At 47.6% G+C, this 56,827-nt stretch carries 61 protein-coding genes, 1 pseudogene and 2 riboswitches (1 of these 64 cut by a window edge); of the genes and pseudogenes, 47 read left to right on the top strand and 15 right to left on the bottom strand.

From position 1 onward, the window contains the following. Together BLD48_RS07265 and BLD48_RS07270 are read right to left on the bottom strand one after the other, a co-directional pair. A pseudogene (locus tag BLD48_RS07265) lies at window positions 1-272 on the bottom strand (hypothetical protein); the annotation flags it as partial. A 143-nt stretch (window positions 273-415) separates the two neighbouring features. Further along, entirely contained in the window at window positions 416-1,051 is a 636-nt protein-coding gene (locus BLD48_RS07270) for a class I SAM-dependent methyltransferase (protein ID WP_071499621.1), read from the bottom strand. A 184-nt stretch (window positions 1,052-1,235) separates the two neighbouring features. On the opposite strand from BLD48_RS07270, the gene BLD48_RS07275 reads away from it, so the two are divergent. The 28 genes from BLD48_RS07275 to BLD48_RS07410 all read left to right on the top strand — a co-directional run bounded on the left by BLD48_RS07275 (window position 1,236) and on the right by BLD48_RS07410 (window position 28,440). Continuing rightward, window positions 1,236-3,653 (top strand): 3-hydroxyacyl-CoA dehydrogenase/enoyl-CoA hydratase family protein, encoded by a 2,418-nt coding sequence (locus tag BLD48_RS07275; RefSeq protein ID WP_071499622.1) that lies wholly within the window; start codon window positions 1,236-1,238, stop codon window positions 3,651-3,653. Between the two features lie 17 nt (window positions 3,654-3,670). After that, the gene (locus BLD48_RS07280) at window positions 3,671-4,861 is read left to right on the top strand and encodes an acetyl-CoA C-acetyltransferase (RefSeq protein WP_071499623.1); all 1,191 of its coding nucleotides are present in this window, start codon (window positions 3,671-3,673) and stop codon (window positions 4,859-4,861) included. After that, the gene (locus BLD48_RS07285) at window positions 4,858-6,642 is read left to right on the top strand and encodes an acyl-CoA dehydrogenase family protein (protein ID WP_026830070.1); all 1,785 of its coding nucleotides are present in this window, start codon (window positions 4,858-4,860) and stop codon (window positions 6,640-6,642) included. The genes BLD48_RS07280 and BLD48_RS07285 overlap by 4 nt, the downstream gene beginning before the upstream one ends. A 76-nt stretch (window positions 6,643-6,718) precedes the next feature. Further along, the gene (locus tag BLD48_RS07290) at window positions 6,719-7,174 is read left to right on the top strand and encodes a DinB family protein (protein ID WP_026830069.1); all 456 of its coding nucleotides are present in this window, start codon (window positions 6,719-6,721) and stop codon (window positions 7,172-7,174) included. 36 nt (window positions 7,175-7,210) lie between these two features. Further along, on the top strand, window positions 7,211-7,564 hold the full coding sequence (locus BLD48_RS07295; protein ID WP_071499624.1) for an arsenate reductase family protein: 354 nt from the start codon (window positions 7,211-7,213) through the stop codon (window positions 7,562-7,564). A 64-nt stretch (window positions 7,565-7,628) separates the two neighbouring features. Further along, window positions 7,629-8,012 carry a glycine cleavage system protein GcvH gene (gcvH, locus tag BLD48_RS07300; protein WP_012371215.1) on the top strand — a complete coding sequence of 128 codons (384 nt, stop codon included), beginning with the start codon at window positions 7,629-7,631 and terminating at the stop codon, window positions 8,010-8,012. A gap of 100 nt (window positions 8,013-8,112) precedes the next feature. Then, a complete protein-coding gene (locus tag BLD48_RS07305) occupies window positions 8,113-8,391 on the top strand; it encodes a thioredoxin family protein (RefSeq protein WP_071499625.1) in 279 nt (92 codons plus the stop codon). Between the two features lie 549 nt (window positions 8,392-8,940). After that, window positions 8,941-9,579: a class I SAM-dependent methyltransferase gene (locus BLD48_RS07310; RefSeq protein ID WP_071499626.1), complete on the top strand. Its 639-nt coding sequence runs from the start codon at window positions 8,941-8,943 to the stop codon at window positions 9,577-9,579. Between the two features lie 3 nt (window positions 9,580-9,582). Then, window positions 9,583-10,047, top strand: coding sequence for an S-ribosylhomocysteine lyase (locus BLD48_RS07315; protein WP_026827626.1), 465 nt, complete (start codon window positions 9,583-9,585; stop codon window positions 10,045-10,047). Beyond that, window positions 10,044-10,967, top strand: coding sequence for a PLP-dependent cysteine synthase family protein (locus tag BLD48_RS07320; RefSeq protein WP_071499627.1), 924 nt, complete (start codon window positions 10,044-10,046; stop codon window positions 10,965-10,967). The genes BLD48_RS07315 and BLD48_RS07320 overlap by 4 nt, the downstream gene beginning before the upstream one ends. Further along, window positions 10,960-12,126, top strand: coding sequence for a bifunctional cystathionine gamma-lyase/homocysteine desulfhydrase (locus BLD48_RS07325; RefSeq protein ID WP_071499628.1), 1,167 nt, complete (start codon window positions 10,960-10,962; stop codon window positions 12,124-12,126). The genes BLD48_RS07320 and BLD48_RS07325 overlap by 8 nt, the downstream gene beginning before the upstream one ends. Window positions 12,127-12,185: 59 nt before the next feature. Beyond that, window positions 12,186-12,291, top strand: a riboswitch (SAM riboswitch). A gap of 80 nt (window positions 12,292-12,371) precedes the next feature. Continuing rightward, on the top strand, window positions 12,372-13,394 hold the full coding sequence (locus tag BLD48_RS07330; protein ID WP_071499629.1) for a methionine ABC transporter ATP-binding protein: 1,023 nt from the start codon (window positions 12,372-12,374) through the stop codon (window positions 13,392-13,394). Then, window positions 13,391-14,056, top strand: coding sequence for a methionine ABC transporter permease (locus tag BLD48_RS07335; protein ID WP_071499630.1), 666 nt, complete (start codon window positions 13,391-13,393; stop codon window positions 14,054-14,056). The genes BLD48_RS07330 and BLD48_RS07335 overlap by 4 nt, the downstream gene beginning before the upstream one ends. A gap of 31 nt (window positions 14,057-14,087) precedes the next feature. After that, window positions 14,088-14,915 carry a MetQ/NlpA family ABC transporter substrate-binding protein gene (locus tag BLD48_RS07340; RefSeq protein WP_026830061.1) on the top strand — a complete coding sequence of 276 codons (828 nt, stop codon included), beginning with the start codon at window positions 14,088-14,090 and terminating at the stop codon, window positions 14,913-14,915. A gap of 70 nt (window positions 14,916-14,985) precedes the next feature. After that, window positions 14,986-16,212, top strand: coding sequence for an MDR family MFS transporter (locus BLD48_RS07345; protein WP_071499631.1), 1,227 nt, complete (start codon window positions 14,986-14,988; stop codon window positions 16,210-16,212). Between the two features lie 156 nt (window positions 16,213-16,368). Continuing rightward, entirely contained in the window at window positions 16,369-17,154 is a 786-nt protein-coding gene (gene sufC / locus BLD48_RS07350; protein WP_071499632.1) for a Fe-S cluster assembly ATPase SufC, read from the top strand. Window positions 17,155-17,172: 18 nt separating this feature from the next. Then, on the top strand, window positions 17,173-18,450 hold the full coding sequence (gene sufD / locus BLD48_RS07355) for a Fe-S cluster assembly protein SufD (RefSeq protein ID WP_026830058.1): 1,278 nt from the start codon (window positions 17,173-17,175) through the stop codon (window positions 18,448-18,450). A gap of 1 nt (window position 18,451) precedes the next feature. Beyond that, entirely contained in the window at window positions 18,452-19,675 is a 1,224-nt protein-coding gene (locus tag BLD48_RS07360) for a cysteine desulfurase (RefSeq protein WP_071499633.1), read from the top strand. Beyond that, window positions 19,665-20,099, top strand: coding sequence for a Fe-S cluster assembly sulfur transfer protein SufU (sufU, locus tag BLD48_RS07365; protein ID WP_014971111.1), 435 nt, complete (start codon window positions 19,665-19,667; stop codon window positions 20,097-20,099). Before BLD48_RS07360 ends, sufU begins: the two co-directional genes overlap by 11 nt. Window positions 20,100-20,131: 32 nt before the next feature. Then, complete coding sequence (gene sufB / locus BLD48_RS07370; protein ID WP_026830056.1) at window positions 20,132-21,529, top strand: Fe-S cluster assembly protein SufB; 1,398 nt, start codon at window positions 20,132-20,134, stop codon at window positions 21,527-21,529. Between the two features lie 269 nt (window positions 21,530-21,798). Beyond that, window positions 21,799-22,638: a HipA domain-containing protein gene (locus BLD48_RS07375; RefSeq protein WP_083412266.1), complete on the top strand. Its 840-nt coding sequence runs from the start codon at window positions 21,799-21,801 to the stop codon at window positions 22,636-22,638. A gap of 3 nt (window positions 22,639-22,641) precedes the next feature. Next, window positions 22,642-23,382 carry an HIRAN domain-containing protein gene (locus BLD48_RS07380; RefSeq protein WP_071499634.1) on the top strand — a complete coding sequence of 247 codons (741 nt, stop codon included), beginning with the start codon at window positions 22,642-22,644 and terminating at the stop codon, window positions 23,380-23,382. A 157-nt stretch (window positions 23,383-23,539) separates the two neighbouring features. Then, a complete protein-coding gene (locus BLD48_RS07385; protein ID WP_071499635.1) occupies window positions 23,540-24,106 on the top strand; it encodes a dihydrofolate reductase family protein in 567 nt (188 codons plus the stop codon). A gap of 187 nt (window positions 24,107-24,293) precedes the next feature. After that, window positions 24,294-25,139, top strand: coding sequence for a DUF72 domain-containing protein (locus BLD48_RS07390; protein ID WP_071499636.1), 846 nt, complete (start codon window positions 24,294-24,296; stop codon window positions 25,137-25,139). Window positions 25,140-25,159: 20 nt separating this feature from the next. Next, window positions 25,160-26,455: a bifunctional metallophosphatase/5'-nucleotidase gene (locus tag BLD48_RS07395; RefSeq protein ID WP_083412267.1), complete on the top strand. Its 1,296-nt coding sequence runs from the start codon at window positions 25,160-25,162 to the stop codon at window positions 26,453-26,455. Window positions 26,456-26,518: 63 nt separating this feature from the next. Beyond that, a complete protein-coding gene (gene lipA / locus BLD48_RS07400) occupies window positions 26,519-27,418 on the top strand; it encodes a lipoyl synthase (protein WP_014971106.1) in 900 nt (299 codons plus the stop codon). Between the two features lie 105 nt (window positions 27,419-27,523). Then, window positions 27,524-27,904 carry a YutD family protein gene (locus BLD48_RS07405; protein WP_071499637.1) on the top strand — a complete coding sequence of 127 codons (381 nt, stop codon included), beginning with the start codon at window positions 27,524-27,526 and terminating at the stop codon, window positions 27,902-27,904. A gap of 83 nt (window positions 27,905-27,987) precedes the next feature. Beyond that, a complete protein-coding gene (locus tag BLD48_RS07410; RefSeq protein WP_071499638.1) occupies window positions 27,988-28,440 on the top strand; it encodes a general stress protein in 453 nt (150 codons plus the stop codon). Window positions 28,441-28,482: 42 nt separating this feature from the next. Here the strand turns inward: BLD48_RS07410 and BLD48_RS07415 are convergent, their stop codons facing one another. After that, the gene (locus tag BLD48_RS07415; RefSeq protein WP_071499639.1) at window positions 28,483-28,758 is read right to left on the bottom strand and encodes a DUF3055 domain-containing protein; all 276 of its coding nucleotides are present in this window, start codon (window positions 28,756-28,758) and stop codon (window positions 28,483-28,485) included. Window positions 28,759-28,794: 36 nt separating this feature from the next. Continuing rightward, window positions 28,795-29,775, bottom strand: coding sequence for a class II fructose-bisphosphatase (gene glpX / locus BLD48_RS07420; RefSeq protein WP_014971102.1), 981 nt, complete (start codon window positions 29,773-29,775; stop codon window positions 28,795-28,797). 154 nt (window positions 29,776-29,929) lie between these two features. Between glpX and BLD48_RS07425 the strand changes: the two genes are divergently transcribed. Next, entirely contained in the window at window positions 29,930-30,373 is a 444-nt protein-coding gene (locus BLD48_RS07425) for a DUF86 domain-containing protein (RefSeq protein WP_071499640.1), read from the top strand. Between the two features lie 6 nt (window positions 30,374-30,379). Next, entirely contained in the window at window positions 30,380-31,144 is a 765-nt protein-coding gene (locus tag BLD48_RS07430; protein WP_071499641.1) for a TIGR01457 family HAD-type hydrolase, read from the top strand. Window positions 31,145-31,188: 44 nt separating this feature from the next. Here the strand turns inward: BLD48_RS07430 and BLD48_RS07435 are convergent, their stop codons facing one another. Further along, a complete protein-coding gene (locus BLD48_RS07435; protein WP_012371190.1) occupies window positions 31,189-31,416 on the bottom strand; it encodes a NifU family protein in 228 nt (75 codons plus the stop codon). A 110-nt stretch (window positions 31,417-31,526) separates the two neighbouring features. Between BLD48_RS07435 and BLD48_RS07440 the strand changes: the two genes are divergently transcribed. Further along, a complete protein-coding gene (locus BLD48_RS07440; RefSeq protein WP_071499642.1) occupies window positions 31,527-31,832 on the top strand; it encodes a DUF1462 family protein in 306 nt (101 codons plus the stop codon). Window positions 31,833-31,847: 15 nt separating this feature from the next. On the opposite strand, the gene BLD48_RS07445 is transcribed toward BLD48_RS07440, so the two are convergent. Beyond that, window positions 31,848-32,900, bottom strand: coding sequence for an NAD(P)/FAD-dependent oxidoreductase (locus BLD48_RS07445; protein WP_071499643.1), 1,053 nt, complete (start codon window positions 32,898-32,900; stop codon window positions 31,848-31,850). A gap of 92 nt (window positions 32,901-32,992) precedes the next feature. On the opposite strand from BLD48_RS07445, the gene BLD48_RS07450 reads away from it, so the two are divergent. Then, entirely contained in the window at window positions 32,993-33,226 is a 234-nt protein-coding gene (locus BLD48_RS07450; protein WP_012371187.1) for a YuzB family protein, read from the top strand. A gap of 63 nt (window positions 33,227-33,289) precedes the next feature. On the opposite strand, the gene BLD48_RS07455 is transcribed toward BLD48_RS07450, so the two are convergent. Further along, window positions 33,290-33,856, bottom strand: a complete 567-nt coding sequence (locus BLD48_RS07455) for an ECF transporter S component (RefSeq protein WP_071499644.1) — start codon at window positions 33,854-33,856, stop codon at window positions 33,290-33,292. A 159-nt stretch (window positions 33,857-34,015) separates the two neighbouring features. Further along, a riboswitch (FMN riboswitch) is annotated at window positions 34,016-34,156 on the bottom strand. A 117-nt stretch (window positions 34,157-34,273) separates the two neighbouring features. On the opposite strand from BLD48_RS07455, the gene BLD48_RS07460 reads away from it, so the two are divergent. The 3 genes from BLD48_RS07460 to BLD48_RS07470 all read left to right on the top strand — a co-directional run bounded on the left by BLD48_RS07460 (window position 34,274) and on the right by BLD48_RS07470 (window position 36,119). Beyond that, entirely contained in the window at window positions 34,274-34,624 is a 351-nt protein-coding gene (locus BLD48_RS07460) for a HesB/IscA family protein (RefSeq protein WP_014971096.1), read from the top strand. Window positions 34,625-34,746: 122 nt separating this feature from the next. Further along, window positions 34,747-35,613 carry an NAD-dependent epimerase/dehydratase family protein gene (locus BLD48_RS07465; protein WP_071499645.1) on the top strand — a complete coding sequence of 289 codons (867 nt, stop codon included), beginning with the start codon at window positions 34,747-34,749 and terminating at the stop codon, window positions 35,611-35,613. After that, a complete protein-coding gene (locus BLD48_RS07470) occupies window positions 35,610-36,119 on the top strand; it encodes a GNAT family N-acetyltransferase (protein ID WP_071499646.1) in 510 nt (169 codons plus the stop codon). The genes BLD48_RS07465 and BLD48_RS07470 overlap by 4 nt, the downstream gene beginning before the upstream one ends. 297 nt (window positions 36,120-36,416) lie before the next feature. Here the strand turns inward: BLD48_RS07470 and BLD48_RS07475 are convergent, their stop codons facing one another. Beyond that, window positions 36,417-37,412, bottom strand: coding sequence for an NAD(P)/FAD-dependent oxidoreductase (locus BLD48_RS07475; protein ID WP_071499647.1), 996 nt, complete (start codon window positions 37,410-37,412; stop codon window positions 36,417-36,419). A 243-nt stretch (window positions 37,413-37,655) separates the two neighbouring features. Between BLD48_RS07475 and BLD48_RS07480 the strand changes: the two genes are divergently transcribed. From BLD48_RS07480 to BLD48_RS07505, 6 genes are all read left to right on the top strand, one after another. Next, entirely contained in the window at window positions 37,656-38,867 is a 1,212-nt protein-coding gene (locus BLD48_RS07480) for an NAD(P)/FAD-dependent oxidoreductase (protein ID WP_071499648.1), read from the top strand. A gap of 83 nt (window positions 38,868-38,950) precedes the next feature. After that, on the top strand, window positions 38,951-39,268 hold the full coding sequence (locus BLD48_RS07485) for a YuiB family protein (protein WP_071499649.1): 318 nt from the start codon (window positions 38,951-38,953) through the stop codon (window positions 39,266-39,268). Window positions 39,269-39,369: 101 nt separating this feature from the next. Beyond that, complete coding sequence (gene glcT, locus BLD48_RS07490) at window positions 39,370-40,227, top strand: glucose PTS transporter transcription antiterminator GlcT (protein WP_014971090.1); 858 nt, start codon at window positions 39,370-39,372, stop codon at window positions 40,225-40,227. A gap of 220 nt (window positions 40,228-40,447) precedes the next feature. Beyond that, entirely contained in the window at window positions 40,448-41,971 is a 1,524-nt protein-coding gene (ptsG, locus tag BLD48_RS07495; RefSeq protein WP_014971089.1) for a glucose-specific PTS transporter subunit IIBC, read from the top strand. Between the two features lie 131 nt (window positions 41,972-42,102). Then, complete coding sequence (gene ptsG / locus BLD48_RS07500) at window positions 42,103-44,196, top strand: glucose-specific PTS transporter subunit IIBC (protein WP_071499650.1); 2,094 nt, start codon at window positions 42,103-42,105, stop codon at window positions 44,194-44,196. Window positions 44,197-44,341: 145 nt separating this feature from the next. Further along, window positions 44,342-45,853 (top strand): MDR family MFS transporter, encoded by a 1,512-nt coding sequence (locus BLD48_RS07505; protein ID WP_071499651.1) that lies wholly within the window; start codon window positions 44,342-44,344, stop codon window positions 45,851-45,853. Window positions 45,854-46,194: 341 nt separating this feature from the next. On the opposite strand, the gene ptsP is transcribed toward BLD48_RS07505, so the two are convergent. Next, complete coding sequence (gene ptsP / locus BLD48_RS07515) at window positions 46,195-47,919, bottom strand: phosphoenolpyruvate--protein phosphotransferase (RefSeq protein WP_071499653.1); 1,725 nt, start codon at window positions 47,917-47,919, stop codon at window positions 46,195-46,197. Window positions 47,920-48,273: 354 nt separating this feature from the next. Here ptsP and BLD48_RS07520 point away from each other — a divergent pair, with 354 nt between their 5' ends. From BLD48_RS07520 to BLD48_RS07525, 3 genes are read left to right on the top strand one after another with little or no spacing between them, the layout of a single operon-like run. Next, window positions 48,274-49,707: a leucyl aminopeptidase gene (locus BLD48_RS07520; RefSeq protein WP_071499654.1), complete on the top strand. Its 1,434-nt coding sequence runs from the start codon at window positions 48,274-48,276 to the stop codon at window positions 49,705-49,707. Beyond that, window positions 49,704-49,874 (top strand): hypothetical protein, encoded by a 171-nt coding sequence (locus BLD48_RS16280; protein WP_161487703.1) that lies wholly within the window; start codon window positions 49,704-49,706, stop codon window positions 49,872-49,874. Before BLD48_RS07520 ends, BLD48_RS16280 begins: the two co-directional genes overlap by 4 nt. Then, on the top strand, window positions 49,855-50,523 hold the full coding sequence (locus BLD48_RS07525) for a DUF429 domain-containing protein (RefSeq protein WP_071499655.1): 669 nt from the start codon (window positions 49,855-49,857) through the stop codon (window positions 50,521-50,523). Before BLD48_RS16280 ends, BLD48_RS07525 begins: the two co-directional genes overlap by 20 nt. On the opposite strand, the gene ytvI is transcribed toward BLD48_RS07525, so the two are convergent. Beyond that, window positions 50,507-51,631 carry a sporulation integral membrane protein YtvI gene (gene ytvI, locus BLD48_RS07530; protein WP_071499656.1) on the bottom strand — a complete coding sequence of 375 codons (1,125 nt, stop codon included), beginning with the start codon at window positions 51,629-51,631 and terminating at the stop codon, window positions 50,507-50,509. The genes BLD48_RS07525 and ytvI overlap by 17 nt on opposite strands. An 86-nt stretch (window positions 51,632-51,717) precedes the next feature. On the opposite strand from ytvI, the gene BLD48_RS07535 reads away from it, so the two are divergent. Continuing rightward, entirely contained in the window at window positions 51,718-51,903 is a 186-nt protein-coding gene (locus BLD48_RS07535; protein WP_071499657.1) for a hypothetical protein, read from the top strand. After that, window positions 51,878-52,759, top strand: a complete 882-nt coding sequence (locus BLD48_RS07540) for a MazG nucleotide pyrophosphohydrolase domain-containing protein (protein WP_071499658.1) — start codon at window positions 51,878-51,880, stop codon at window positions 52,757-52,759. Before BLD48_RS07535 ends, BLD48_RS07540 begins: the two co-directional genes overlap by 26 nt. A 52-nt stretch (window positions 52,760-52,811) precedes the next feature. Here BLD48_RS07540 and BLD48_RS07545 read toward each other — a convergent pair whose 3' ends face one another. From BLD48_RS07545 to BLD48_RS07565, 5 genes are read right to left on the bottom strand one after another with little or no spacing between them, the layout of a single operon-like run. Beyond that, on the bottom strand, window positions 52,812-54,002 hold the full coding sequence (locus BLD48_RS07545) for an aminotransferase (RefSeq protein WP_071499659.1): 1,191 nt from the start codon (window positions 54,000-54,002) through the stop codon (window positions 52,812-52,814). Then, a complete protein-coding gene (locus BLD48_RS07550; protein ID WP_071499660.1) occupies window positions 53,999-54,496 on the bottom strand; it encodes an Lrp/AsnC family transcriptional regulator in 498 nt (165 codons plus the stop codon). Before BLD48_RS07550 ends, BLD48_RS07545 begins: the two co-directional genes overlap by 4 nt. A gap of 5 nt (window positions 54,497-54,501) precedes the next feature. Beyond that, the gene (locus tag BLD48_RS07555; RefSeq protein ID WP_071499661.1) at window positions 54,502-55,296 is read right to left on the bottom strand and encodes a glycosyltransferase family 2 protein; all 795 of its coding nucleotides are present in this window, start codon (window positions 55,294-55,296) and stop codon (window positions 54,502-54,504) included. Window positions 55,297-55,355: 59 nt separating this feature from the next. After that, window positions 55,356-55,595 carry a NifU N-terminal domain-containing protein gene (locus tag BLD48_RS07560; protein ID WP_026832261.1) on the bottom strand — a complete coding sequence of 80 codons (240 nt, stop codon included), beginning with the start codon at window positions 55,593-55,595 and terminating at the stop codon, window positions 55,356-55,358. Between the two features lie 13 nt (window positions 55,596-55,608). Beyond that, a complete protein-coding gene (locus BLD48_RS07565; protein ID WP_071499662.1) occupies window positions 55,609-55,842 on the bottom strand; it encodes a DUF1871 family protein in 234 nt (77 codons plus the stop codon). Window positions 55,843-56,118: 276 nt separating this feature from the next. On the opposite strand from BLD48_RS07565, the gene BLD48_RS07570 reads away from it, so the two are divergent. Then, a protein-coding gene (locus BLD48_RS07570) for a ribonucleoside-diphosphate reductase subunit alpha (protein WP_071499663.1) crosses the window boundary here: on the top strand, window positions 56,119-56,827 show its beginning. The gene runs 1,559 nt beyond the window's last position; 709 of the gene's 2,268 nt are visible here — the first part of the coding sequence; its start codon is at window positions 56,119-56,121; its stop codon lies off the right edge, out of view.

The following is a 56,827-nucleotide window of genomic DNA, read 5'->3' on the forward strand; positions in this document are numbered from 1 at the left end:
AGAAATAATACGGCAGCTTTGGTAAATTTTTTGTCGATTGCGGCACGACTAATCTCGATGTCTTGATTCACGGCGCACTTCGTGCTCAATTCTTGAAGACTAGAGTCTATCAGATTTCCATGAATCCCGAAGAGTAAAGATAAAAAGTCATTGGCATCGAATTTTCGTTTCCGCTGTACAAAACCTGTCTCCTTCGCCATCTGATCGATTTTAGCCGGCTCTAGAAACGTAAATAATTGGTCGAGGAAATCGAATTTCGCTCGGGCTAACATATAAAAAAACTCCTCTCGTAGGCGGTAATATTCCTTACCATTTTTCGAGAGAAGTTAGTCATTTTCTTAAGTTGACATCTATGGGCTTGCGTCCCGCCCGAGAAAAGCGGGTGGACATACGTCTGTTGCAAATAGGTATTTTTTTAATCTCTTGTCCGAAACGCAAACAAACAAGAAAACGCATGGGCCTGGTCAAGCAACCGCTGTCCAGTCATGATGGCACCTTCTTTTTGAATGACGGCTTCATCGAGCAACGTCCAGCCGAGTTCATCTGCCAGTTGGACGAGTTCCCACGGCATCATCGTATTACCCATCGGTGCGTCTTCTCCGTACAGGCGACGATAGGACAATGCCCGTGGTGCTGCCGTTGGTCCAAGCAGACTGATGACGACAAGCGGAGCGACCCGGCTAATTTCGCTTAGCACCGTGACAGGACGCGACGACCATTCGAGTGAATTGACAGCAAGGACGGCGTCAAACGTATCATCCGCAAACGGTAACGCTTCACCGGTTCCGACGACGAAGTCGAGTGCCGGTGATTTGTCACGGGCAATCCGGATCATTTCTTCCGATAAATCAAGTCCTGTCACCTGAAACGCGTCCGCGAGCAACCGGCAGGCCGCGCCGTCGCCGCATCCTAAGTCGAGTAAGTTACCGGACGTGATGACTGATTTCAGAAACGGAATGATTGTTTTCCGACTGCCTGTCGTCCACATCATGTCCGATCGTTCCGCCCAATCCATCGCTTTTTGATCCCACAATTGTTCCGTCGGTTTCATGAGAATTCCCCCTTTGCCTTCAGTCTAACAGGAAAATTTGACCAATAGATGATTTTTTATTGCTACTGAATGATAATTCATTTATGATGGAGAGGTAGAAGGAAGCAGTGGAAAAACGGACGGCTTCTTTTTTTGTCAGAATAATGAATGGTTGTTCATTCAATTACGGATCAGGGGGTCTATCATGGCGAGTCAAATCGGTCAGCCGACCACAGTACACACGACGAAACATATTCAATTCGCCGTCATTATCGGTTCAGGGGTCATGGGTGCAGGGATTGCCGCACACCTTGCGAACGCGGGAATTCGGACATTGATGCTTGATATCGTACCAAAAGAACTTACAGCGCAAGAGACGAAACAAGGATTGACGCTTGAAGATGCAGCGGTTCGCTCACGGATTGCCCGGGACAACCGACAAAAGTTACTCAAACAAAATCCGGCACCACTCGCTTCGAAGCAGTTACTTGATCTGATCGAAGTCGGAAACCTCGAAGACGACTTGGAACGCCTCAAAGAAGCGGACTGGGTGATTGAAGTCATCGTCGAACGGCTTGACGTCAAGCAACAGCTGTTTGCGACAATCGAACCGTTCTTGCGCGAAGATGCGATCGTCAGCTCGAATACGTCAGGAATTTCAATCGAAGCGATGCGTCAAGGACGTTCGGATTCCTTTAATGCCCGCTTCCTCGGCACACACTTCTTTAATCCGCCGCGTTACTTGAAGTTACTCGAATTGATTCCGACGACGGATACGGCTCCGGAAGTCGTCCAGTTCATGAAACAGTTCGCAGAAGAACGTCTTGGTAAAGGGGTCGTCATCGCTAAAGATACACCAAACTTCATCGGCAACCGGATTGGTACGTACGGTCTGCTTGTCACACTCGACGAGATGAAGAAGGGCGGCTATTCGATCGGGGAGGTCGATTCCGTCACCGGACCATTACTCGGTCGTCCAAGCTCAGCGACGTTCCGGACGCTTGATGTCGTGGGGATCGACACATTCGTTCACGTCGCGAACAACGTCTACGACTTGTTACCGGACGGAGCGGAAAAAGACACGTTCGCCGTGCCGGTAGAAATGAAACGGCTGGTCGACGAAGGGTCACTCGGAGCGAAGTCGGGACAAGGCTTCTATAAAAAAGTCGGCAAACAGATTCTAGAACTCGATCTTGCGACTTTTGAATACGTCGAAAAGAAAGCGCTTACCGAACCGTCGATCGGTCAAGCGAAAGCTCTTCCGGGCGCAAAAAATAAACTCAAAGCCGTTGTCTTTGCAAAGGACCGTGTTGGAGCTTTGCTGTGGCCGATTCATGCGAAGACGTTACTGTACTCGGCACAACTGACACACGAAATCGCGGATGACATCAAAGCGATTGACGAAGCGATGAAATGGGGCTTCGGTTGGAAGATGGGACCGTTCGAGACATGGGATGCTCTCGGCGTCGAGAAGACGGTCGCGAAGATGAAACAAGACGGATACGACGTCCCAGCTTGGGTCGACGAGATGCTCGCAGCAGGCGTGACCAGTTTCTACAACGAAGACGGTCAGTTCTATGATGCAAAGACACAAACGTATGTCGGCAGTGCCGTCAATCCGAAAGAAATTCGTTTACGCGACGTTCGGAAATCAAACGGTGTTCTGCTTGAAAACAACGGAGCCCGCCTGATGGATCTCGGAGATGACGTGGCGGTTCTTGAATTTACGTCAAAAAGTAACGCGATCGGCGTCGACATCATGCAGATGATCGAACAGTCGATTGATCTCGTCGAAAAAAATCACCGTGGTCTTGTCATCGCAAACGATGGCAAAAACTTCTGTGTCGGGGCGAACCTGGCAATGATGTTGATGGAAGCTGAAGATGAGAATTGGTTCGAACTTGACTGGATCATTAATAAGTTCCAGCAATCGATTCAAAAAATCCGCTACGCGTCACGGCCGATCGTCGTCGCTCCACAAGGGATGACGCTTGGCGGCGGAACAGAGATTTCACTTCCGGCAGCGCGTATCCAAGCAGGACTTGAAACGTATATGGGACTGGTCGAAGTCGGTGTTGGTCTGATTCCAGGCGGTGGCGGAAACGTCAACACGTATCGTCGTCTGCTTGAGAATACACCGGACGGACTCGTCAATATCGAAAAGGCCGCGCAGAAGACGTTTGAGAACGTCGCGATGGCGAAGGTCTCGAAATCAGCCTTTGAAGCACGGGAACTCGGATATGTCCGGACCGTCGACCAGATTTCGATGAACCGTGATCACTTGACGTTTGATGCAAAACAGCTTGTCCTTGAGCTCGACCGGACAGGATACACGGCACCGGCGCATGCAAAGATTCCGGTCGTCGGTCGTGCCGGGAAAGCGACGCTGGAACTCGCGACGCGCGAGATGTTCTACGGCGGCTATATCTCGGAACACGATTTAAAAATCGCCAGTAAACTTGCCCACGTCATTGCCGGCGGAAACGTCTCGTTTGGCACGACGGTCGATGAGCAGTACATGCTCGATATCGAACGGGAAGCGTTCCTGAGCTTGATTGGTGAGATGAAAACACAACAGCGGATGCAGCATATGCTTGTCAAAGGCAAGCCGCTCCGTAACTGATGACTGGGGGGATTCGAATGAAAGAAGCAGTAATCGTCGCTGGTGCACGGACGCCTGTCGGCAAAGCAAAAAAAGGATCGTTTAAATCGATGCGTTCTGATGAACTCGCAGGAATCGCCATCAAGGAAACGTTGAAACGTGCGAACTACACCGGAGCAATCGATGACGTCATTCTCGGTTGCGCCTTACCGGAAGCCGAACAAGGGATGAACATCGCCCGTTATGCGTCGGTCCTCGGAGGACTCTCGCATGAAGTACCCGCGATTACGATCAACCGGTATTGTTCATCCGGTCTTCAATCGATTGCCGATGCTTCGATGAAAATCATGACAGGACAAGCGACAGCGGTCATCGCCGGTGGACTGGAGTCCATGAGTCAAGTGCCGATGCCGGGACACGTCGTCCGTCCGAATCCATCGATCGTCGAAACGGAACCGGAATATTATATGAGCATGGGTCATACGGCAGAGCAGGTCGCAACGACGTATCACGTCTCACGGGAAGATCAAGATGCGTTTGCGCTCAAAAGTCATCAAAAAGCAGCCGCTGCGATTGCGTCCGGCAAGTTCGCCGATGAAATCGTCCCGGTGACGGTGACAGAACAGTTCGTCAACGATGAACTGAAAATCGAAGAAAAAACGTGGCTCGTCGAACATGACGAAGGCGTCCGCGCTGACTCGTCACCGGAAGGTCTCGCAAAGTTACGTCCGGCCTTCCGTCTCGGAGGCAGTGTCACAGCCGGGAACTCGTCTCAAACGTCAGATGGTGCAGCCGCAGTCTTGATCATGGAACGGGAAGAAGCAGAACGCCAAGGGTTATCGATTCTCGGGAAGTTCAAATCGTTTGCCGTCGGCGGTGTTCGTCCGGAAGTCATGGGCATCGGACCGGTCGTCGCGATTCCGAAAGCACTCGAACTTGCCGGCATCACGCTCGCAGACGTCGGACTGATTGAGTTAAACGAAGCCTTTGCGTCGCAGTCGCTTGGTGTCATCCGGGAACTTGGTCTAAACGAAGACATCGTCAACGTCAACGGCGGCGCGATTGCACTGGGGCATCCACTTGGTTGTACAGGAACGAAGCTGACGTTAACACTCTTGCATGAAATGAAACGACGGAACGTCCAATATGGCGTCGTCTCGATGTGTATCGGCGGTGGCATGGGTGCTGCCGGCGTATTCGAACTAGTTGAAGGAGGAACAGGACAATGAGCCAAACGACAAACGAATTAATTAAAGGTGGAAGTTTTGTACTGGATGAGTTGGAAGCGGATCGTCTCTTTACACCGGAAGATTTTTCGGAAGAACACAAAATGATTGGTGACATGACGGCGAAATTCGTCGAAGACCGTGTCGTTCCGCTCCTCGATCGAATCGAAAAACATGAGTTCGAATTGTCGGTCGGTCTCCTGCGCGAAGCAGGCGAGCTCGGATTGCTTGGTGCCGATGTCCCGGAAGCGTATGGCGGCTATCAGATGGATAAAATCTCGTCTTCGATCATCACGGAGAAGTTTGCTCGCGGTCGTTCGTTTGCCCTCAGTTATGGTGCCCACGTCGGAATCGGCTCGTTACCAATCGTCTTCTTCGGAAACGAAGAGCAAAAACAAAAGTATCTCCCGAAACTTTCATCCGGGGAATGGATTGCTTCTTACGCCTTGACAGAACCAGGCTCAGGTTCCGATGCCCTCGGTGCAAAGACGACGGCTGTCTTGAATGAAGCCGGCACACACTATGTCTTGAACGGTGAAAAACAATGGATTACGAATGCCGGATTTGCGAGCCTGTTTGTCGTCTATGCGAAAATCGATGGCGATAAGTTCACGGCGTTCCTCGTCGAAGGTGATTATCCAGGCGTCTCAACGGGACTCGAAGAACAAAAGATGGGGATCAAAGGATCATCGACACGGACATTGATCTTACAAGATGCAGAAGTACCGGTCGAAAACGTCCTCGGTGAAATCGGCCGCGGGCACGTCATCGCCTTTAACATCTTAAACGTCGGTCGTTATAAACTAGCGGTCGGTGCCGTCGGTTCATCAAAACGGGCGATCGATCTTGCCGTCCAGTATGCGAACGAACGTAAACAGTTTAAGACGCCGATCAGTTCATTCCCGTTGATCCAGGAGAAACTCGCGACGATGTCGGCACAGACATACGCGATGGAAAGCTCAGTCTACCGGACAGGTGGTTTGTTCCAGGACAGTCTTGATCAGTTGTCGGAAGAAGAAAGCAAAGACGGCAAGAAGATTGCCGATGCGATCGCCGAATACGCGATTGAGTGCTCGATGAACAAAGTGTTTGCTTCCGAGACATTTGATTACGTCATCGACGAAGCGGTTCAGATTCACGGAGGTTACGGCTTCATGGCAGAATATGAAGTCGAAAACATGTACCGTGATTCACGGATCAACCGAATTTTCGAAGGAACAAACGAAATCAACCGTCTGCTCGTCCCAGGTACGTTGCTGAAAAAAGCAATGAAAGGGGATTTACCACTCTTGGCAGAAGCACAACGTCTCCAAAATGAAGTCATGAGCTTCATGCCAACGGAAGTTGGGACAGAACCACTCGACCGGGAACGTCACTTGCTCGCGATGATGAAAAAAATCTTCTTGCTGACAGCAGGAACGGCCGTTCAGAAGTACCAAGATAAACTTCAGGGCGAACAGGAAATCCTTGCGAACACAGCCGACATCATGAGTGCAATCTATGCGCTTGAGTCTGCCATCGTCCGGACGGAAAAAGCGATTGTCACAAAAGGCGTCGAGAAGAGCGAATTGAAAATCCGTTATACGGAAGTGTTTGCGCAACAAGCGTTCGAAGGTGTCGAACGGGACGCAAAAGAAACGTTGTACGCGGCAGCGAGCGGCGACGAGTTGCGGATGTTGTTATCGGCATTGAAGAAGTTCAGCCGTTACCAGCCAATCAACTCGATCGGAACAAAACGTCTGATTGCGAAACGTTTGATCGAAGCGAATAAATATACGGTCTAAGTCAGGTTTACCGATTCGCCTTTACAGGGAAAATCTCTGTAAGGGCGAATTTTCGTTCATTGAAGGAGGGAGCACGATGCGACACGAGTTAACGGAACTTCAGTTTGCGGTGGACTATTATAAATCATTGGAACGGCTGTCGGATGAAGAATGGCAGCTCCCACTTGCGATTGATAAGTGGACGGTTCAGGAATGTGTCAGTCATCTGTTTTTATGGGACCGGTATTATTTCGATCATGCCGTATCAAAATTGCCGAATGATCCGTTGACGCTCATCGAGACTGATTACGATGAATTTAATCGTCTCGCGGTCGAGTATGCGCACCATATCGATGCACTCGCGTTGCTGAAAAAAGCGATTGCTGTCCGGCTAGAGCTGGTTTCCTCCCTTGATCGTCTGACGGATGAGCAGTACGACCGGCGATACGAGGATCGTTTTCAACCGCGGGCATTCGTAGAGTCCTTCATCGCGCACGACCATCACCATCAAGAACAAATCGATGCTGCGCTGGCACGCTTGAAACGGAGATGAGACATCTGCTAGTCTAAGGATAGAGGTGATAGAAAAATGGTAACGATGTATGGCTATCCGAAATGTAGTACGTGTGTCAAAGCAAAAAAGGCCCTCGAGGCAAACGGCGTCGAGGTCAATTATAAACACATCGTCGACGAGACACCGAGTGCCGAGACGATCCGCGAACTCCATCAAAAGAGTGGCGAACCGCTGAAGAAGTTTTTTAACACAAGTGGTCAGTCGTATCGTTCGCAAGGCATCAAGGACCGCCTGCCGGATCTGTCGGAACAGGAGCAATATGAACTGCTCGCAAGTGACGGCATGTTACTCAAACGTCCGATCGTGACGGACGGACAAGACGTGACGATTGGGTTCAAAGAAGAACTCTATCACGGAAAATGGTATTAAGAAGGCTGGTTCATTTGGTATACTAAATGCGTTAGTCCACTATAGATCACAGGGGGAATCGCAAATGAGTCAAGTCAAAGACAATCTACGTTATTCGGAAGAGCATGAATGGGTCGAAGTAACAGGAAACAAGGCACGAATCGGGATTACGGATTTCGCGCAACATGAACTTGGCGATATCGTGTTCGTCGAACTACCAGAAGTCGGCGATACGATCTCGGCAAACGAGCCGTTTGGTTCGGTCGAATCGGTTAAAACGGTATCAGAGTTGTACGCACCGATTTCAGGGAAAGTCGTTGCGATCAATGAGTCACTGTCTGATTCCCCGGAACTCGTCAACGAATCACCATTTGAAGGGGCATGGATGGTCGATATCGAGATTGCAGATGAAGCGCAAGTCGAAGCATTGATGGATGCAGCTGCTTACAAATCGATGATCAACGAGTAATACTTAACGAAAAGAGGACAAGGAAACGATTTCGTTTCCTCGTCGTCTTTTTTTCTGTATACTGGCACAAGACAAGAAATACGAAAGGAGAACGGGATCGATGAAGGAAGTCACAGCAGCACCAGAAAACGGTTTGTTGTATGTCTATGCACCGATGTGTGGGACGTGTGCCATTGCAAGTCGGATGCTTGAGATCGTCGAAGCAACAAAAGACGGGGAATGGATTGAACAAGCGAACGGAAATTTCATTCCGGATTTTCTAGAACAGGCACAGGTCATGAGTGTTCCGGCTTTATTGAAAATCGAAGGAAATCAAGTCGTATCAAGGCTTTATGCGTTCCAGTCGGTTCAAAACGTCTTTGCATTTTGTGCGGAATAACAAGAGGAATCAAAAAAAGATTTCTCTTTACGCTAAATTGTCGGAATATTTACAATAATCCGTTGACAATCATAAATTATGAATGGTATATTCATATCAACTTCTAGAAATGCTTTTATAGGAAGTCTGGCAGAGATGTAACTCGACTGTTTCTTTTCATTTCAAAACCGTTCAAAAAAATCCAGGATTGTTTGTTTGTCTCCCCTTAAGTCGTCCCCCAAAGACGAAGCGGCACAAGAAGACGATCCTTGGATTGGAACAGGTAATCTGGATGTGAGGACAGCTTGGCTTATGTATCGAAAAGGCGCCGTCCTCTGATGCGACGAACGAAGAAGTTCGTATCAGAGCTGGGTTTTCCTTCGTGGCATTTCTAACCACATTATTCGTGTTGCCGGTTTACCGGCAGCGCCTTTTTTTTGTTTTCGAAAGATTTTCGAGCAGTCGCCTTGCCAAGCAGAATGCTCCCTGCTACAATTCGATTAAGGTAAATTACTTTAATTCATATCCGATTAGTCGGAATTAAAAAAGAGATACGGAGGACGAACAGGCATGACAGTACGTTTTATGGATGTATTTACAGAGTGGGCGTCAACATACGACGACACAGTGACGGGGCACGATCCGGAGTACAAAGAAGTCTTTCGTCGTTATGAAGAAATATTAGATACAGTGGCAACAAAAGCGATCTCACCGGTCGTCGAATTCGGGGCGGGAACAGGGAACCTGACCCAGCGGTTGCTCGAGCGGCACCAAAACGTTTTGGCGGTGGAACCGAGCCCGGAGATGCGGGAAATCCTCATCAACAAGATTCCAACGTTACCTGTGCAGGATGGACACTTCCTGTCCTTTACGGCAGACCATGCGAAAAGTTTTGTTTCGACCTATGCGTTTCATCATCTGACGGATGAGGAAAAGGGAGAAGCCGTTGACCTGATGGCGAAGATTTTGCCGCACGACGGAAAAATCGTCTATGCCGACACGATGTTCGTATCGGAAGAAGCACGTTTGCAGACGATCGCAGAAGCGAAAGCACAAGGGTTCAACGGTTTGGCAGAAGACTTGGAACGGGAGTTTTATCCACTGATTCCAGTCATGGAAGATATTTTTGCGTCACGTGGATTTGACGTGACATTCACACAATACAATCACTTCGTCTGGCTCGTAGAAGCCGAGAAAATGGGGGAATAAATCATGACACTCAAAAAAATGAACGTAGAAAGTTTTAACTTGGACCATACGAAAGTCAAAGCACCATATATCCGCGTCGCCGGTTACAAAGACGGTAAGGTCGATCAAGTCGTCAAATACGACATCCGATTCACACAACCAAACGTCGAGCAAATGCCGATGCGTGCGATGCATACGCTTGAACACTTACTCGCGGAAAACATCCGTAACTATTCAGACGATGTCATCGATGTCTCGCCAATGGGATGCCAAACAGGTTTCTACATGGCGATGATGAACTTCGATTCGGTCGAAAAAATGAGTGAACTCGTCGAGAAGACACTTCAAGACGTCTTAGCAGCAGAAGAAATTCCAGCGCAAAACGAAGTCCAATGCGGATTCGCAAGCGCCCACGACCTTAAAGGAGCGAAGCACTATGCCGAGAAAATGCTTGCCGGTCGTGATGAATGGGACATCGTCTTCGGATGATCGCGAAGTCAGTCCGGGACCTCGTCGGAAATACGCCGCTTTACGAGATTACTTCATTCGATTTGCCTGCTGGTACGCGGATTTTGGCGAAGCTCGAATGGATGAACCCTGGGGGCAGCGTCAAAGACCGCCTGGGCATTCAACTCGTTGATGCGGCGATCGAACAGGGACACGTGACACGAGGCGGAACGATCATCGAACCGACTGCCGGCAACACCGGCATCGGTTTGGCGCTCGCCGCTAAAAAATATGACTTACAGGTCATTTGTGTCGTTCCTGAAAAATTCAGTCAGGAGAAACAGACGTTGATGCGGGCACTCGGCGCGACTGTCGTCAACACACCGACTGAACTCGATATGCAAGGCGCGATTGATAAAGCAAAAGAACTGGGACAAACGATTCCAAACAGTTATGTCCCGCTTCAATTCGAAAACGAAGAAAATCCGGTCACATATCAGCGGACACTTGGTCCTGAGTTGATGGCGGAACTCGATCACATCGATTGGTTCGTCGCCGGATGCGGGTCAGGTGGAACGTTTGCCGGAACAGCGGCATTCTTAAAAGAACGTCTCGGGACAAAAGGCGCCATCGTCGAACCGGAAGGCTCGGTCCTCAACGGGGGACCGGCCGGACCGCATAAGACGGAAGGCATCGGGACGGCCAAATGGCCAAGTCTTGTATCCCGCGACTTAGTAGATGAAATTCATACGATTTCTGATCACGATGCCTTCACGAAAGTCCATGAACTGGCGGCTCGTGAAGGGCTGCTCGTCGGCAGTTCAGCCGGCGCGGCACTCGCAGCAGCGCTTGATATTGCAAATCGTTTTCCCGGCAGTACGATCGTCACCGTCTTCGCAGACAGTGCCGAACGGTATTTAAGCCAACAAATCTTTGAAAAGGTGGACGAGACACATGCGTAAAAAGACAGCATTGATTCATGGGGGAACAGGTGTCGATCGAGCAACAGGTGCCGTTACACCTCCGATTTATCAAACGAGTACGTACAAGCAAGAAAAAATCGGTCAATTAAAAGAAGGCTATGAGTATTCACGGACAGCCAACCCGACACGGACAAGCATCGAACGATTGATTGCGGATCTAGAAGGCGGCGTACGTGGTTTTGCGTTTGGATCAGGAATGGCAGCGATTCATGCTGTCTTCAACCTGCTTGAGTCAGGCGATCATATCGTCATGACTGATGACGTCTACGGTGGAACGTTCCGCTTGATGCAACGTGTCTTACCGAAGTTCAACATCCAGGTGACATTTGTCGACACGACGGATCTTGCCGCGACGGAAGCTGCGGTTCAAGACAACACGAAAATGCTTTACGTCGAAACACCGACGAACCCGTTGTTGAAAGTCACGGACATCGCAGCTGTCGCTGACATTGCGAAACGCAATAACTTGAAACTCGTCGTCGACAACACGTTTGCGACACCTTACTTGCAACAACCACTTGCACTCGGCGCAGACATTGTCTTGCATAGTGCAACAAAATACATCGGCGGACATTCAGACGTCGTCGCTGGACTCGTCGTCGTCAACAGCGATGCACTTGGTGAAGATCTTCACTTCATTCAAAACTCGACTGGCGGCATCCTTGGACCACAAGACAGCTTCTTGCTTGTCCGTGGTTTACGGACGCTTGGTATCCGGATGGATGCGATCGAAGAAACGTCACATGATCTCGTTCAGTTCTTACAGGACCAACACGTCGTCTCAAACATCTTCTACCCGGGACTCGCGTCACATCCGGGTCACGCGACACAACAAAAACAGGCAACTGGTTTTGGCGGTATGATCAGCTTTGATGTCGGTTCTGCTGAAAACGCGGAGAAGCTCGTCGAAGCGACACACTTCTTTACGCTTGCCGAGAGTCTCGGCGCAGTCGAAAGCTTGATTTCCGTTCCGGCACGGATGACGCACGCCTCGATTCCTGCTGAACGTCGCGCTGAGCTCGGCATCACGGATGGACTCGTCCGGATTTCGGTTGGACTTGAGGATGCAGAGGACTTAAAAGAAGATTTAGCACGTGCTTTCAGTCTGTTAAAACCAGTTTCAGAAAAAACTGTTTGACAAGCAAAATAAGCCCTGCTAATATTCAGATTATATTAAAAATAACTAAATACCGATAACTCTTATCGAGAGTGGTGGAGGGACTGGCCCGATGAAACCCGGCAACCGCGGAATTTATTCCGAAGTGGTGCTAATTCCAGCAGACGAATGTCTGCAAGATGAGAGCAAATGGTTTTGTGTACTGAAAAAGTGCGCGCGTTTGCTCTAAAACGTGCGCACTTTTTTTACGTTTAGGAGGGACAGTATTGATTCGCTTACAGGATGTAGGAAAGATTTATCGCTCGAAGCGCGGATCGGTTGAAGCCGTCGTCAATGTCGACTTAACAATCGAGCGCGGTGAAATTTTTGGAATAATCGGTTATTCGGGAGCAGGGAAGTCCACCTTGATCCGATTGCTGAATATGTTAGAAGCTCCGACGAGTGGCTCAATCCAAATCGACGGAGTCGAAATGACGACGTTACGTCCAAAAGAATTACGCGGTGTTCGCAAAAACGTCTCGATGGTTTTCCAGCACTTTAACCTGCTGTGGTCGCGGACGGTTGAAGAAAACATCATGTTCCCACTGGAACTTGGTGGTTATCCGAAAGCACGCCGTAAAGAACGGGTCGCCGAGCTGATTCAACTCGTTGGACTCGACGGACGAGAAGGCGCTTACCCGTCGCAACTATCGGGTGGTCAAAAACAACGGGTCGGGATTGCCCGGGCACTGGCGTCTAACCCGGACGTCTTATTATGTGACGAAGCGACAAGCGCACTTGATCCGAAAACGACGGACTCGATCTTAGAGTTGCTTGTCGACATCAACAAAAAACTGAAACTGACGATTGTCTTGATCACGCACGAGATGCACGTCATTCAAAAAATCTCTAACCGGGTCGCCGTCATGGAAGCCGGGAAAATCGTCGAACAAGGACCGGTCGCCGAAGTGTTCCGTCATCCAAAACAGGCGATGACAAAAGAGTTCGTCAAACAGTTGACGTCTTCAGCAGAAAACGAATTGACGTTTGCGAAATTGCGGGAACGGTATCCGACCGGGAAAATCGTTCAGTTGACGTTTGTCGGTTCGACTGCCGAGAGCCCGATTCTTGCCGAAGTCATGAAAGATTCGACCTTATTATTTAATATCATTGGCGGGAACGTCGGACAAACGCAGGACGGGGCACTCGGGACGCTGTTCATTCAGTTGATCGGGGCAGAACAGGAAACACAAGCGGTCATCGCCAAACTTCAAGCGAGTGACGTTGAAGTGGAGGTCGATCATCGATGAGCAAGTGGTTTGAAAATGTAGATTGGTTAGTAATGGGGCAACAAACGGTGAATACGTTGTATATGACAGGTGTCGCCGGAATCGTGACGTTTGTCGCCGGACTGTTGATCGGTTTGCTGTTGTATGCGACCAACGAGGAACTCTTGTTTAAGAATCGGACGTTTTACGGGATTCTCAGTTTCTTCGTCAATATCTTCCGATCGATTCCGTTCATCATTTTGATCATCCTATTGTTCCCGGTGACAAAACTCGTGACCGGTTCGATTATCGGCTCAACCGCAGCCATCCCGGCTTTGATTATCGGGGCTGCGCCGTTTTATGGACGGATGGTCGAACTTGCCTTGCGTGAAGTCGATAAAGGAGTCATTGAGGCAGCCGAATCGATGGGGGCGACAAAAATTCAAATCATTTATAAGGTACTCATTCCAGAAGCGTTACCTGCGATCGTCTCTGGTATCACCGTGACACTTGTCGCCCTCGTCGGTTACACGGCAATGGCCGGAGTAGTGGGTGGTGGGGGACTTGGAAACTTGGCTTTCATCGACGGATTCCAGCGTTCCCAAAACGACATCATTGTCGTTGCGACATTATTGATTCTCGTCATCGTCTTTATCATTCAGATTATCGGCGACGTACTTGTTAAAAAAATCGACAAACGATAAAAAAACTTAACTATAACTGGAGGAATCATTCATGAAACTTTGGAAAAAATTTGTCGGGACAGCCTCTGTCTCCGTTTTAGCAATCAGCCTTGCAGCATGTGGTGAGGGATCATCGTCAGGCGATGAAAAAACACTCGTCATCGGCGCTTCAAGTGTCCCGCATGCTGAAATCTTAGAGCATGTCAAAAAAGAGTATGAAGCAAAAGGGTACAAGTTAGAAATCAAAAAATTCAACGACTATGTGTTACCAAACAAAACGTTAGCTGAAAAAGAACTCGACGCAAACTATTTCCAGCACGAACCATACTTGAAATCACAGATGGCTGAAAACAAAGCGTATAAATTTGCGAGCGCAGGCGGCATTCATATCGAGCCAATCGGCGTCTACTCTAAAAAATATAAAAAATTGAGTGACTTACCAAACGGCGCACAAATCTTAATGAGTTCATCTGTTGCCGATCATGGTCGAATCTTGACATTGCTCCAAAACGAAGGACTCATCAAACTAGCAGACGGGAAAACATCAGACGCACAAGTCAAAGATGTTGTTGAAAACCCTAAAAAACTGAAGTTCAAAGCAGATATCGAAGCAGCACTTTTACCACAAGCCTACAAAAACAATGAAGGGGATGCTGTCCTCATCAACACGAACTATGCGATTGACAACGGACTCAATCCATTAAAAGATGCGATTGCTTTAGAGGGACAAGATTCACCATACGTCAACTTGATCGTGACACGTGAAGGGGACGAAAACGAAAAGAAGGTCCAAGATTTAGTCGACATCTTGCATGAAAAAGAAACACAAGACTGGATCACGAAAGAATACAAAGGGGCAGTCGTCCCAGTCAGTAAATAATCTGCTCGATTAATGCATTCTTCCTATATAATGGAAGGATGCATTATTTTTTTGTGGAAGGGGGATTTTTATGCAACGTTTGAAACAGCTTCATCCCTTGACGGTCGGAGTGTTGCTCGGGACATTTTTCGCAAGGCTCGGAACATTCATCACGATGCCGTTTTTTGCGATTTACTTATCCGTCGTCTTGAAGTTTAGTCCAGTTGATGTCGGTTGGATTCTCAGTATTTCAGCCGTCGCGAGTCTCGTCATGAGTTTTGTCGGGGGAACGTTATCCGACCGGTATGGCCGGCGGACGATGATGCTGAGCGGAACATTCGGTTTCGTCCTCGTCTTTATCGGACTGGCGCAAGTCGAGACGTTTTGGGCATTTTTCATCTTAAGTGCGTTAAACGGGATTTTTCGGTCGATTTTTGAACCATCTGCCCGCGCCTTGATCAGCGATACGACGGATGAAGAAAACCGGTTGTTCGTCTTTAACATTCGTTATACGTGCATCAACATCGCGGCGGCGATCGGACCGGGAATTGCCTTGCTGCTCAGTGCCGGAAATACGGCGGTTACTTTCTATATAACAGCAGCTGTTTATCTCGGATATGGACTCGCCATCTTCATTTTGTTTAAGCGGCATCCAATCACGGAGAGTCATGGTGGGAAAAAAGTATCATTTGGAGCGACGATTCGTCTTTTGAAAACCGATGTGGCGTTTACGTTTGCGTTAGCAGGGATCATCTTCGGTGTCTTCGGTTACAGCCAGTTTAACTCGACGTTGCCGCAGTTTTTGACGACGACGACGTTATTATCCGGTGGGACGAGTTTGTTTGCTTTGTTGATCACGATCAATGCGATCACGGTGCTTGTCGTTCAGTACCCGATCATGAAGTTTGGTGTCAAAACGTCACCGCTTGTTTCGATCACGGTCGGAATTGCGACCGTCGCCGTTGGATTATTCGTCATGGGAACAGCCGGAACGGTTTGGTTGATGATCGGCGCGATGTTTATCTTCACGTGCGGAGAGGTGATGATGTTTACGATGACCGACATTTTGACGGACAGCTTTGCGAAACCGGAATTACGGGGAAGTTACTTCGGCGCGATGGGGTTGACGTCGATCGGTCAATCGGTCGGACCGGTCGTCGGCGGACAATTATTACTTTGTTTTGGAGCAGAACATCCGCTGCCGATTTTTGGCGTCTTAGCCCTCTTGACAGTTCTCGGAATACCACTGCTCCTACTGTCACAGCGGGTTCATCGTCAATCGAAATCGGAAGAAGAGAAAGAAGTCGTCTCACTTTGAAGTCATTCTCACTGAAGGGCTCCATTTTGAGAAAAAACCATGAGCGATGACGCTTGAATAATGTGGTATGATTCATTAAGATTAGAATGATACTAAATTAGTAACTCTCGTGAACTGAATCGTCAGACACGAAATGAATAGATGGAGGGATTCTATATGAAGGCTTCACACTTAAAGATTGAAGATCTACACGTTGCAATCGACGGCAAAGAAATCTTGAAAGGCGTCAACTTAGAAATCAAAGGCGGCGAAATCCACGCGGTCATGGGACCAAACGGGACTGGTAAATCAACACTCGCTTCTGCACTAATGGGTCACCCGACTTACGAAGTAACATCTGGATCCGTCACACTTGACGGCGAAGACGTTTTAGAGATGGAAGTAAACGAACGTGCGCAAGCTGGTATGTTCCTCGCGATGCAGTACCCAAGCGAAATCAGTGGCGTTACGAACTCAGACTTCTTGCGTTCAGCGATCAACTCACGCCGCGAAGAAGGCGATGAAATCTCACTCATGAAATTCATCCGTCAACTCGACGCACAAATGGGTCTTCTTGAAATGCCGGGCGAAATGGCACACCGTTACCTCAACGAAGGATTCTCAGGCGGAGAGAAGAAACGGAATGAAATCCTCCAAATGACGATGTTGAAACCATCCATCGCCATCCTTGATGAAATCGATTCAGGTCTTGATATCGATGCACTCAAAGTCGTCGCAAAAGGTGTCAACGAAATGCGTTCACCTGAATTCGGCTGCTTGATCATCACGCATTATCAACGCCTCTTGAACTATATCGAGCCTGACTTCATCCACATCATGATGGGCGGGAAAATCGTCATGTCTGGTGGGAAAGAACTCGCACACCGTTTAGAAGCAGAAGGTTATGACTGGGTTAAAAAAGAACTCGGCATCGAAGAAGTCGAAATCGAAACAAAAGCGTAACACGAGGGAGGAAGCATGATGACTGTAGAACTGAATCTTGCAGTAAATCGCGAGGCAGTGGCAGAACGTGCGACTCGCTTAGGGGAACCCGCTTGGATGATCTCTAAGCGTCAAGACGCACTGGATCTTGCCCCAACGCTCGCATTGCCAAAAGTAGAAAAAATCAAAATCGGTGGCTGGAACTTCACAGAAGGAACAGCAGATCTTGAGACGGTAACAGGTCTGACACCGGATATCGAAACATTGATCGGTGAAAACCGTGACCATATGCTGATCACGCGTAACGGACAACTCGTTCACGCGCAAAACAGCGAAGCGACGAACGGTGTCATCTTCACGACGCTCGTTGACGCAATGAAACATCATCCAGAGCTCGTCGAGAAGTACTTCATGACAGAAGGCGTCAACGTCAACGAAGATCGTCTGGCAGCACTGAACGCAGCACTCATGAACGGCGGTACGTTCCTTTATGTACCAAAAGGCCTGAAGTTGACGGTTCCGATGCAAGCAATCTATACGCTGGAACAAGCAGGTGGCGCACTTTACCACCATGCGATCATCATTGCCGATCAAGACAGCGAACTGACATATATCGAAAGTTTCGTGTCGTATGGCGAAGAAGCGCATAACGTCAACGTCGTCACAGAAGTGTTCGTCGAAGACAACGCAAAAGTCCTCTTTGGTGGTGTCGACACGCTCAGTAAGGGTGCCGTCACATATATGAACCGTCGCGGTGTCGTCAAACAAGGCGCGAAGCTCGAATGGGCACTCGGTCACATGAATGACGGAAACACGATCACAGAAACGAAAACACACCTCGTCGGTAACGATTCGTTTTCTGACACGAAAGCCGTAACGGTTGGTCGTGGGGATCAAAAACAAAACTTCAACGTCCGGACAGACCATTTTGGTAAAGGTTCGGAAGGTTTCATCTTGATTCACGGTGTTCAAAAAGATTCCGCAACATCGATCTTCAACGGAACATCGATGATTCACCATGGCGCTTCAAAATCAAACGGTGTCCAAACGGAACGTGTGCTCATGTTGTCTGAAAAGGCACGTGGTGACGCGAACCCGATCCTCTTGATTGATGAAGATGATGTCATGGCAGGACACGCGGCATCTGTCGGCCGTGTCGACGAACTCCAACTCTACTACTTGATGAGCCGTGGTTTATCACGGAAAGAAGCAGAACGTCTTGTCGTTCATGGTTTCTTACAACCGGTTGTTTCCGAACTCGCAATTGACTCTGTCAAAGAACGTCTCGTTCAAGTGATCGAAGGGAAAGTAAACTAATATGGGAATCGATGCATCCATCCGCAACCAGTTTCCGATTCTTGACCAACAGGTGAATGACCGGAAACTCGTCTATTTAGATAGTGCGGCTTCTTCACAAAAGCCGCTCGTCGTCATTGAGGCGATTGAGAACTACTACAAGACGGTTCATTCGAATGTGCACCGTGGCGTCCATACGCTCGGAACACGAGCGACGGATGCGTACGAAGGTGCGCGTGAGAACGTACGTCGTTTCATCAAGGCGCAACACCATGAAGAGATTATCTTTACCCGCGGGACGACGACGGCGATCAATATCGTCGCGTCGAGTTACGGAATGGAGCATGTGCAAGAAGGCGACGAGATCGTCGTTACGTATCTCGAGCACCATGCGAATCTCATTCCATGGCAACAAGTCGCAAAAAAGAAAAAAGCGAAACTGAAATATGTCGATTTGACAGCGGACGGTCGTGTGACGATCGAAGCCGTCAAGGAACAAATTTCAGATCGGACGAAGGTCGTCGCGATGGCCCATGTGTCAAACGTCCTCGGGACAATCAATCCGATCAAAGAAGTGACACAACTTGCGCACGCTGTCGGGGCCGTCATGGTCGTCGACGCAGCGCAAAGTGCACCGCACCAACAAATCGATGTCACGGATCTCGATTGTGATTTCCTGGCGTTTTCGGCACATAAGATGTGCGGACCAACCGGTATCGGTGTCCTGTACGGCAAAAAAGCATTACTCAATGCGATGGAGCCGGTCGAATTCGGAGGCGAGATGATTGACTACGTCGGGCTTGAAGAGTCGACGTTCAAACCATCACCGTACCGGTTCGAAGCAGGAACACCAATCATTGCAGGAGCAGTCGGCTTATCAGCGGCAATCGATTTCTTGGAACAAGTCGGACTCAGTAACATCGAAGCCCACGAACGTGAGCTTGCCCAGTATGCGATGGCACAAATGCGTGACATCGAAGGGCTGACGATTTACGGTCCGGAAGAACGGGTGGGTCTCGTCACCTTTAATCTCGGTGATGTCCATGCGCATGATGTCGCGACGGTCCTCGATATGCAAGGTATCGCAGTCCGTGCCGGTCATCATTGTGCCCAACCGCTAATGCGCTGGCTCGGAGCCAGTTCAACGGCACGAGCAAGCTTCTACCTGTATAATACAAAGGAAGAAGTAGACGCCTTAGTGACAGGACTTCGCCAAACGAAGGAGTATTTCAGTCATGGATTTTAACAATCTCGATCACTTGTACCGTCAAGTGATCATGGACCACTATAAAACGCCCCGCAATCGTGGTGCGATTGACGGTGGTGTGACAATCGATATGAATAACCCGACTTGTGGCGACACAATCCGCCTGCAACTCGCGATCGAAGACGATATCGTCAAAGATGCGAAGTTTGACGGTGAAGGGTGTTCGATCAGCATGGCATCTGCGTCGATGATGACGCAGATTGTCAAAGGAAAAACAGTCGAAGAAGCATTACAACTCGCCAACATCTTTTCCGAGATGGTTCAAGGAAAAGACTACGACGATGAGAAATTTGATCTGGGAGACGCGGAAGCACTGTCCGGTGTAACGAAGTTCCCAGCACGAATCAAGTGTGCGACACTTGCCTGGAAGGCGCTCGAACGTGGCGTCGAAGAAGGGAAGTAACTTCGGTCAGTAAGTAAGAGGAGGAAACGAACATGGCTAAGAACATGCCTGAAATTGGCGATTATAAATATGGTTTCCACGATCGCGATATCTCGATCTTCCGTTCTGGACGCGGCTTGACGACAGAAGTCGTCGAGACGATCTCGAAAATGAAGGAAGAACCGCAATGGATGCTTGATTTCCGTCTGAAATCACTCAAGATTTTCAACGAACAAGCAATGCCGGCATGGGGCGGCGATTTATCAGATCTTCGTTTTGATGACATCACGTATTACGTTAAACCATCAGAACGTGCTGAAAAATCATGGGATGAAGTACCGGAAGAAATCAAACGTACGTTTGACAAACTCGGAATCCCGGAAGCTGAGCAAAAATACCTCGCGGGTGTTTCGGCACAGTACGAGTCAGAAGTGGTGTATCACAACATGAAGAGTGAACTGGAAGATCAAGGAATCATCTTCAAGGATACCGATACAGCATTAAAAGAAAATCCAGAACTGTTCCGTGAGTATTTCGGGAAACTGATCCCACCAACGGATAACAAGTTCGCTGCACTTAATACAGCGGTCTGGTCAGGTGGTTCATTCATCTATGTACCAAAAGGTATCAAGATGGACACGCCGCTTCAAGCCTATTTCCGCATCAACTCGGAAAACATGGGTCAGTTCGAACGGACATTGATCATCGTTGACGAAGACGCATCGGTTCATTACGTCGAAGGATGTACAGCACCGGTCTACACGACGAACTCGCTTCACTCAGCAGTCGTTGAGATCTTCATCAACAAAAACGCGTATTGCCGATACACGACGATTCAAAACTGGGCGAACAACGTCTACAACCTCGTGACGAAACGTGCGATCTGTGAAGCCGGCGCGACGATGGAATGGGTCGATGGCAACATCGGTTCGAAATTGACGATGAAATACCCGGCTGTCATCTTAAAAGGTGAAGGTTCACGTGGTATGACATTATCAATCGCGATCGCGGGTAAAGGTCAACACCAAGATGCGGGCGCGAAGATGATTCACCTTGCACCAAACACGTCGTCGACGATCGTCTCGAAGTCGATTTCAAAACACGGTGGGAAAGTAACGTACCGTGGGATCGTCCACTTTGGTCGTAAAGCGACAGGCGCACGTTCGAACATCGAATGTGACACGTTGATCATGGACAACCAGTCGACATCGGATACGATTCCGTACAACGAAATTCTCAACGACAACATTTCGCTTGAACACGAAGCGAAAGTCTCGAAGGTCTCAGAAGAACAATTGTTCTACCTGATGAGCCGCGGAATTTCACAAGAAGAAGCAACAGAAATGATCGTCATGGGCTTCATCGAGCCGTTCACAAAAGAATTGCCGATGGAATATGCGGTCGAAATGAACCGTCTTATCAAGTTTGAGATGGAAGGTTCAATTGGATAATTATCTTGATAATTTTTCTGAATTAAAAATTAAGAGTTTTTTTGGCTTTAAATTATAAAAAAGGAAGGATTGTCTATCGAATTCTAGATGGCAATCCTTCTTTTTTTATATTAACTACGTTTATACATATAATTTCTTATTCCTAGTGACCGTTAAATATTTATGGTGGGGTACTGAGAAATATATGGTAAGAAGATATGCTTCTGTTAAAATAATAGAGTGAGTTAAAATATATAATATCCTAACGCATTACCGTGGGGGTAATAATTATGATAAAAGACATAACACATTGGAAAGTAAACGATGAATTAATGGCATCAGGAACTCGAGAAAAATATTGGGTTATTTGTCCAAATACTCGTGAAAATTATTTATTTAAGTTACCAAAAGAAAATACTGGAGAGATATGGGCTGAAAAAATTGCTGCTGAAATCGGTAAATCAATAGGATTAAATATGATGACGGTAGAAATTGCTATTTATAATAATCAGACAGGGTTACTCCTAAGAAATTTTTCAAGTAAGACGAATGAATTTTTTGACGGTGGCGATTTAATTAAGAGAAATATAATAGATTTTCAAATAAATGATTTAACTGATTACACCTTGGATAACGTTATGAATGCTATTGCACCATTTCGACTTGAACAAGGTATACTAAGTACTTTAGTTTTCGATGCTTTGATTGCTAATCAAGATAGACATTGTGAAAATTGGGGCATTATTTTTGAAAGTTCTGATGACATAAAAATGTCTCCTATTTTTGATAATGGAGCTTCATTGGGATATAGCAATTCGGTGGATCAAATAGATAAAATGTTAAGAGATTCTAGAATGTTTGAGGCATTCACTAATAGAAGTAAATCGATTATTGGTTTACCAGAAAAAAAGAGGCCTAAACTAAGAGAATTCTTACTTGAATTAAAAAAAAACTATCCTGAATTTATAAAAAGTGAATTAAAAAGAATTGAACGGTTAAATCCGGTTGCTGTTGAGAACATACTTGAAACGATACCCGAAACGGTTATGTCTAATACTTATAAGAAGTGGGTCTTTCGGCTACTGTTTTACAGAAAGACTTGGATATTTGATTTATTAAAGGAGAGCTAAGCCATGAAAAAACCGCAACTTCTCTGGTTAATTTGGCAAAATAATGACACTAGACAAAGATACCATGTTGGAAATTTGATTTATCAAGATGGCCTTTTTATGTTTCAGTACGAGTTTTGCAGTAAAAATAGATGTTTACAAGAAGCTTTAGAGAATGGGTATACTCCTCATTTGGCCTTTCCAGAATTAAAAATGATCTATACATCTAGTAATTTGTTTGGTCCTTTTGCTAGACGCTTACCAAGTAAAAGTCGACCAGACTATAGTAAACTTCTAACTAAATTTGGTCTAAATGAAGATTCTACTGAAATGGACTTTCTATCTGTAACAGGAGGTAAACTTGCGACTGATCCTTATGAATTCGCAAGTCCAATTTACGTAGAAGATGGTCGTTTAACATTGGAATTTTATATAGCTGGATGGAGTCATTACGGAGGAGATGAAGTAATTCACCAATTAAAAGTTGGAGATTCTTTAAATTTAAATGCTGATCCTGAAAATCCTAAAGACCGTTTTGCTATCAAAATACTAACTAGTGATAATCGTTTGCTTGGTTTTGTACCGGCTTTTTATAGCGAAGCTCTATCGGTAGCTATTATTTCTGAAGCTATTATTACTAATATTGATAGTGATGCTATTTCTCAACTGAAAATTAAAATTAAAGTTGAAGGTACGTTGGAGCAAAAAAATATAAAAGATAGCAACTTTAACTATAATCTTTTACCTGTATATTATACAGAATAAACTAGTTTGAATTTTACTCCTATACTTTAGGAGGGGAGTGACTAAGAACTTTTGAAAAATTTGAGCTTTATTATAAAACTCTACTATCCGGAGATAGTAGAGTTTTTTTCGTGAACAGCAAAAAACGGGTAAAAGATTAAAAAAGGAGGGAGTCATCATGCGTGATATCGTCTATTCTTTTCAAGTCTCGCTCGACGGGTACATCGAGGATGCGTCGGGCAGCATCGCCTTCGCATCACCGGACGCTGAACTGCATCAGTATTTTAATGACTACGAGACAGAATTCGATACCCATGTTTATGGACGTCGCTTGTACGAAATAATGTATCCGTATTGGTCGACGGCCGATCAAACGGAGACGGATCTGATTTTAATTGAGTATGCGAAGTGTTGGCAGCAACTTGAGAAGGTTGTCTTCTCACATACCTTACAGTCCGTCGAAGGTAAGGCACGTCTTGCAACCCGGTCGCTGGCAGAAGAAATCGCATACTTGCGGACACACCCAGGAAAACAGATTGCAATCGGAGGAGCGACGCTTGCGGCAGAAGCTGTCCGCCTGGACTTGATCGACCGTTATCATGTCGTCATCTATCCCGTCTTACTCGGCGGCGGCAAGCGGATGTTTCCGTTGTTCGAGCAACCTTTCCCTTTACGTCTCATCGACCAGCAGACCTTTGCTTCCGGATGTATCGCCTTGACGTATGAGCGGATCCGGAATGATTGATTCAGAAGAGGAACAGATCAATGAAACAGGCAGTCCATCCCCCTTATTTTTGCAGGAGTAGGAAGGATCTGCTTGTTTTTTATATACAGACTTTATCTCTTTTCCGAGAAGAGCTCCGAAGAAGAAATTCCTGATTCTGCTATGCTATGATGGGAAATATGGAGTAATACAGATAGGAGGAAGACGGATGATTTATGTCGGCGTGACCGGTTGGGGCGATCACGACAGCCTCTATCCGACACCACAAGACCGGAAAGAGAAGCTTGCCGCTTATGCAGGACATTTTCCGGCAGTCGAAGTCGATTCGACGTACTATGCGATTCAACCGGAACGAAATTATCAGAAGTGGGTCGCGGAGACTCCGGACGCCTTTCGGTTCATCGTCAAGGTCCACCGGGCGATGAGTGGACATGACCGGGAAAACAAGGATCCGCTTGGTCCAATCTTCGAACAATACCTGACCTCGATCGAACCGATGCGGCAGAGTGGAAAGATTGCAGCGATCCTCGTCCAACTCCCGCCTTGGTTTGATGTCAGTAAAGTCCATCTCGAGTATCTCCAGACGATCCGGAAGTCGCTTGCCGGACTTCCTGTCGCAATCGAGTTTCGGAATCCGTCCTGGTATTCAGATCTTTATCAAGAACGGACGCTTCGTTTTTTGGCGGAGCATCAATTCATTCATACGATTTGTGATGAGCCGCAGACGGAAGACGGGTCTGTACCGTTCGTTCCCGTCGTGACGCAAGAGACGGCGTTCGTCCGCTTGCATGGCCGTAATATCAACGGATGGCTTAAAAAACCGGGTCAGAGCAGTGACGACTGGCGGAAAGTCCGTTGTCTGTACCGTTACTCGGAAGATGAACTGCAAGATTTGGCGACACATATCCGTTCGCTTGCCGAACAGGCAAAAGACGTGTATGTTTTCTTTAATAACAATTCAGCAGGAGATGCCGTTCCGAACGCCAAACGACTCATCGAGATTTTAGGTCTGGATTACGAATCGCTGGCACCCCGGCAAATCTCATTGTTTTAATACCTAGAGGAGGCTTGAGCGTGAAGTTACACGTCATTCATTATAACGATCTACATTCACACTTTGATATGTGGCCTCGCTATATGTCGTTCATGAAAGAACACCGGACGTATGATTCCCTCGTCTTTGATTTAGGGGACCATGCAGACCGGGTCGCACCGGCAACGGAGGCGACGCAAGGTAAAATCAACACGCACCTATTAAATGAACTGGCTCCGACTGCCGTCACGATCGGAAACAATGAAGGCATTACGTTTCCACATGACTGGCTCGAGGAATTATATACGGACGCGACGTTCCCCGTCCTCGTGTCGAACTTGACGGCACCGTTTGCAAAAGCCGGCATGATCCAAGACTTGCCGACAGGAAAAGTCGGGATTTTTGGTCTGACGGCTCCTTATTATGAACTGTACGATTTGCTCGGATGGTCGATTGAAGATCCGTTGGAAGCGGCAGCGCGTGAAATCGAAGCCTTGCGGGATCAAGTCGATGTCTTGATCTGTCTGAGCCATCTTGGGTTCTACCAGGACGAAGCACTCGCCGAACGATTCCCGGAACTTGATTTGATCATCGGTGCGCATACCCATCACGTCCTCGATGACGGAGTCGTCAAAAACGGAGTCTTGATTGCACAGGCCGGAAAGTACGGTCAGTATGCAGGTGAAATTTACTTGAATACGGATACAGGCGAAAAAGAGGCCGTCCTCCATTCACTTGAAACCTATCCTTCAGACGAGGCGACATCGGTCTTACTCGATAAAGAACAGTATTTAGCGGAGCGTCAGATGAAACAACCGATTGGTCGAACATCAGGTCTTTCGAATGACTGGTTCAACCCGTCCCCGTTTACGCAACTATTGGCAGATACGATGCGCGATTGGTGTAATGCCGATCTTGCCTGTGTGCCTGCCGGGATGTTACTCGGTTCATTATCACCAGGACCTGTCTCATCGTTTGATTTACACCGGCTTTGTCCGCACCCAATCAATCCGTGTAAGGTGACGATGACCGGAGTTGAGTTGAAGCAGTTTATTTCCGAAGTCGACACGGAACCATTCGAACAATTAAAGGTTCGAGGACTCGGTTTTCGTGGAAAGCTGATGGGCAAGATGCATTATTCCGGAAATGATCAGCCCATCGATGAGACGAAGAACTATACTGTCGTCCTGCCGGATATGTTTACGTTCGGTCCGATTTTCCCCGCCATCAAAGAGATGCCGAAAGAATATTTCATGCCGGAACTGTTACGGGACCTCCTGTTCAATCGCCTATCGGAGAAGTCTGAATTCAGCGAATTACACGTCCGCAAACACTGAATATTTGGTATACTGTAACAGAAATCAGGTCAGTTTTTTACGGATAAAGGGGGAAACCGATTCATGGGACGCAGAGAGATACAACGTAAGCCAGAGTGGTTGAAAATCAAGTTGAACACGAATGAGACGTACACAGAACTCAAAAGTATGATGCGGGAAAAAAAGCTTCACACAGTATGTGAGGAAGCGAAATGTCCGAATATTCATGAGTGTTGGGCCGTTCGCCGGACCGCGACATTCATGATTCTTGGCAGCATCTGTACGCGAGCCTGCCGTTTTTGTGCCGTAACGACGGGGCGGCCAAACGAACTTGACTTAGAAGAACCAAAACGGGTTGCTGAATCCGTTCGTCTGATGAATCTGAAACATGCGGTCATCACAGCCGTTGCCCGTGATGATTTAAATGACTTCGGGGCCGGTGTCTACGCGGAGACGGTACGGGAAGTCCGTCGTATGAATCCGGAGACATCAATTGAAGTCTTACCGTCCGACATGGGTGGGAACTTCGACGCGTTACAGACGTTGATCGAAGCCAAGCCGGACATCATGAATCATAACATCGAGACGGTCCGCCGTCTGACACCAACGGTTCGTGCAAAGGCGACGTACGACCGGACACTTGAATTCTTACGTCGCTCAAAAGAGCTTGCACCGGAAATTCCAACGAAATCGAGTCTGATGCTAGGTCTTGGTGAGACGTGGGAAGAAATCTTACAGACGATGGATGATTTGCGTGCCAATGATGTTGATATCATGACAATCGGTCAGTATCTTCAACCAACAAAAAAACATTTGGATGTCATCAAATACTACACACCACAAGAGTTTGCTGAATTAAAACAGATTGCGCTCGGAAAAGGCTTCTCGCATTGTGAGGCCGGTCCGCTTGTCCGTTCGTCTTACCATGCCGACGAACAAGTCAATGCCGCGAAAAAAAATAAAGCCGCTTTACCGATTGACTAACGAGCTCGAACCGTCCAAGCCACGTGCGAGGGCGGTTTTCTGTTGTCGGACGATTCGTTTTTAGAAGTGATTATGGTAAGATAAAAGAAGCAGGGGGTGGAAAAAATGATACAAGTCAATCGTGAAAGATATGAAATCGTCGAAGAGAAGCGAGAAGGATTTAATGAAGAAGCCTTTATCGGGCGGTTTAGTGACGTCCTTGAAAAGTATGACTATATCGTCGGGGATTGGGGACACGGTCAATTACGTCTGCGTGGTTTTTATGAGGACAATCACGAAAAAGCAACGTTCGATACGAAAATCTCCCATGTGGCGGATTATCTGTATGAATATTGTAATTTTGGATGTGCGTATTTTATCGTCAAACGGATGGAACTCGTAGAAGGAGAAGAAGCACCACCTCGCTTCGACGGATCTTCAGCGAACACGCTAAAGCTCAAACGGAAGTTTTCGGCGGAAAAAGAAGAGACACAAGAGGAACAGTAATCAAACTGACATCTAAAAGGATGTTTCTGATTGGATGATTTCGGCTAATAATATAGTATCACGTATTATAGGGGGAACTATCCATGAGAATCGTCGGGATTTATCATTCTGTGCCAGAAGTCGTCAGTGCTGTTCATGATTTACGCGTTGCAGGTGTCGTATCAACGGATTTGAAAGTCGTTGCCCATGATCGATATGACCTGGAGCAAATCGAAGAATTGGCAGATTTAAAAAATCAGCAAACGTCGACACGTCTGTCGCAAGAAGACCACATGAATCTTTGGCAGGAGATCAAAGGGATCTTTAAAAAAGACAGTTCAGCTTCTCCTTCTCATCATGACGTGCTACAAGCGAGCGGATTGACGAAAGAGGATGTCAACCGTGCCAACAAAGCAGCGGAAGAGGGACAATTCGTCTTACTCGTCGGCGATGAAGCAGATCAGCATTCGGAACGTAAAGCCCACGATGAATCGGATAATACCAATGTCTTTAGTGGTCCAAACACGATGAATGAAAGAAACGACCGATTATTATGAACAACAAGCAGCCCCGTCCAATTGGACGGGGCTGCTTGTTGTTCATAAGCCGATGTAGTCACGTAAGTATCCTTCGAGTTCTTCTGCCGCCTCATCCTCTATATCAAAGGCATGGGCGATATAACCCGGTTCCTCGAAATCATCCGGACCGATGATCGCAAATCGATTCGATAAGAGATTCAGTACGAGAATCTTTCCGAAAAAATGTTCCGAATGGGTGATCGCTAAATCAAATCGGCTGGTCTCGCCGATCCAACAGACGAATCGGGTTTTTGTCTGTTCGACGTCATCATATAAAAAATCGCGTTCTTGCATCATCTGTCAGTTCCCTCATTTCCTTCATCTCTGATTAGATTAAAGGGTTTGGGGAACTTTTTGCAAGTACGGTTTACGTGAAAGGCTGTGTTCTGCGATGACTTTCCGGATCGTTCGTGTTTTCGAGCGCATGACGAGTGACGTCGTTTCGACGATATCATCCGTCAAGAAACGGACGCCGTCGAGCATTTCACCCGTCGTGACCCCTGTTGCTGCGAAGATGCAGTCGTCACTTTTGATGAGATCGTCAAGCGTCAACAGTTGTAGCGGATCAGCCAGACCCATCCGAATGACACGAGCTGTTTCTTCTTCATTCATCGGGTGCAGACGGGCTTGCATGTCGCCACCCATTGCTTTGACGGCAGCGGCCGTGATGACGCCTTCTGGCGCGCCACCCGTCCCGATGAAGATATCGATTCCTGTTGATGGAGAAAGTGGTGCAATCCCTGCTGAAACGTCACCGTCTTCAAACAGACGGACACGTGCACCGACACGCATCGCCGCTTCCCGGAAATGGTCATGACGTGGACGATCCTGCATGATGACCGTCACTTCTTCAATGCGTTTTTGATTTAGCTCGGCTGCTTTTTGGATAATGACTTCGAGTGGATCGTCGAGTGAGACGTGTCCTTTTAAGTTCGGACCGACTGTCAGTTTATCCATATACATATCCGGAGCGTGGAGAAGGGCACCTTGATCAGCGACCGCAATGACGACCATCGCGTTGCCAAGACCTTTTGCGACGATATTCGTCCCTTCGAGGGGATCAACGGCGATATCGACGATTGGTCCGTTTGATGTGCCGACTTTTTCACCGATGAATAACATCGGTGCTTCATCGAGTTCGCCTTCACCAATGACGACTGTTCCCGCCATGTTGACGGTATTTAAGACTTCGCGCATGGCAGTCGTTGCCGCATCATCGGCTTCGTTCTTTTTCCCGCGACCAATCCACTTGGCGGATGCTAATGCTGCTGCTTCTGTTGCTCGGACGATTTCTAATGCTAATTCCCGTTCCATCTATGAATAACCTCCAAGTCACCTAATGTGACATACTATTTTCGTAAAAATCTAAATTGAGGATAACACATTGAGGAATGTGATGCAAACAGCCTTTCTGCTTTTCATGTCCCGCGGATAGAGCTAAAATGAAGGATGTGAGGGGGAATGCTGGATGTATTTCGTAAATCGTGAAAAGATTGAACAAACGGTGGTTTGTTTTGAAACCGCACTACGTCAAAGCAAGGAATTAACAGGGGATGCGTTGACGATTTCACTGGCGTGGGAACGGATCGGGTTTTTGGTGATCGAAAGTATCATCGATATCGGAAACAGTATGATTGATGGTTTCATCATGCGTGATCCGGGAAGTTATGAAGATATCGTCATGATTTTAGAAGATGAACGGGTCGTCGATACGGCACTTGCCACTAGTCTGAAACGAGTCGTCGCACTACGGACACGGATTGTCCGTGAATTTACGACATCGAGTACAGGGGACATCCGCGAGATCCTTTTTGAAGAGGAAACAGAGTTACGTCGTTTCCCGGGAGCCGTTCGACACTATTTAGAGACCGAACTTGGACCCGTCTCTGCATTTTTACCAACTGAGGAGTGAGTCAGGATGAAAGCAAAAGGATATTTATTTGATTTAGACGGTACAATGTATAACGGGACAGAACCTGTCAAAGAAGCCGTTGATTTTGTCAATCAGTTGCAAGAACAAAGGGTTCCGTATCTCTTCGTCACGAATAATGCGTCGATGACAGCGGAAGCCGTTGCTGAAAAATTACGTGGTATGGGTGTACACTCGAACGCGGAACACGTCTTAACGAGTGCGATGGCGACAGGTCGCTACATCGCGGAACTCGCCCCTGGTGCGAAGGTTTATGCGATTGGCGAAGGCGGTTTGATTGATGCGCTTGAACGTCAAGGCTTACAAGTTGTTGCGGATGAGCAGGCTGATTATGTCGTCATCGGGCTCGACCGTCAGATCACGTATGAGAAGCTAGCAATCGGAGCACTGGCGATTCGTGCAGGGGCGCGCTTCATCTCGACGAACGGGGACATCGCGATTCCGACAGAACGTGGTTTCTTGCCTGGTAACGGTGCCTTGACATCCGTTTTACGGGTGACGACGGAAAAAGAACCGTTTTATATCGGGAAACCGGAACCGGTCATGATCAATATCGCAGCCGAGATGATTGGTCTCGCGAAAGAAGACTTAATCATGGTCGGGGATAACTACCATACAGATATTTTATTCGGCATCAATGGCGGTATCCGGACGATGCACGTCAATTCCGGTGTCCATACACCGGTTTTCATTCAAGGACAGGACGCACAACCAACCTATATGGTGGATACGTTAGCTGAATGGATTCTGTGAACAAAAAAATCCCCATTGACAAATGTCAGTGGGGATTTTCAGTCTTAGAAGACTTGTTCAACTTCGACGACGCCAGCGACTTCTTCAAGAAGGGCACGTTCGATACCAGCCTTCAATGTAATGGTTGAACTTGGGCAACTGCCACAAGCTCCCATTAAACGGAGTTTGACGATACCGTCTTCTACATCTACGAGTTCAACGTCTCCTCCGTCACGAAGAAGGAACGGACGCAATTTTTCGAGGACTTCATTCACTTGATCAAACATTTCCATGCGTAAACACATCCTTTCTTATAGAATCATTGTAACAGGGTTGAAAAATGTTCTCAATCTGGAAAACTTGTATACTAAAAAAGAAGTATCCATCAAGAGGGGGAGTTTGAATGGAAATCAAGGTATATGGCGCTGCACAGACATGTCCGAGCTGCGTCGGGGCACCGAGTTCAGAAGAGACCTACAGCTGGCTCCAAGCCGTACTTGGGCGAAAATACGAGACAGCATTAACGTTTGCGTATGTTGATTTCGAGACATCACCTGTCGAAGATGACTGGATCCTGGCCTTGAAGGACGATGTCTATTTTTATCCACTCGTCCTGCTCGACGAGGAGATGATTGACGAAGGATACGTCCAGCTGAAAAAAATCACCCGGGCGATTGATACGAGACTCGAAAAAACGGCACCGGAATGACCGGCGCCGTTTTGCTTATTTGATCTTTTTATGTTTCCAGAGGACACCCGACTTCAAGAGACGTGGTACTTTTCCGGTTAATGCCTGTTTCCCCATGACGATCCCAAATCCGTCTGATTTCCCGAGCGAGCCGAGCATACCACGTAACTTGATCTCTGGTAGTTTCGGCAGTTTTTTACCGTCCCATTTCGCTTGCAGGACATCGACGACTTGATCCGCTTGATGTTCCGCGAGCTGCCCGCTTGGTGCATACGGTAGACTCGCACAATCACCGATCACGAAGACATTTTCATGTTCCGGGACGTGGTGGTGTTCGGTCAGCTTGATGCGTCCGCCACTATCCGCTTCAAATCCGAGATCCCGAACGACTTTGACCGGTTGTGTGCCGGCCGTCCAAATCGTTAAGTTCGAAGGATAGGCCTCATCCCCGTTTTGGACGTCATCTGCCGTGACGAACGTGACATTTGAATTGTTGATGACTTCGACATCATGTTCTTCGAACCACTCCTGGACGTATGTCGATACTTTATCCGACAGGAACGACAACACCGATGGACCCCGATCAAACAATCGGATCTTCAAGTCTTTCCGGCTTTCGTGTAATTCACTCGCCAGTTCGACACCAGACAGTCCGGCCCCGACGATCGAGACGACGGCACCGGGTGAGAGACCGCAAATTGCCTGTTGGGTTTTCCGAGACTCTTCAAGCGTTTGGATGCTGTACGTAAATTCTTGCGCCCCCGGTATGTTATGGTATTTATCTTCACACCCTAATGCGATGATGAGATCGTCATAAAAAAGTTCCGTGCCATCTTGCAGATGGACGGAGTTCGTCTCCGGTGAAATCTGAACGACATGTCCATATTTATATGTGAGATGTTCACCTTCAGGAAAAGCGATTCGAACATCACGATCCGATAATGTACCGGCAGCGAGTGCATAATACTCTGTTTTTAAGGCATGATACGGTAAACGATCGACGAGGGTCACAGCGACCTCTTCATCTTTAAACCGTTCACAAATCCGCATACCGCCATATCCGCCGCCTAAAACAACCAGTTGCTTCATAACTTTAAATCCCCCTTAGTTCCCCTAAATCAGTCTGACCTTGTATAATACGACATGGGGAAGGACAATTCCTGCTTAAAGGAGGAAAAAAAGTGAATCCAATTATTGAATTTTGTATCAGTAACTTAGCGACAGGAACCCAAGTCGTCATGCAACAACTTGAACGGGATCCGAATGTCGATGTCGTCGAATATGGATGTCTCGGATATTGTGGCATTTGTTCACTCGACCATTTTTGTCTGGTCGATGGCGAAACGGTCGTCGGCGAGACACCGGAAGAACTGTTAGAAAAGATTTATCAAAAAATTGAAGAAAACGAGCTCTAAAAAAATCCCCGTGTCTCAGAGGAGACCGGGGATTCGTGTCTGTCAGCGGGCGCGGCTTCGGACTTAGATCGTTTGTTGACGACGCATCATCCATGGTTTCAGTTTCAAGAACAGCGGAATGAAGAGTGCTGAGATGAACATAGCCTTGATGATGTTAAACGGTAAGATACCGGCTGTAATCGTCGTCCACTTGACGGCAGGATCTAACATGTAGTCCATACCGAAGAACCAAGCGTACGCTGGAAGAATTAAGATATAGTTGAGGATTGCAAGACCGAGTGCCATCGTGATTGTACCAGCGACAAGACCGGTTGCGAGACCTTTTGTAGTTTTCTTTTTATGATAGAACCAACTGACCGGAAGGATGAAGGCAACACCAGCAGCGAAGTTTGCAAGCTCTCCGACTGGGACACCACTTCCACGGAAGATGTAGTACAGGACGTTTTTAAGTGCTTCGACGATGACACCGGCAATCGGTGAGAACATGATGGCTGCGATTAAGGCAGGGACATCACTGAAGTCGATTTTTAAATAGTTCGGTAAAAAAGGTAACGGGAAATTGAGTAGCATTAGAACAAACGAAATTGAACCTAACATGGATAAAGTGACCATCTTTTGTGTGCGTTTCATACGAGTATAATCTCCTTTTGCTCGTTCCTCTCGATGAAGTATTGGCATGGCTGCGTCCAAAATAAACCCCTATCGAATCAGATTCAATAGGGGAGAAGTCCGCAATAAACTAAACCTGAACGATTTTTACAAAAATCGGTTCAAGAAATAGAAACATGCCGCCATCTTCTCCCATCCAGACTATACTGTCGGCTCCTGAGTCACACAGAATCAGCAAATAGCGCCCTATTCGCTCGCGGGCTTCAGACGAATCGTCTGTTTACCGCCGGTCGGGAATTTCACCCTGCCCTGAAGATGGAACGATTTAATTTTTTTTGATACAACTCCTTTATACAACGAATTCAAGATAGTTTCAAGCAACTAGGTTTCGAATCAGCTCGAAATTGCGTATACTAGAAAAAAAGGGAGGGTGATGACATGATCCAATTAACAGAAGCAGCAGCTCTTCAAGTGAAAGAGATGATGATGCAGGCGCCGGACGACGAAAAAAATCTACGGATGCTCGTGCAAGGTGGCGGATGCAGTGGTCTCTCCTACGGAATGGGCTTTGACAGTCAAAAAGAGACCGACTTGACCTTTGAACAACACGGTGTGAACGTCATCGTTGACCAAAAAGACTATCCGGTCGTCAATGGTCTGGAAATCGATTATAAACAATCCATGCTTGGCGGCGGATTTACGATCACGAATCCAAATGCGATCGCGACATGCGGGTGTGGGACGTCGTTCCGGACCGCGACGAATGCCGGGACACCCGGTGGATGTTAATAGAACGACTCAAATCGTGGACGATTCCGTCTGCGGTTTTTTTGTTTTTCAGAGACAGACAGGACTTACGCCGCTAAATGGAGAAGGATTACAACGAACGCCATGATAAGGGAGGACTATCGATGCGAAAGGTACTGATCTTCGGTGGAACACGTTACTTTGGGAGACGGCTGGCATTACGACTTGCAGAATCAGGGGATGATGTGACGATTGTCACGCGTGGGGAGCACACGCCACCTGTCGCGAAAGGCTTGACATTCTTTAAAGGAGACCGGACGTCAAGCAGCACGATGAAAGACTTAGGGAGTCAGAACTGGGATATCATCTATGACAACATCTGCTTTAATCCGTATCAGGCGAAACTTGCCGTCGATGCGTTCGAAGGAAAGGTCGGTCGTTATATCTTGACCTCGACGATGTCGGTTTATGAGAACGGTGGAACGAAGATTTCAGAACGTGCCTACAATCCGTTTCCCGGGAAATATGACCTGGAAAAAGAACATGACTACGGGGAAGGAAAACGCCAAGCAGAAAGTTACTTTTTCCAACGGGCGACGTTCCCGGTCATCGCTGTCCGCTTCCCGGTCGTTTTAGGACCGGACGATTATACGGAACGATTGGTGTTCCATATCAAACGAACATTGGCAGATCAGCCGATCATTGCAGAAAATCTGTACGCGAAAATGGGGTACATCTCGAGTTACGAAGCGGCAGCATTTCTCGAATGGTGTGGACGCTCGACGATGACCGGACCAATCAACGCGGCGAGTGACGGCGTGTTGTCGATCCAAGACTTGATGGATAAGATCGATCGTGTCGCGGAAACGACCACCCGTTTTGAAACGACTGGAGAAGACCCGTCACCACTGGCACCGGATCACGACTTTTATATGGATACGGCAGCCGCAAAACAAGCGGGGTATTTGTTCCAACATGTCGACGACTGGCTCGATCGACTCATTGAAGAGGAGGTCCGCAATCACAGATGATTACATTAATCAAACCGTCTGTACAACTTGAAGTCGAATACCTCGATTTTTTACTGGAGTGGCAACAATCCGGCGAATCGATCGTACCAAGTGTCGTCAGTAAAACCTTTTTGCCGTTAGCGGATTTTTTAGAGGAGCAACAACAAGAAGAACAGGTGGCACCGGAAAACTGGGTCACGCACTCGACCTATTGGTTATATGACGGACAAAAAATCGTCGGTGCGGTCAATTTCCGGCATGACCTGAACGACCAACTGCAGCAAATCGGTGGGCATATCGGTTACGGGATTCGTCCGAGTTCCCGGCAGAACGGGTATGCGACGGAAGGGTTACGTCAAGCACTGAACGTCGCAAGAGAGCGGGGGCTTGACTCTGTTTTGATCACATGCAGTGCAGATAACCTGGCGTCCGGTCGTGTCATCGAAGCAAACGGTGGACAAGAAGTCGAATCGTATGTAAAAGAAGACGGGACGCGTGTTCGACGATTCAACGTGCCATTGTCTTAAAATTGCTTTGAAAAATCATTCTATTGCGATTAGGATGATTTTTTTGAATTGAAAGAACTGTGTAGAAAAGATTCATTTTCCGTGACTCCTACAGGGAAAAGCGCGTCTTTCGCGCTGCCAGAGGCAAGCGAGACCCGGCTTCTTGAAAGGTAAGGTCAAGAAGCCGCGACTTGCGTCTCGCCTGAGGAAAGCACGGGAAGAAAGAATCTGGCGGCGTCAAACACAGTCATTTAGACTGCAAACAAAAAGAAGAGAAACTTCGATTTGCATCGAGGCAACTCTTCTTTTGGGCGTAACTTAATGATTTTTGACTTTCTCAAAAAGACTAGTCGAGTGTTGCGGGTGACGCGCTGAAGGATCGACAAGCAACTTCGCTTGATTGACGGCAATCGGTGCTTCACCGAAACCGGTCGCAATCAATTTGACACGACCGTCATAAGTGGCGATATCGCCGCAAGCGAAGACACCGGGGATCGCCGTTTCCATCTTCGAGTTGACGCGGATCGAATTCCGTTCAAACTCGACTTCCCACTCCTTGAGCGGTCCGAGCGAGGAAACAAAACCGAAGTTACAGACGACATCATCTGCACCGACGACAATCACTTCATCTGTTTCCGCATGTTTAAAGGTTAACGTCTCGATGCTGTCGTCACCCGTGACTGATTCGAGTGTATACGGTGTCATGACATTGACAGATGAGTTGTGTAACAGCTCGACCGTATGCTCATGGGCACGGAATTTATCACGACGGTGAACGAGCGTGACGGATTTAGCGATCGGCTCAAGCATCAATGACCAGTCGACTGCGGAATCGCCACCACCGAGTAAGACGACTTGGCGATCCTTAAAGCGATCCATCTCGTTGACGAAGTAATGCAGGTTACTCGTCTCGAAACGTTCTGCATCTGCGACACCAAGTGGACGGGCGGCGAACGACCCGTTTCCAGCTGTCAGGATGACGGTTTTCGTGTAATGTTCTCCTTTATTCGTCACGAGGCGGATGAGTCCGTCATCGAGCCGTTCATAAGCAAGGACGGTTTCGCCGAGGACGTACGTCGGATCAAATTCGTTTGCTTGTTCGAGCAGACGATCAATCAAATCCTGTGCTTTGACTTTCGGGAAGCCGGCAATGTCGTATATATATTTTTCAGGATAAAGCGTCGCCAGTTGTCCACCGAGTTGTGGCAGACTTTCGATGACTTTCGTCTTCATCTGACGCATGCCTGAGTAAAAAGCGGTGAACAGTCCGACTGGACCACCGCCGATAATCGTTACATCATATGGTTGGTGCATCTGAGTCCCTCCTAAAGTTGGATACTCCTATTATATAGGAAGATGGGTTCGATGTGGCAAGTGCGAGACATCTCACATTTTTTTAAGGGATTGCATATTTTAGCTTTGCAATCTATGATAGAAAATGGTTCAATGAACGTATAGACGTGTGAACATTATTTGAACAAAGTTTTCGAGCATTTATCTGCAATTGAATGTGAAGGAAATCACAACAAAACTATTAATCGTAAGGGGTATCAGAACATGAACACACCAAACATTGTTATTCTTGGAGCCGGCTACGGTGGATTGATCACAGCAGTCAACCTTCAAAAGAAACTTGGCGTCGACCAAGCGAACATCACATTAATCAACAAACACGATTATCATTACCAAACAACGTGGTTACACGAACCGGCAGCAGGAACGATGTCTGCTGAACAGGCACGTATCTACATCAATGATGTCATCAATCCTTCGCGTGTCAAACTTGTCAAAGGTATCGTCGAGAAAGTTGATACAGCAAGCAACACAGTGAAGCTTGTCGACGGTGGAACAGTCCCTTACGACTACGTCGTCGTCGCACTTGGTGGCGTTCCTGAAACATTCGGCATTAAAGGATTGAAAGAGAACGCTCTAACGATCAGTTCATTGAACAGTGTCCGAAAAATCAAGGAACATATCGACTATTCATTCGCAGAGTACAAAACGACGGGTTCAACAAACCGTTCACTCTTGACGATTGTCGTCGGTGGTGCTGGATTTACGGGTATTGAGTTCATGGGTGAACTCGTCAACCGGATTCCTGAACTGTGTAAACAATATGATATCCCACGCGAACTCGTTCGTGTCGTCAATATCGAAGCGGCTCCAACAGTCCTTCCTGGATTTGATGCGGATCTCGTCAACTACGCACACAAATGGCTTGAGCGCCAAGGCATCGAGTTCAAACTCGGTAACGGCATCAAGGAATGTGGACCGGGCAGCGTGACATTCGGACCGCTTCAAGGTGAAACAACAGAAACAATCGAAGCGAACACAATCATCTGGACAGGTGGCGTCAGCGGTAACCCGGTTGTTGCAGCATCTGGCTTTGAAGCGATGCGTAACCGTGTCGTCGTCGCAGAAGACCTCCGTGTTCCGGGGCATGAAAATGTCTTCATGATCGGTGACTGTTCAGCCGTCATGGATCCGAACTCGAATCGTCCGTACCCGCCGACTGCTCAGATCGCGACGCAACAAGCACACAAAGTGGCTGAAAACATCTCTGCTCTCATCGGTGGACGTCAAACATCAACGTTCACATATGAAAACAAAGGAACAGTCGCTTCACTTGGTCATAAAGATGGAATCGGTATGGTCTTCGGGAAGAAGATTTACGGACGTAACGCATCATTCATGAAAAAAGTCATCGACAACAAACATTTCCTTGAGTTGAAAAAGATTGGTCTTGCCATCAAAAAAGGTAAATTCTAAGTTCACGTTTTAGGCAAATGTACACTCGTGCATTTGCCTTTTTTGTCGGTTATACTAAAAAAGAGATTCAAAGGGGGAACAGTATGCATATCATTCAAGCCGTGATCGGGAGTGTTCTCTATCTCGTCATGTTCTTTAGTATCGGTTTTATCTTAAACATGTTGTTACGCAGTACGTGGATCATGCTTGTCCTCTATCCGCTGATCATCATCATGATGATTGATAACCAGTCGACGCTTGATTACTTCACGAATGCCCGTGAAGCGGTTCCGGCACTCGGTGAACGGATCATGGGGCTGCAGACGGCAGATGTCACGATGTTTGTGGCCGGCCTTGCCGGAATCGTCATCGCCGGTATGTCCATTCGCTTTCTGCGTAAAAGTGGTTACCAAATGTTTTAAAGTCTACTTGAGTGAGTAGGCTTTTTTAGTGCGTTAAAACACGTTATAATAAAAACAGTGTCTTTTAAAAAATGTGTAAGAGCAGATAGGGTTGAGAGCGAATGGATAAACAAATGTACCGCGTTATCAAAGTCTTGAATAATAATGTCGTCATTTGTTCGACTGGTGCCAACCAGGAAGTCATTATCCTCGCGAAAGGGATTGGCTTCGGTCGGAAGCCAGACGATCAACTAACGGATCTTGAAAAGCTAGAAAAAGTCTATACATTAAAAGATAAAGACGAGCAGGCACAGTATAAGGCACTTGTCGGACACCTCGATGAAAATTTCATCGCTTTGATGAACGAAATCGTTTCGATGATTGAAACGCGGTTCGGAAAACGGGTTGATGAACATATTCATATCGGCTTGACGGATCATTTGACGTTTACGTTCAAACGTTTGGAGCAAGGCATGGAAGTGACGAATCCGTTTCTTGCAGAAACGGAAGCCTTATATCCGGAAGAGTATGCCTTGGCGGAAGAAATCGTTGAATTCATCAGTGCCGAGATGAATTTTTATCTGCCGCCTGCAGAAACGGGCTTCATCGCGTTGCACATTCATTCGGCAACGAACTTCAAAGATGTGCTCGAAGTGAACCGACATCATCAACTCGTCGGATTAATTGCCAGTCATATCGAACAGCGTTTGCAGATCAAAATCGATCGAAAATCGTTGGATTATAAGCGTTTAATTCGTCACTTACGGTCAGCGATTGAAAGGGTTTCCAATGGTGAGTACCTAGAGGCGCCAGAAAAAGTAGAAAAGCTATTGCGCGAAGAATATCCGCTGTGCTATGATACTGCTTGGGAGCTGATGTCCATCATGGAACGTCAGTTGAAGAAAGCGGTACCGCGCGGTGAAGCGACGTATCTTACGATGCATCTGCAACGCTTAGTGCAGTACGATTTAGGTAAATGACCGCACGGACTACGTGTTACTGATACGATCAGGCATGAGTGGGATGTCGGGCAAAATGGTTTATTTCCGTTAGGATTTTTCACGGGATAAGTGTATTTTGTCTACAATCCGCTTGTGCCTGATTTTTTTCTGTAAAAATCGGTCAGATGTCTGACTTTTTTCGACCTGTCATTGGCATTATTTATTATTGTAGATTTTAGATTAAGAGGAGGAAACACACATGTTCAAACAGATTTTTGCTGTTCTTCAACGTGTTGGTAAAGCGTTGATGCTTCCTGTTGCGATTTTGCCTGCTGCCGGGATCTTACTCGGATTCGGTAATGCGATGCAAAATCCGAACTTGACGTCAAAACTCGAGTTCTTAAAAAATGATGCAATCATCAAGGTTGCAAAATTGATGGAAGCAGCCGGGGATATCATCTTCGGTAACTTAGCACTCTTATTCGCGGTCGGTGTCGCAATCGGATTAGCAGGAGACGGCGCAGCCGGACTTGCAGCGATCGTCGGATTCCTGATCATGAACAAAACGATGAGCGTTTGGCTCGGCGTTACACCAGAAATGGTGGCAAATGGTCAAGGGTACTCAAACGTACTTGGTATTCCAACCCTTCAAACAGGTGTCTTCGGTGGTATCATCATCGGTTTGATTGCCGCCTGGGCCTACGGGAAGTATCATAATCTCGAATTGCCGCAGTTCCTCGGATTCTTCGCAGGAAAACGGTTTGTTCCAATCGTTACAGCAGTTGTTTCATTGTTCGCAGGTCTTGTTCTTGTATTCGTTTGGCCGTTCGCGCAAGACGGGTTGAACACATTCTCCCACTTCATGATGGAGAAAAACCCAACACTTGCAGCATTCGTCTTTGGTCTCATTGAACGTTCATTGATTCCATTTGGTCTTCACCATATCTTCTATGCACCATTCTGGTTCGAGTTCGGTTCGTACACGAATGCAGCAGGAGACGTCGTTCGTGGTGACCAAGCGATCTTCTTCGCTCAGTTAAAAGATAACGTTGAATTAACAGCTGGTACATTCATGACTGGTAAATTCCCGTTCATGATGTTTGGTCTTCCAGCAGCAGCACTTGCTATGTACCATGAAGCACGCCCAGAGCGTCGCGCAATCGTTGGTGGTCTTCTTGGATCAGCAGCACTTACAGCTTTCTTAACAGGTATCACAGAACCAATCGAATTCGCATTCTTATTCGTTGCACCAATCTTGTTCGCAGTTCACGCAGTCTTCGCAGGTCTTTCGTTCATGACAATGCAACTTTTGAACGTTAAAATCGGGATGACATTCTCAGGTGGATTGATCGACTTCCTTCTCTTCGGTGTCCTTCCAGGACGTACGCAGTGGTGGCTCGTCATCGTCGTCGGTCTTGTTCTCGCAGTTGTGTACTATGTTGGATTCCGTTTCGCAATCCGCAAGTTCAACTTGAAAACACCAGGTCGTGAAGACGAAGTCCAAGAAACTTCAATGGCTCAAGGCTCTGAGCTTGCAGCAGGTATCCTTGATGCACTCGGTTCTGAATCAAACATCAAACACCTTGATGCATGTATCACACGCCTTCGTGTTGAAGTACTTGATAAATCAAAAGTTGACAAAAATGAATTGAAAAAATTAGGTGCGGCAGGGGTTCTTGAAGTTGGTAACAACGTCCAAGCGATCTACGGACCAAAATCAGATAACATCAAATCTGAAATTCAAGCTGTCATCGCGTCACGTAAACAAGAAAAATCAGTTTAATGTATGAAGAGCTTTCCCGATTTGGGAAGGCTCTTTTTTTTCGGAAATAAACATCTTCTAAATAGTTTCGCGGAATAAACATTAAGGGTATGAAGTAAGTAGTTTGGTTAAAAAAAGGAGGGAAATCACTGATGTGGAAAAACGTGTTTGGTGTGTTGCAACGGATCGGTAAAGCTTTGATGTTACCGGTCGCAATCCTACCGGCAGCGGGGCTTCTCCTAGCGTTTGGTACGGCGTTTCAAAACCCGAATCTGACGCAGTATCTGCCATTTCTTGAAAATGATGCATTAGTCGTCATTTGGCGAGTCATGCAAGATGCAGGGGATATCATCTTTGCCAATCTAGGATTATTGTTTGCCGTCGGGGTCGCGATTGGTCTTGCGAACGGTGAAGGGGTCGCAGGATTAGCCGCGATTGTCGGATTCTTGATCATGAACAAAGTTATCAGTTCGTTTTTACAGATTACGCCTGAAAAGATTGCAGAAGCACAAAAATCGAGTGATTTATCGTATGCGACCGTGTTAGGAATACCGACCCTGCAAATGGGGGTATTCGGAGGGATCATCGCCGGGTTGATTGCGGCGTACAGCTATAATAAATTCTTTAAAATTAAACTACCGGATTTCCTTGGATTCTTTGCCGGTAAACGGTTTGTCCCGATTGCTACAGCGCTATTCAGTTTAGTCGCTGGTTTTGCGTTGTGTTACATTTGGCCGCCGATCGGAACGGGAATCAATACGTTCTCGAAAACGATCATTGAATCAAATGAAACGTTATCTGCCTTCATCTTTGGATTAGTCGAACGTTCACTTATTCCGTTTGGTCTGCATCACATTTGGTATTCGAGTTTTTGGTTCCAGTTCGGTGAGTATACGGATAAAGCCGGTACGATCGTCAACGGAGATCAGCGGATTTTCTTTGCGCAATTAAAAGACGGTGTTCCGTTTACGGCAGGGACATACATGACAGGGAAATATCCGTTCATGATGTTTGGTCTTCCTGCTGCCTGTCTTGCGATGTACCATACGGTTGCGAAGGATCGGCGGAAAGCGGTTGAAGGGTTATATTTCTCAGCTGCCTTGACATCGTTTTTGACCGGGATTACAGAACCCGTTGAGTTTTCATTCGTTTTCGTTGCACCGTTATTGTTTGCGGTCCACGCCGTATTCGCTGGATTATCCTTTATGATCATGGACATCCTCAACGTCAAAATCGGGATGACCTTCTCCGGAGGATTGATTGACTATACGTTGTTCGGGATTTTACCGAACCGGACCTCCTGGTGGCTCGTCATACCAGTCGGGTTAGTTTTTGCGGTCATCTATTACTTTGGTTTCCGTTTCGTCATCACGAAGTTTGACTTGAAGATTCCGGGACGCGAAGCGATTCAAGAAGGGGCCGTTGCATCGACGACGACGGCTGGCGAACTGCCTTATGAAATTCTCCAAGCCTTTGGTGGTGCCTCAAACATCAAACACTTGGATGCTTGTATCACGCGGCTCCGGATTACCGTCAATGATAAATCGGGCGTCAACAAAGAGCGCTTGAAACAGTTGGGTGCTGCCGGTGTCCTTGAAGTCGGGGATAATGTTCAAGCCATTTTTGGTCCGAAATCGGACGGAATCAAGACCGAGATGGCAGAAATCATGAACGATCCGAACTATCAACCACCGGTTAAACCAGAAGCCGATCCGATTCCACAAGTTCCGACGGGAGCCGAATCACGGACCGATGATCGGTCGGGCTTAGCTGGAACGGATGGAGCATATGTACCGGTTGAAGGATATGTTTCACCAATGAGCGGAGTGATTCGATCACTGGATGATGTACCGGATCAAGTCTTCTCCGGACGGATGATGGGCGACGGATATGCGATCGAACCGACGGAAGGATATGTCGTTTCTCCTGTATCCGGTGAAATCACGACCTTCTTCCCAACAAAACACGCGATTGGCATCCTTGCTGATAATGGAGATGAAATTTTGATTCATATCGGAATCGATACCGTATCGCTTGAAGGAAAAGGATTCGAAGCACTCGCCAAAGCAGGCGATCGGGTCGAACCAGGTTCGCCGTTGCTAAGCGTTGACCTCGAACAGATTCGACCGCTCGTCCCATCGTTACTCACACCAATCATCGTCACGAACAGCGGCGACCGGAAAGTTGCGGTCGATGTTGGAAAAACAGTCGAAGCGGGTGAAAAAATATCGTATGAGATCAAATAACATCCTTAAGGCACGGTTTCTCTTCTTAGAGAGATCGTGTTTTTTTTGAGGAGTTAAACATTCAGTAATGAGATTTTGCACATACGATGATACAATGAATAAGCTATTATGAAGATTAGCTATTTTTTGAGAAAGAGGTGAGTCGATGGCTACGACTTCGACAAAAACACGTTATGTCGTGTTAGGTTTATTGATCGGGATTTTAGTGGCGGCGATGGACAATACTATCGTTGCGACGGCGATGCCGACAATCGTCAGTGAGCTCAACGGATTTGATCAATATGCGTGGGTGACCTCCGCCTATATGATTGCGACTGTCGCTGGCATGCCGATTTTCGGTAAGTTGAGTGATATGTATGGTCGAAAACGATTTTTCCTGTTCGGGATGTTACTTTTTATCGCCGGCAGTGTGCTGTGCGGAATGGCGGACTCGATCATTGAATTATCCATTTATCGTGCCGTTCAAGGTCTTGGCGGCGGTGCCTTGATGCCAATCGCGTTTACGATCATCTTTGATATTTTCCCACCGGAAAAGCGGGGGAAGGTCAGTGGATTGTTTGGTGCCGTCTTCGGAATTTCAAGTATTTTCGGACCGTTGCTTGGTGCGGTCTTGACCGATGCCATTAACTGGCGCTGGGTCTTTTACATCAATATCCCGCTCGGTGTATTGGCGTTGACACTCGTCTCGTTGTTCTACAAGGAATCACCGATTCACCGGACGCAAAAAATCGATTATGCCGGAGCGGTGACGTTAGTCGCAGGATTGGTCCTGTTCTTATTGGCGCTTGAGATGGGCGGAAAAGATTACGCCTGGAGTTCACCGCAAATCTTAGGATTATTCGGCGCGGCACTCGTTGCTTTTATCGTCTTTGGTTTCATCGAACGTCGGGCGGCTGATCCCGTCATTACATTCAGTTTATTTAGACGCCAACTGTTTGCGGCGACACAAGGGGTGGCGTTCTTTTACGGCTTCGTCTTCATCTCTGCCAGTGTGTTCATTCCGATTTTTGTTCAAGGAGTGTTTGGTGGAAGTGCGACAAACTCCGGTTTGATCTTGATGCCGATGCTGATCGCATCGGTCGTCTCGGCGCAACTCGGTGGACGTCTGCCGAATAAATACGGATTCCGAAACGTCATGTTCGTCTCGGCAGTTTTCTTCTTGTTAGGGGTTTATCTGTTAAGCACGATGTCGCTTGAAACATCAAGAACAGCCATTACGATCTACATGATCATTTTAGGTTTTGGTGTCGGGTTCAGCTTCTCGTTACTCAATCTTGCTAGTATCAATGGGATCGAGATGCAACGACGTGGGGCTGCGACCTCTATGGGTTCGACATTCCGGACGATTGGGATGACGCTTGGGGTGACGGTGCTTGGAATCATCCAGTCCCGGACGTTCTCATCGACGATCAGTGAACAGTTGCCGGGCGGAAATGCACCGGATGGCGGACAATTCCCGACCGCATCCGCACTTGCGAGCATGCCGCCGGAAGTAGCGAATGCGATCAAGTCATCACTTGCAGAATCGATTTCTTCGGTCTACTTGTGGGCATTGATTCCAGCAGTGCTTGGTGTCGTCTTTGTTTTCCTGATGGGGAATGAACGACCCACGTTAAAAGAAGGTCAAGGCGAACGACCGAAAACAAAGCAAGCATAATGTGCGGGTAAAACTATTTAGATAAGCATTAACAGAAGAGAGGGAAGTGGATGTCAAAATCCGCTTTCCTTTTTTGTTGTTCGAAATCATTCGATGCACGAGACTCCTACAGGAAAAAGCGCAAGTGCCAACTGCGTTGTCAGAGACAAACAAGACCCGCTTTTCTGCCCACATGGGGCAGGAAAACTGGCTTGTGTCTCGCCTGAGGAAAGCGAGTGCAAAGAGGAATGATTTCGACGTAGGTTAATCCGATTTCCCGCACGAAGTATAAGGAAAAGAGGATACTTTGTTAACGATACAAAAAAACACGCCCCGCGATGGGACGTGTCCAAAAAGATGCCTTATTTTTTGATATCGAATGTCGTGCTGAGGAAGTTGACGACATCTTCCGCTGTATCCATATCGAGTACTTGTTCGACGATCGCTTCACACTCTGCTTTGTTCAAACGAGTCATCAAACTACGTGCGCGAAGGACAGATGACGCAGACATTGAGAATTCATCGAGTCCGAGTCCAAGGAGAATCGGAAGAGCGAGTTCTTCTCCAGCCATCTCCCCGCACATGCCGACCCACTTGCCCGCTTTGTGTGCTTCTGTGATGACGTTGTTCAATAAGCTTAAGATGGCTGGGTTGAACGGTTGGTAGAGATACGACACTTTTTCGTTCATCCGGTCAGCAGCCATCGTGTATTGAATCAAGTCGTTTGTTCCGACAGAGAAGAAGTCGACTTCTTTTGCGAATTGTTTCGCCATGACAGCTGTTGATGGAATCTCGACCATCATTCCGACTTCGATCTCTTCAGAAACCGTCACACCTTCTGCTTGAAGGTTTGCTTTTTCTTCTAAAAGAAGTGCTTTTGCTGCACGGAATTCTTCGAGTGTCGCAATCATTGGGAACATGACGGCGAGTTTACCGTACGCACTTGCCCGGAGAAGGGCACGCAGTTGTGTCCGGAACAGATCCGTTTGATCCAGGCAAAGACGAATCGCCCGGTATCCAAGGAACGGGTTCATCTCATGTGGGAGATCGAGGTAAGACAACTCTTTGTCGCCACCGATATCAAGTGTCCGGATGACGACTTTTTTATCGCCCATTGATTCGAGGACCGTTTTGTATGCCGTGAATTGCTCATCTTCCGTCGGGAATGTTTCAGCGTCCATGTAAAGGAACTCTGTCCGGTATAATCCGACTGCTTCGGCACCGTTCTCGAGAACGCCTTTAACATCATTTGGTGTTCCGATGTTCGCTGCGAGCTCGACGTGATGACCGTCAGCTGTGACTGTTTTTTCGTTTTTGAGTTTTTTCCATTCTTCTTTTTGAGCGATATAGGCTGAACGTTTTTCTTCATACTCTGCGATTTGTTCGCTTGAAGGGTTGACGATGACGTCACCTTCCGTACCGTCGAGAATCAAGAAATCACCGTGTTTAACTTCCGTCAAGACGACTTTTGTTCCGACAACAGCCGGAATTTCAAGAGAACGGGACATGATCGCCGAGTGCGAAGTCCGTCCACCGATGTTCGTAGCAAATCCCTTTGCATACTTCCGGTTAAGTTGTGCTGTATCTGAAGGTGTTAAATCTTCAGCAATGATGATGACTTCTTCATTGATTTGAGCCGGCGTGACGAATGTAATGCCGAGCAAGTGGGCCATCGTCCGTTTTGTAACGTCACGAACATCGGCTGCACGCTCGCGCATGTATTCGTTTTCCATCGATTCAAAGATCATGACCATCATCTGTGAGACTTCATCAAGTGCTTGTGCTGCGTTTGTTTTATCTTCATCGATCTTCGCATTAACTTGGCTAACGATTTCCGGGTCTTCTAAAATTAAGAGGTGAGCTGAAAAGATTTCTGCTTTATCTGCGCCTAGTTCTTTTAATGTGTTCTCACGAATGATTTCGAGTTCACCTTTCGATTTAACGATGGCTGCTTGGAAACGCTCTTTTTCAGCCGCTGAATCCTCGATCTTATTAGTTGGAATGTCAAAGACAGGTGTTTCCATCACGAATGCTTTCGCAATCGCAATCCCTGCAGAAGCGCCAATTCCTTTGATATGCTGTGCCATGTGCATTACCCTCTTTTCAGTAAGTTTTTTTGCCGCAATGACGTCGTTTCTTTGCTATCTATAGATACCCATAAACGCATCTCTCTTAACGGGTCGATTGCGGACTCTCCCTTTAAATGAAAACGTAGACATTTCTGTTGTTGCCAAAATGACCGTTTAGTAGAAGTGCCTGTCCTTTTCACCTGTTTAATCCTATCACATTGTGAAACGGGCAACAATCGTTTGAAACGGTCCAAATCGACAAATTAACGAACGTCGAAAATGAGAGCGGTTTCATTTTTCTTGGGTGCTATCAGTTGGAAAATCAGATCAAACGCTTCATACTTATAAGTATTACTAAAGGGGGAATTGAATATGCGATGGAATCAAGTAAATCCACAAGCACATGTCGAAGTACTCGTTGTCGGTATTTCAGGTAACCAACCGGTCGAGGAACGGATTCGTTCACTTTATCCGGATCGATTGGATGAGTGGGTGCGTCGGGGAGATATCTCGACGAAACAAGGAGAACTCCGTTTATTGCCAACGTTAACCGGAACAGTCGAACGTGTCTTATTTGTCGGTCTTGGGAAAACGGAAGGTCTCACGCCGGACACACTTCGTCGTTTATTTGGGAAGGCAGCTCAGTTCTTAAAAACACGGAACCTCTCAAAAGCGACAGTTGACGCGACGACGTTTCCAAGTCAACCGGTCGAATTGATCGCCGAGACGTTTGGTTTAGCTACATACGAAGTCAAACATTATAAGACGACGACGCATGCGACGTATGAGCTGGACTTAACGATTTGGTCGGATGCGGGAGAACGGGACGTAGAACGTGGAGAAGCGCTTGCTGAAGCGACGAACCTCGCACGACGCCTCGTGACGATGCCAGGGAACCTGCTGACCGCACCTGCTTTAGCAGACGAAGCGCGTTTTATCGCCGAGCGGTACGGGCACGACCTGAAGGTTTTGGAAAAAGAAGAGATGGAAGCACTCGGAATGGGCGCCTTGCTGGCCGTCAACCAAGGGTCAACGATTCCACCAAAACTGATTGTCCTCGAGTACAACGGAGCAGGTGACGACGCACCGATCGCCGTCGTCGGAAAAGGGGTCACATTTGATACGGGTGGGTACTCGATCAAACCAAAAGACGGGATCGTTGGGATGAAGGGGGATATGGGGGGCGCGGCAGCCGTGCTCGGATTGTTTGAAGCCCTCGGTAAACTTAAACCAAACGTCAACGTATTAGGTGTCATCCCGGCGACGGACAACATGATTTCCGGAGACGCGTTTAAGCCGGATGATGTCATCACGTCGATGGCAGGAAAAACGATCGAAATCTTAAACACGGATGCAGAAGGGCGACTGGTTTTAGCAGACGCCGTCACTTATGCCAAAGAATACAAACCGAAGATGATCATCGATCTAGCGACATTGACAGGCGGTGTGCTGGTTGCCCTCGGAACAGAAATCACGGGTGCGTTGACGAATGATGCGGCTCTTTACAGTCGATTCGAAGCCGTGACGCAAGAGACAAACGAGATGGTCTGGCAGATGCCGTACGTCGATCAATTCATCAAACAAGTTCGCCGCTCCGACGTCGCGGATTTAAACAATTCACCGGGACGGATGGGGCATATGATCTTTGGTGGTGCCTTTGTCGGGGAATTCGTTGGCGAAACACCATGGCTTCATCTCGATATCGCCGGAACATCGGAACAAAAGGCCGCGACCGAACTCGGTCCAAAAGGCGCGACCGGTGTCATGGTCCGGAGTCTGTATCGTTTTGTTGAACGTGAAGGATGATCCGATTGAACAGCGTTCTCGTTTTATTGACCATCATCAGTATCGTCTGGTATCTCGATTCACACGAACAAATTCCCTTGGGACTGGCGACATTTTTAAGTGTGTTCACGGTCTTGTCACTGATGAAGGGAACACGGGAGAAGTCTAGTGGACGTCACCGGGATTGACGCGGCGAAGGCCGGCTGGGTGGCGGTCTCGATTCGGGACGGTCAGTTCTCCTGGTCGGTTGCTTCGTCGCTGTCTGACATCAGATGCGGGTCCGTCACGTATATCGATATGCCGATTGGTCTCGAACGACAACAGCGGCGAGTCGTTGATCAATTGTTGCGCGAGGAATTAAAACCGGGTCGAACGAGTAGTGTCTTTAATGCCCCGCTACTCGCGGCATTGGAACAATCTGATTATCAAGCGGCCAATGATTATTCGAAACAGCAAGCAGGTCTCGGTTTATCGAAACAAGCCTGGTACTTGTTACCGAAAATCCGTCAAGTCCGTACACACTATCAACCGGGCATGATGGAATCCCATCCGGAAGTCTGCTTTGCCCGTCTGACGGGTCATCCGGCGCGACACAATAAACGGACAATCGAAGGCGTAGCAGAGCGGACGGAGCTATTGCATCGGTACGATTGTCCGCCTTACTGGAAACTCAAAGTGCCGGGCGTCGCAACTGACGACTGGGTCGATGCATGTCTGCTTGCCGTCGCAGCGACATTGCCGGCTACGTACTTGCCAAAACATCGTCCGTTCGATGCCGACGGCTTTCCTTTATATGCGGCACTACCGAAAAAAATCACCTTCACCGAAATGGTGTAGGTGATCCTTTAATGAACGACCAGAGATAATGAAAGATCCGTGCATTGTGCAAGGCTTTAAGAATCACGGCGACGAGTGGTCCGAGAATCAATCCGAACACACCGAAAAATTGAATGCCGACGAACAAGGCGATCAAGGCAGTGATCGGTTGAATACCGATGTTGTCACCGACGATTTTTGGTTCCATGATGTTCCGTTGTAAAATCACGAGACCATAGAGAATCGCAAGTCCGATTGCAAGCCCGGTATCTCCCGTAATGATGGAATAGGCAATCCAAGGTAAAAAGACGGAGCCGGTTCCAAGGTAGGGTAAGATATCAAAAAACGCCGCGATGAAGGCAATCGCAAAGGGATGTTCGACCCCGATGATCAATAGTCCGACAAGAACGATGAAAAACGTAATCGTAATCAATGTCAATTGCGCCTTGATATATCCGAACAAGGCGGACCGGAGACTCGCGACGACCGATTCGGCACGGGCGAACCATGGTAACATTTCATATTGTTTCAAGCGGATCTCATATTTATGCCAGTCTTTTGAGATGAAGAACCAGGCGAGCAACACAATGACTAAAATCAATGCGATCGAGGGGAGTGTCGCTAAAATCGTCTGCAACATCCCGGCGATGTTTTTCGATCCTTCACCGATGGCGCTGGCAAGCGAACTGCCGAGCGATTGAATACTGTTTTGGACAGTATTTTGTTGCGACGGTTCGAGCGACCGGAGTGCTTCTGAGGCATCATTCCAAATTGGTGCCAGTTTTTCATTGTAGAGCTTTTGGAAATAAAGACTGAGCTCTTGAATCTGTGCCGGCAACTGGTTCGCGACAAACACCAGTCCACGGATCAATTGCATGATGATCAGGACGAGTGAGCCGATTAACAGACCACTCATTAAAATAATCGACAGAAGGGCACCCCATCCTCGATTGATGCGGAGCCGCTTTTGGAAAAAGTCGACGAGCGGTCGACTAAAAAGAGCCAGTAAAAAGGCGAAAACGAACGGGTACATGAAAGAAGACAAGCGAATAATCAGCCAACCGGTAAAAAAGATGGCAAGGATGACGCCAAGGAAACGAGCTAATTGCCACAAACGTTCAGTCGACATAAGCAACACCTCTTACTATGTATGGAATGTCATCATCATATCATGTTTGTCAGAAGAACGTATCACTCTAAAGAGGGGGAATTGGCATGAAACGAAAAGAAGTTGGATTACTCGTCTCACTTGCCGTAGCCGGCGGGATGGCAGTTCGAGAATGGCGCAAAAACCAACAGTTCAACCGACAATTCAAGCAACAAACAGAAGATCAGCTAGTGAAAGGTTTGACGGAGGTGCAGGATGATGCAGGAGATGAGACTTCTTCAAGAAAAGGTTGATGAAACGATTCGGGCACTCGGTGGATACTTTCGTCCGTTATCCGGGTTGGCGCGACTGATCGAGGAAGTGGGGGAAGTCGGAGAAGCACTTGAGGCGAACGACGATCAATCACTCAAAGCGGAACTCGTTGATGTCTTGATGATCTCGACCTGTCTTTCGAATCAATACGTGACCGATTTGGCAGAGCAACATCGACGGCTTGGTACCGAACACGATCAGGAACAAGGATCATTTTACCGGCTCGTGCACGAAGCGGGTCAAGTTGCCCGCGTGATGAATGGTTACGAAGGAGACAAGCCGCCGAAAAGGACGGAGGACATCATTCCAATTGGAACTTCGTTGGCCCGTCTCCAGCGGGAACTGTTTCGCTTGGCACGCCCTCTAGAACTTGACCTGCTCAAGGAAATCGATCAAACGAATGAAAAGAACTTACGCCGTGACCGGACGCGTTTTGCGTTGACACGGGATCCGGTTACGGAAGAAACGATCGATCACTTCCGAAGCGCAACGGGAAATACGGAACGTTTATGGGGGGCTCCTGTCCATGAAGCAGGCATGTTGCTTGAAGCGCATATCCGAGCCGCCTTGCCATCGTTACGACGATTTCTTCGCTGTGCCCGGATAGAAGGGATCGATGGATTCATCATCGAGGCACCGATCGAACGGAGTGACAGTCTACTGCGTGTCAAGGAACAGGCGGATCAGATTGGACGAATCATCAAAGAACAGACGCCATTATCCTTCAAAGAGGCACCGTACCGGATTGATGTCTATGCCCCTCAACTCGGTCCAGTTTCACCGTATCATGCCGAGGATGACCACCGTATGTTTTTAGTGCTTCATGTCGATGAATGAAACAACAAAGAAGCGTCGATTCCGGAATCGACGCTTCTTTGGTATGCCGGCATCAGCTCGAATGGTTCGAGAGTTCCGTTGGTTGATGTTTCAACTGTTGCATGAACCGGTTGATCCGGTGGATGGCCTGTTGAAGCTGCTCAATCGAACTGGCGTAGCTCGCGCGGACATACCCTTCGCCACTCGCACCGAAGACTGAACCGGGCACGACAGCGACGCGTTCTGCAAGCAACAGCTGCTCTGCAAATTCTTCACTCGTCAAACCGGTCCCCCCGATATACGGGAAGGCATAAAAGGCGCCACCCGGCGAATGGGTCGGCAGACCGGCATCATTCAGTGCCTTGACGAAATAGTTACGACGTTGGCGATAACTCCGGACCATATCCGGTACCGTCTTGTGACGGGAACGTAACGCTTCGATTCCTGCGAACTGGACGAGTGTCGGTGCACACATCATCCCGTACTGATGAACCTTCAGCATCGCTTGGCTGATGGCTGGTGGGGCACACGTAAACCCAAGCCGCCAACCGGTCATCGCAAACGCTTTTGAGAAACCGTTGATGACGATCGTCCGCTCCCGCATGTCGGGTAATGTCGCAAAGCAGGTCGGTTCGTCTTCGTACGACAACTCGGCATAGATTTCGTCACTGATGACGTATAGATCATGTTTCTTAGCCAGCAAGGCAAGATCCGCCAACTGGTCCCGTGACATGACGGAGCCGGTCGGATTGGACGGGAAACAAAAAATGATGGCTTTTGTCCGATCGGTCACTGCGGCTTCAATCGTGTCAGGCTGAATCGTAAAGCCGTGTTCTGCCTGACAGGCTACTGCGACGGGAATCCCGCCTGCAAGTTCGATCAACGGTGCATAGGAAACGAACGCCGGCTCGACGACGATGACCTCATCCCCGGGGTTGATCAACGTCCGAAAGGCTAAATCGAGTCCTTCCGAGGCACCGGTCGTGACGATGATCTCATCTGCGACTTCGTAATCAATCGAAAACTTTTCCTGCATGTACAGGCGGATTTCCTGACGTAACTCGACGAGACCGGCGTTCGCACTATACGCCGTATAACCTTGTTCGAGCGCTGCGAAACTGGCTTCGCGGACATTCCAGGGGGTGACGAAATCCGGTTCCCCGACACCAAGGGAGATGACATCGTCCATCGAACCCGCTAAATCAAAAAAACGTCGGATGCCGGAAGGGGCTAACCGTTCGACTCGTTCAGATAACGACTTCATGGAGACACCTTCAATCGTTTGTCACCATCATCCTGACTAAACAAGACACCGTCATGTTTATAAGTCTTCAGCCGGAAATGCGTCGTCGTCGAGATGACAGAGTCGAGCGTCGACAGTTTTTCCGAGACGAATTGTGACACTTCCTGGAGTGATTTTCCATCGAGGACAACCTGTAAGTCATACGCACCGGACATCAGGTACAGCGACGTCACTTCTGGAAAACGGTGAATTCGTTCCGCGACTTCATCGAATCCTCGCCCGCGTTTTGGTGTCACTTTGACATCGATGAACGCTGTCACACCATGATGGGCATGAATCTTCTGCCAATCGATGACGGCTGTGTAGCCGAGTAGGACGCCATCTTCTTTGAATGCCGCAAGCGATGAGAGGACCTCGTCTTCTGTTAAGTCAAGCATTTGAGCCGCCAGAACGTGGTCGACCGGTCCGTTTTGGGTTAGCAGTTCAAGTAATTCCAATTGTTTATCTGTATACATGAAGTTCACTCACTTTCTGTCAAATGGCCACTAAACGTGCGACGTGTCTCACGTAGACGCGACCGTCGTTCTTCTTGAACGATGTGGAAATTTTTCATATCGGTCGTCGGTAATTGATGTTTTTCGACGAGGCGGTCAAAATAGACGCGACGTGAGGCATCCTGTTTTGCGGATTCATGATTGCCGGACGGATTAAAGGCATACAGGACAGTCGCACGAGCGGGGTGCAAGACGAGATGGTTCTGGCCGACCCGTAAGATCCAGTCCCAGTCCCAGTAGTTGAAGACCTCTTCATCAAAAAGTCCCAGTTCTTCGTGCAATGATTTCCGGTAAATGGAACCGGACGGGATATACGTCGAGTCTTCCTTCATGCCTTCGCGGTCATACGGATAGGCGAACGGCTCCGTCGTCCGGACGACACGGTGATCCTGTTGCCAGTCATAGGTGAACAGTTCAGCGTCGGCATAGGACAAGTCGGCACCGGCTTCCAAGTCGCCGACGACTTCCTCGATATGCGAAGGCAATAACAAATCATCGTCGTCATGCAGAAGGATGTAACGTCCTTTTGCCAGCGAGACACCATGATTGCGTGCCCGGACATGATGGTTTTCCGGAAGATCGACATAGGTGATCGCCAGCTGCCCGTTAAAGTCAGCGATGACGGATTCGAGCCGGTCGCCGTTGTTATTTAAGATGATGACTTCGAAATCTTGAAAAAATTGTTTTGTCAGTGCGGTCAAGGCTTCACGCAATTCACGTGACCGGTTGTATGTCGGAATGATGACTGAAACCGTAGGCATGGGAGTCGTCTCCTTAGAACAAAGACACCTGTAACGTTCAAGGTGTCCTTGTGAGATATTTACATATGTTCTTCGATTGTTGGAAGTAAGTCATTCCATTCAGCATCTGCTTCTTTTGTCACGGTGACGAAATCACCGTATGCAAAGAGGTTGTCGATACCGTCGATCGTAATGAGGGATGCGAGCAAGGCGTCTTCCGGTGTATCCCCTTTTTTGACACTTGTACTTTTCGCCCCGAAACGATCTCCGTCGAGGGTGATTTTTACTGAGTTTGGATTAGGTGTGTAGTCAACTTGCATAATAAGTCTCCTTTCAAAGTTCACACGATTCTTCACATAGAAGTAAGTTCGTTGCGAGTAAAGTTAATTCCTGCCGATCCGGTTGTTCACCAAACGATTCTTCAAATACAGACCCGATTGCTTCTGCAAGTGGGCTTATTTGATCATGGACCGTCAGTAAGCTTAGTATAGCAGACATTTCCGTCGGATAATTTCCTTGTCCTAGGTGAAATGGATCATATTTTTTTAAAAGTTCTTCTGACCTCATAATCGACTAAACTCCTTATCTCAATATATCTCAAAAGGCGGTAGTCCGCCTTTTTAAATTTGTTTGACCTGATTTTCAATGCAAGGGGTTATTTTTTGGTCATTCAGTGATAACCTATATCTTGTAGATAAATAGGTTTAAAAATGCCTGAAACGTCTATATATAGAGTGATAGTACAATTACTCTTCCTATATGTAGGGCGTCTTTTTTTAGTTTAGCGCATTTTTTGAGACAACGAAACCTATTTTGAAAGTTAGAGAATGGGAGTGGTTCATAGTGGCATCTCCACTGAATACAGCACGCATCTATCAAGGTGCAATGACAATAGAAGATGTATATACGGTGATTCGTCAGATTACGGCATCATATTCAGAGCTCGACGTCGAACGTTACACAGAACGGGCAATTCGGGCACTTGAAGGAAAGACGTTACAGGCGGATCAAGTCTATGAACTGTTGACGATGCATGCACTTGATATGTTAAAGGCAGAAGAACCAAACTGGACGTTTGTTGCGACGGCGACGTACCTCAATCGTTTGTATCTGGAAGCGAGTGAAAATCGTGGTTATGGAGCGGACGAACGATATGGTTCGCTTTACACGTTGATCGAAAAGTTGACGGAGATCGGAATCTTCACACCACACCTGCTAGAAACGTATACAAAAGAAGAAGTCGAGGAGCTTGCAGAGTCGATCGACCCGTCACGCGACCATCTGTTTACGTATATCGGACTCCGGACATTAGCAGACCGTTACTTAGCGCGCGATCATGTCAAAAAATTATACGAATTGCCGCAGGAACGTTTTATGGTCATCGCGATGACGCTCATGCAGACGGAACCGAAAGACCGTCGTCTCGATCTCGTCAAAGAATCCTACTGGGCCTTATCGAATCTCTACATGACGGTTGCGACACCAACACTGTCTAACGCCGGCAAATCGTACGGTCAACTCTCATCTTGTTTCATCGATACGGTCGACGATT

Origin of the sequence: Exiguobacterium sp. KRL4, assembly GCF_001870785.1 — a bacterium.
GTDB lineage: Bacteria > Bacillota > Bacilli > Exiguobacteriales > Exiguobacteriaceae > Exiguobacterium_A.

Excerpts from the sequence above, each read along its gene's own strand:
- BLD48_RS07270 (WP_071499621.1), bottom strand. The coding sequence starts at position 1,051 with ATGAAACCGACGGAACAATTGTGGGATCAAAAAGCGATGGATTGGGCG.
- BLD48_RS07275 (WP_071499622.1), top strand. The coding sequence starts at position 1,236 with ATGGCGAGTCAAATCGGTCAGCCGACCACAGTACACACGACGAAACAT.
- BLD48_RS07280 (WP_071499623.1), top strand. The coding sequence starts at position 3,671 with ATGAAAGAAGCAGTAATCGTCGCTGGTGCACGGACGCCTGTCGGCAAA.
- BLD48_RS07285 (WP_026830070.1), top strand. The coding sequence starts at position 4,858 with ATGAGCCAAACGACAAACGAATTAATTAAAGGTGGAAGTTTTGTACTG.
- BLD48_RS07290 (WP_026830069.1), top strand. The coding sequence starts at position 6,719 with ATGCGACACGAGTTAACGGAACTTCAGTTTGCGGTGGACTATTATAAA.
- BLD48_RS07295 (WP_071499624.1), top strand. The coding sequence starts at position 7,211 with ATGGTAACGATGTATGGCTATCCGAAATGTAGTACGTGTGTCAAAGCA.
- gcvH (WP_012371215.1), top strand. The coding sequence starts at position 7,629 with ATGAGTCAAGTCAAAGACAATCTACGTTATTCGGAAGAGCATGAATGG.
- BLD48_RS07305 (WP_071499625.1), top strand. The coding sequence starts at position 8,113 with ATGAAGGAAGTCACAGCAGCACCAGAAAACGGTTTGTTGTATGTCTAT.
- BLD48_RS07310 (WP_071499626.1), top strand. The coding sequence starts at position 8,941 with ATGACAGTACGTTTTATGGATGTATTTACAGAGTGGGCGTCAACATAC.
- BLD48_RS07315 (WP_026827626.1), top strand. The coding sequence starts at position 9,583 with ATGACACTCAAAAAAATGAACGTAGAAAGTTTTAACTTGGACCATACG.
- BLD48_RS07320 (WP_071499627.1), top strand. The coding sequence starts at position 10,044 with ATGATCGCGAAGTCAGTCCGGGACCTCGTCGGAAATACGCCGCTTTAC.
- BLD48_RS07325 (WP_071499628.1), top strand. The coding sequence starts at position 10,960 with ATGCGTAAAAAGACAGCATTGATTCATGGGGGAACAGGTGTCGATCGA.
- BLD48_RS07335 (WP_071499630.1), top strand. The coding sequence starts at position 13,391 with ATGAGCAAGTGGTTTGAAAATGTAGATTGGTTAGTAATGGGGCAACAA.
- BLD48_RS07340 (WP_026830061.1), top strand. The coding sequence starts at position 14,088 with ATGAAACTTTGGAAAAAATTTGTCGGGACAGCCTCTGTCTCCGTTTTA.
- BLD48_RS07345 (WP_071499631.1), top strand. The coding sequence starts at position 14,986 with ATGCAACGTTTGAAACAGCTTCATCCCTTGACGGTCGGAGTGTTGCTC.
- sufC (WP_071499632.1), top strand. The coding sequence starts at position 16,369 with ATGAAGGCTTCACACTTAAAGATTGAAGATCTACACGTTGCAATCGAC.
- sufD (WP_026830058.1), top strand. The coding sequence starts at position 17,173 with ATGACTGTAGAACTGAATCTTGCAGTAAATCGCGAGGCAGTGGCAGAA.
- BLD48_RS07360 (WP_071499633.1), top strand. The coding sequence starts at position 18,452 with ATGGGAATCGATGCATCCATCCGCAACCAGTTTCCGATTCTTGACCAA.
- sufU (WP_014971111.1), top strand. The coding sequence starts at position 19,665 with ATGGATTTTAACAATCTCGATCACTTGTACCGTCAAGTGATCATGGAC.
- sufB (WP_026830056.1), top strand. The coding sequence starts at position 20,132 with ATGGCTAAGAACATGCCTGAAATTGGCGATTATAAATATGGTTTCCAC.
- BLD48_RS07375 (WP_083412266.1), top strand. The coding sequence starts at position 21,799 with ATGATAAAAGACATAACACATTGGAAAGTAAACGATGAATTAATGGCA.
- BLD48_RS07380 (WP_071499634.1), top strand. The coding sequence starts at position 22,642 with ATGAAAAAACCGCAACTTCTCTGGTTAATTTGGCAAAATAATGACACT.
- BLD48_RS07385 (WP_071499635.1), top strand. The coding sequence starts at position 23,540 with ATGCGTGATATCGTCTATTCTTTTCAAGTCTCGCTCGACGGGTACATC.
- BLD48_RS07390 (WP_071499636.1), top strand. The coding sequence starts at position 24,294 with ATGATTTATGTCGGCGTGACCGGTTGGGGCGATCACGACAGCCTCTAT.
- lipA (WP_014971106.1), top strand. The coding sequence starts at position 26,519 with ATGGGACGCAGAGAGATACAACGTAAGCCAGAGTGGTTGAAAATCAAG.
- BLD48_RS07405 (WP_071499637.1), top strand. The coding sequence starts at position 27,524 with ATGATACAAGTCAATCGTGAAAGATATGAAATCGTCGAAGAGAAGCGA.
- BLD48_RS07410 (WP_071499638.1), top strand. The coding sequence starts at position 27,988 with ATGAGAATCGTCGGGATTTATCATTCTGTGCCAGAAGTCGTCAGTGCT.
- BLD48_RS07415 (WP_071499639.1), bottom strand. The coding sequence starts at position 28,758 with ATGATGCAAGAACGCGATTTTTTATATGATGACGTCGAACAGACAAAA.
- glpX (WP_014971102.1), bottom strand. The coding sequence starts at position 29,775 with ATGGAACGGGAATTAGCATTAGAAATCGTCCGAGCAACAGAAGCAGCA.
- BLD48_RS07425 (WP_071499640.1), top strand. The coding sequence starts at position 29,930 with ATGTATTTCGTAAATCGTGAAAAGATTGAACAAACGGTGGTTTGTTTT.
- BLD48_RS07430 (WP_071499641.1), top strand. The coding sequence starts at position 30,380 with ATGAAAGCAAAAGGATATTTATTTGATTTAGACGGTACAATGTATAAC.
- BLD48_RS07435 (WP_012371190.1), bottom strand. The coding sequence starts at position 31,416 with ATGGAAATGTTTGATCAAGTGAATGAAGTCCTCGAAAAATTGCGTCCG.
- BLD48_RS07440 (WP_071499642.1), top strand. The coding sequence starts at position 31,527 with ATGGAAATCAAGGTATATGGCGCTGCACAGACATGTCCGAGCTGCGTC.
- BLD48_RS07445 (WP_071499643.1), bottom strand. The coding sequence starts at position 32,900 with ATGAAGCAACTGGTTGTTTTAGGCGGCGGATATGGCGGTATGCGGATT.
- BLD48_RS07455 (WP_071499644.1), bottom strand. The coding sequence starts at position 33,856 with ATGAAACGCACACAAAAGATGGTCACTTTATCCATGTTAGGTTCAATT.
- BLD48_RS07460 (WP_014971096.1), top strand. The coding sequence starts at position 34,274 with ATGATCCAATTAACAGAAGCAGCAGCTCTTCAAGTGAAAGAGATGATG.
- BLD48_RS07465 (WP_071499645.1), top strand. The coding sequence starts at position 34,747 with ATGCGAAAGGTACTGATCTTCGGTGGAACACGTTACTTTGGGAGACGG.
- BLD48_RS07470 (WP_071499646.1), top strand. The coding sequence starts at position 35,610 with ATGATTACATTAATCAAACCGTCTGTACAACTTGAAGTCGAATACCTC.
- BLD48_RS07475 (WP_071499647.1), bottom strand. The coding sequence starts at position 37,412 with ATGCACCAACCATATGATGTAACGATTATCGGCGGTGGTCCAGTCGGA.
- BLD48_RS07480 (WP_071499648.1), top strand. The coding sequence starts at position 37,656 with ATGAACACACCAAACATTGTTATTCTTGGAGCCGGCTACGGTGGATTG.
- BLD48_RS07485 (WP_071499649.1), top strand. The coding sequence starts at position 38,951 with ATGCATATCATTCAAGCCGTGATCGGGAGTGTTCTCTATCTCGTCATG.
- glcT (WP_014971090.1), top strand. The coding sequence starts at position 39,370 with ATGGATAAACAAATGTACCGCGTTATCAAAGTCTTGAATAATAATGTC.
- ptsG (WP_014971089.1), top strand. The coding sequence starts at position 40,448 with ATGTTCAAACAGATTTTTGCTGTTCTTCAACGTGTTGGTAAAGCGTTG.
- ptsG (WP_071499650.1), top strand. The coding sequence starts at position 42,103 with ATGTGGAAAAACGTGTTTGGTGTGTTGCAACGGATCGGTAAAGCTTTG.
- BLD48_RS07505 (WP_071499651.1), top strand. The coding sequence starts at position 44,342 with ATGGCTACGACTTCGACAAAAACACGTTATGTCGTGTTAGGTTTATTG.
- ptsP (WP_071499653.1), bottom strand. The coding sequence starts at position 47,919 with ATGGCACAGCATATCAAAGGAATTGGCGCTTCTGCAGGGATTGCGATT.
- BLD48_RS07520 (WP_071499654.1), top strand. The coding sequence starts at position 48,274 with ATGCGATGGAATCAAGTAAATCCACAAGCACATGTCGAAGTACTCGTT.
- BLD48_RS16280 (WP_161487703.1), top strand. The coding sequence starts at position 49,704 with ATGATCCGATTGAACAGCGTTCTCGTTTTATTGACCATCATCAGTATC.
- ytvI (WP_071499656.1), bottom strand. The coding sequence starts at position 51,631 with ATGTCGACTGAACGTTTGTGGCAATTAGCTCGTTTCCTTGGCGTCATC.
- BLD48_RS07535 (WP_071499657.1), top strand. The coding sequence starts at position 51,718 with ATGAAACGAAAAGAAGTTGGATTACTCGTCTCACTTGCCGTAGCCGGC.
- BLD48_RS07540 (WP_071499658.1), top strand. The coding sequence starts at position 51,878 with ATGAGACTTCTTCAAGAAAAGGTTGATGAAACGATTCGGGCACTCGGT.
- BLD48_RS07545 (WP_071499659.1), bottom strand. The coding sequence starts at position 54,002 with ATGAAGTCGTTATCTGAACGAGTCGAACGGTTAGCCCCTTCCGGCATC.
- BLD48_RS07550 (WP_071499660.1), bottom strand. The coding sequence starts at position 54,496 with ATGTATACAGATAAACAATTGGAATTACTTGAACTGCTAACCCAAAAC.
- BLD48_RS07555 (WP_071499661.1), bottom strand. The coding sequence starts at position 55,296 with ATGCCTACGGTTTCAGTCATCATTCCGACATACAACCGGTCACGTGAA.
- BLD48_RS07560 (WP_026832261.1), bottom strand. The coding sequence starts at position 55,595 with ATGCAAGTTGACTACACACCTAATCCAAACTCAGTAAAAATCACCCTC.
- BLD48_RS07565 (WP_071499662.1), bottom strand. The coding sequence starts at position 55,842 with ATGAGGTCAGAAGAACTTTTAAAAAAATATGATCCATTTCACCTAGGA.